Origin of the sequence: Rhizohabitans arisaemae (assembly GCF_025996515.1) — a bacterium.
GTDB lineage: Bacteria > Actinomycetota > Actinomycetes > Streptosporangiales > Streptosporangiaceae > Rhizohabitans > Rhizohabitans arisaemae.
This window is the reverse complement of sequence record NZ_BLRH01000060.1, coordinates 1,037,005-1,093,933: the sequence shown is the minus strand read 5'-3', so window position 1 is coordinate 1,093,933 and position 56,929 is coordinate 1,037,005. Positions and strand designations below refer to the sequence as shown.

Below are 56,929 nucleotides of genomic sequence, written 5' to 3'. Positions count from 1 at the left end.
GGGTCGCCGTAGCCGCCGCCGGCCGTCCAGCGCAGCACCATGGCGCTGTCGGGGTGGACGGGCAGCTCGTCGTGGGACTGGACGACGCATCGGCTGTCCCCGAGCTCGTCGACGCTCCCGGGGATCCGTCCGGCTGCGAGGGCGGCGCGGGCTCCGGTGTCGTGGACCACCAGGTCGAGCTGGGTGCCGCCGGGGTAGCCGCCCGCGAGCCCCGGGCTCATCGAGGCGGCTTTGCCGGATCCGGTGAACATCGCGGTCATGGAGCGGACGCCGTACGGGATGACGCAGGCGGAGCCGCTGAGACCGCCGCGCTGCCGTCCGGCGCCGCCGGTGTCGGTCTCCTCCCTGCGCCACAGGTAGAGCAGCGGCTGGGTGAGCTCGGTCATCTCCACGTCGGGCGCGCGGCCCATCGGGATGACGAAGAGCCCGGCGGTGTCGACGCCGTCGGATTCGGCTTGAGCGCCGTACCCGGAGGCCATCGTGTCGGCGAGCCCGCCGAGGAACGGCCGGCCGTGGTCGTCGACCCCGGTGAAGATGCAGCCGTCGTAGGTGCCGGCGCAGACCGACTGGACCCGGGGCCGGGACTCCACGGTGGTGTCGAGCATCTTGCCGAGGCATTCGGCGACGAGGTTGGCGGTGGCCCAGGCGGGGCCGACCGGGGCTTTGGCGACGGCGGCGGGGAAGGAGGCGTTGTTGATGGTGCCTTCCTCGCTGATCAGGTCGAAGCAGCGCATCAGTCCGCCCGCGGCCCAGGGGATGTCCCCGGCGAGCACCGGGAGCAGGGCGAACATCACCCCGGCCCGCATGCCCGAGTACGGGCAGTTGATCATGCCTTGCTGCGGGTCGGTCCCGGTGAAGTCGAAGGTGAGATGGTCACCGATCTTGGTCATCCGCAGCTCGATCTTGTGCAGGCCGCGGTCGCCCAGCCGGGACTGCTCCTGGTAGCCGATCGCGTGCCAGGTGCCGTCGGGCAGCGCGGCCAGCTTGGCCCGCAGCCGCCGTTCGGCGTCGTCCATCATGCGCTTCATCACGGCCTTGACCAGGTCGGGGCCGTACTTGCCGATCAGGGTGGCGATGCGGTCCACGGCGAGCCGGTTGGCGCCGATCTTGGCCCGCAGGTCGAGCCCCACCATCTCCGGGACCCGCGAGCGGCGCAGGTAGGCGTCGACCACGTCGTCCTGGAGCTCGCCGCCCCGCACGATCTTGATGGGCGGGGTCGGCACGGCCTCGGAGAAGACGTCCGTCGCGGTCGGCGAGAACGAGCCGGGTGCGCTGCCGCCCAGGTCGGCGACGTGGCAGATCGCGGTGGCCCAGCCGAAGAGCAGCCCGTCGTGGAATATCGGGGCGAGCACCGCCACGTCGTTCTGGTGTAGGCCGCCGCCTACCCAGGGGTCGTTGCAGAGGAACATGTCGCCCTCGTCGATCCCCGGGCTGGCGCTGCGGTTGATCAGAGTCCAGTAGACGGCGAGGTCCATCGAGGCGACCAGTCCGGTGTTGAACAGTCCGACCTGGACCTCCTGCCCGAACTCGTCGCCGATGGTGAAGTCGAAGTCGTTCACCTCGGTGACCGAGGTGGAGCCGGACATGCGCTTGAGCGTGTCGCCCATCTCGTCGGTGATCGACCAGATGCGGTGCCGGATCACCTCGTAGGTGAGCGGGTCGATCCCGTCGATCGCCTCCTGCGTCACGGTGTGCAGCCGGAGCTTGGGCGAGATGGCGCGGCGCAGCTCGTCGAGCGGCATCGGGCGGCCGGCGAACCGGTCGGAGAATGCGGCGGGCACGTGATCCCTCCTAGTGTTCAGGCGAGCCGGATGGCGAGGTTGCCGAAGCGGTCGATCGTGCCCTCGGCGCCGGACGGGACGACCACCGTGGTGGTCGGCACCTCGACGATCGCCGGACCGGTGATGACGTGGCCCGGGCCGAGCGCCCGGTAGTCGTAGACGGCGGTGTCGGCCCAGCCGTACCGCAGGTCCAGGAAGACCGGGCGGCTTCCTTTGCGCGCGTCCTCCACCCGGCCGGCCGGTTTGGGCAGCACCGGCAGGTCCGGGTCGACCGGGAGCGTGCCGACCCCGTGCACCCGGTAGGTGATCACCTGGATCCCCGCCTCCCGGTAGCCGGTCCCCGGGCCGAATTGCCGGGCGTACTGGGCCTCGAACGCGTCGCCGATGCCTGCGACCGCAGCCTCGTCGAAGTCGCCGTCGGCCACCGGGGTGGTGACCTCGGAGATCTGCGGGCCGTACCGGGCGTCCACCTCGCGGCGGAGGCTCACCGAGGCGAAGTCGATCTCCTGGTCGGCGAGTGCGGTACGGACCCGGTCGGCGAGGGCGTCGAAGTTGGCCTGGACCCGTGCGGGGTCGAGCGGCAGCGGGGCCGGGTCGCTCAGTTCGGCTGAGACGGTGACGGCGCTCGCCGCCAGGCCGTACGCGGAGAACACCCCGGCGGTCGGCCCGAGCGGGACGACCAGCTCCCGCGCGCCGAGTTCGGCGGCGTAGGCGAAGCTGTGCATGGGCCCGGCACCGCCGAAGGCATACACGACGAAGTCCCGCGGGTCGTGCCCGGCCTCCACCACGACCTTGCGGGCCAGATCGCCGGTCTGCCCGTTCTGTACGGCGAAGACCGCGGCGGCGGCGTCCCGCACGGCCAGGCCGAGCGGGCGGCCGACGTGCTCAAGCAGCGCCTTCTCCGCCAGGTCCCGGGAGAGGGGCTGTCTGCCGCCGAGGAAGAAGTCCGGGTTGAGGATGCCTGTCACCAGGTCGGCGTCGGTGACCGTGGGCATCGTGCCGCCCAGGCCGTAGCAGGCGGGTCCCGGGCTGGCCCCGGCGCTCTCCGGCCCGACCCGCAGGTTCCCGCCCCGGTCCACCGAGGCGATGGCGCCGCCTCCGGAGCCGATCGCGTGCACCCGCAGCGCGGGCGTGTTCAGCGGATGCTGACCCAGCACCGTCCCGGAGGTGGAGATCGGCCGGCCGTCCACGATCAGGCCCACCAGGAAGGTGGTGCCGCCCACGTCGGTGGAGACCACGTTGGGGTGACCGAGCTGCTCGGCGAGCCTGGCCGCGCCGACCACCCCGCCGGTGAGCACCGAGCCGACCGTGGTGATCGCCACCTCGGGTGCCCGGCGGGCCGAGACCGTGCCGCCCGAGCCCTGCATGACCAGCAGCGGCCCGGCGAGTTTTCTGGCGCGGAGCCTGGCCTCCAGCGGGTCGAGGTAGGCCCGGAGCGTCGGGCCGACCTGCGCGTTCATGATCGTGGTGGCCGCTCGGGCGAACTCGCGGATACGCGGGGTGAGCTCGCTGGAGAGGGTGACGTAGAGCCCGGGCGCCTCCTCGGCGGCGAGCTCGCGGATCCGCAGTTCGTGGGCCTGGTTCCGGAACGACCACAGTAGGCTGACCGCGAGGGCGTCCACCCCCAGGGCGACGAGCTCGCGCAGGTGGGTGCGGACCTCCTGCTCGTCCAGCGTCACCACGACCTTGCCGTCGCGGTCGATCCGCTCGGTGACCTCCCGGCGCAGCGATCGGGGCACGAGCGGCTCCGGCTTGCGGGTGCGCAGGGTGTCCTGTGCCTCGTGCGGGGAGAGCCCGAGGTAGCGGCCTTCGACGTTCATGATGGTGATCGCGTCGCCGTGCCCCCTCGTGGTGAGGAAGCCGACGGTCGCCACGTTCCCGGTGACCAGCGCGTTGAGCGCGGCGGTGGTGCCGTGCGCCACATGGCTGGTCCGGGCGAGCAGCTCCTCGGTGCTCAGGCCGGCCTGTTCGGCCAGCAGATCCAGGGCGTTCTCAAAGCCGCGTGCGAAGTCGGGCGGTGTCGACGGGGTCTTCGCGGTGTACAGCGCGCCGGAGGGGTCCGCCGCGACCGCGTCGGTGAAGGTCCCCCCGACGTCCAGGCCGATCACGTATGTCACGCCCGCCTGCCTTCCTGGCCGGGTGGCCGCCATCACATTCTGACGTCAACGAAAACTATTCGAAGCATGCGTCAAAGTCAATGGTAGACAGGTCTCTCATATGCGCATAAAAGCTGACAAATGGGTAGTGCCACCACCGGATGGTGATGGCACTGCTGAAAAGGGCCGGAACGGGTCAGTCGCCGGCGGCGATGAGGCGTTCCAGATGGGTGAGATCCTCACGGAGCAGGGCGACCGCGCCCGCGATGCCCTTGGCGGGGGTACGGTCCTCGGCGCGGAGCAGACCGCGGGAGACCAGGGAATACATCTCCTCGGCGATCTCCTCGGGGGTGTTTGGGCCCTCCGGGTTGTACCACCAGGCGATCCAGTTGATCATGCCGATGATGGAGAACGCCACGACCCGCTCGTTGACCGGGCGGAACTCCCCGGAGCGAACGCCGTCGGCGATGATGCCGCGGAGCTCGTCCAGGATGCGGCCCTTGCTGGCGTTGTGCTCCTCCAGGATCGCCGGGGGCAGGTCGGCCTCGCTCCGCTCCAGGAGGCGGAAGCGCACCGGGCTCTCGGCGACCCGGGCGGCGGTGGCGGTCACCACCGTGTGCAGCTTCTCGGCCGAGGTGAGGTCGGTGCGCTCCCGGAGCTTGCGCAGTTCCTGCGAGCCGACCCCGGTGATCCCACGCACCAGCTCTCTGAGCAGGGTCTCCTTGCTGTCGAAGTAGTAGTAGAGGGCCGGCCTGGTCATGCCCATGGCCTCGGCGACGTCCCGCAGGCTGGTGCCGGCGAATCCCCGCTCGGCGAAGAGCACGGCCGCCTTCTCCAGCACGGTGTTGCTCATGAGCTCCTTGCGCGAGCTGGGTTTGGTCAACAGGGGTGCCTTCCGACGCGCCTTTACGGATAGGTCCAATAGTTTACGGCAGCAGCAACATCCGGTCGGCTAGAACCGTTCGACCACCATCGCCATGCCCTGGCCGCCGCCCACGCACATGGTGACCAGCCCGACGGTGCCGTCGGTCTCGCGGAGCGCGTGCAGGACCGTCCCCACCATACGCGCGCCCGTCATCCCCGGCGGGTGACCCATCGCGATCGCACCGCCGTACACGTTCAACCGCCCCTCCTCCACCCTCAGGTCCTCGGCACACGGGATCACCTGCGCCGCGAACGCCTCGTTCAGCTCCACGAGATCCACATCCCCGATGGACATCCCGGCCCGGGCCAGCGCCCGCCGGGACGCCTCCACCGGTCCGAGGCCCATGATCTCCGGGCTGAGCGCGGACAGACCGGTGGAGACGACCCGGCCGAGCGGCGGGATGCCCAGCTCGGCCGCGCGGCGATCGGACATCACCACCAGGGCCGCCGCGCCGTCGTTCACCGGGCAGGCGTTGCCCGCGGTGACCCGGCCGCCCGGATGAAGCACCGGCTTCAGCGCGGCCAGCGCCTCCGGGGTGACCCCCCGGCGCGGGCCGTCGTCACGGGTGGCCAAGGTGCCGTCGGGCAGCCGGATCGGGGTGATCTCCGAGCTCCAGAACCCCTCGGCCTCCGCCGCCCGGGTCTGCGACCGCAGCGCGAAGGCGTCCATCGCCTCCCTGGACACCCCCCGGAGCCCGGCCACGTACTCGGCCGTCTGCATCATCGCCAGATAGGCGTCCGGCAGCTCCCCGAGCAGGCGCGGATCGCCCCAGCCGAACCCGCCTTCCGCCCGATGCCGCGCGGTACGGTCCGCCGCCGCCCGATAGCGCGGGTTCGGCTCCCCCGAAGCCTCCGCACTGCCGTGCACGTAGCGGCTCGCCGTCTCCACACCCGCCGCCACGAAGGCGTCCCCCTCGCCCGCCCGGATCGCGTGCGCCGCCATCCGCAGGGCCTGCAGGCTGGACGCGCAGTGCCGGGTCACCGTGGTGCCCGGCAGGCCGTCCAGGCCCATCAGCACCGCGACCATCCTGGCCAGGTTCCACCCCTGCTCACCGCCGGGGCTGCCGCAGCCGAGCACCAGATCGTCCAGCTCGGCCGGATCCAGCTGCGGCACCTTCGCCAGGGCCGCCGACACCACCGCGGCGGTGAGCTCGTCGGCCCGCATCTCCCGCAGGCACCCTTTGACCGCACGCCCGATCGGCGAACGCGCCGCCGAGACGATGACCGCCTCCGTCATGCTTCCTCCTGAATAGTCAGTTCTGTACGGCCTGGTACGGCGCCAGGCGCCGGCCCGCGGGCCGGGCGGTGCGGGCCGCCATGATCACCCCGGCTCCCGGGACTCGTTCCGTACGGCACGGGGCGCGGGGTCCACCGCGTCGAGCAGCGCCCGGGTGTGGGGGTGGCCGGGGGAGGCGAACACCGACTCGCAGGGACCTTGCTCGACGCACTCGCCCTGATACATCACCACCACCGAGTCGCACAGGTAGCGGACGATCGGCAGGTCGTGCGCGATGACCAGGAAGGCCGTGTTCAGCTCCGACCGCAGTGCGCGGAGCAGGTTGAGGATGAGCGCCTGGACCGAGACGTCCAGGGCCGAGGTGACCTCGTCGAGCACGAGCGTCCTCGGCTTGGCCGCCAGCGCCCGGGCGATCGCCACCCGCTGCCGCTGGCCGCCCGAGAGCTGATGCGGGTAGGCGCCGAGCAGGCCGGGCGGGAGCCCGACGAGGTCCAGGGAGTCGGCGCCCGCGCTCCGGCCGGTCTCGCCCGCCCGCCCGGCCGCTTCGGCGAGTGTGGCGGCGATGGTCATCCGCGGGTTGAGCGAGCCGTAGGGGTCCTGGAACACCATCTGGATGTCGGGGATCGGCTTCGACCGCCGCCCGGCGGCCCGGAGCGGCACCCCGTCCCTGCGGATCTCGCCCGCCGACAGCGGGACCATCCCGGTGATGGCGCGGGCCAGGGTGGACTTGCCGGAGCCCGACTCGCCCACCACCCCGACCGACCCGCCTTCCGGCACCTCCAGGTCCACCCCGCGCACCGCGACCGAGGCGTTCCGGCCCCGCCCGTACCGCACCGACACCCCACGCAGCTCAAGCCCGCTCACGCGGACCCCTCGAAATCCCGTGTCCCCCTGATCGTTGTGCGGTGTGCCCCTTCCGGGGTGCGCACAGTGCAACGATCATGAATGGCTGTGGGCTTGCGCTGACCCTGATAGATGGACATGTCGCATACTTCCGGTCTGCTCATGCGGAACTCCTCTCGGCCACCCAGCAGGCGACGACGCGGCCGTCGCCGAGGTCGCGCCGTGTCGGCCGTACCGAACGGCACTGTTCTTGCGCCTGGGAACAGCGCAGGGCGAACGCGCACCCCGCGGTGATCTCGCCGGGCCTGGGGGGACGGCCGTCGAGGGCGGGGACCGGGGCGTCCAGCGGGGTGGTCATGGTGAGGGAGCTGCCGATCAGGGCCTGGGTGTACGGGTGCCGCGGGTCCGTCATCACCGCGGCGGTCGGCCCCTCCTCCACGATCCGGCCCGCGTACATGACGGCGATCCGGTCGCAGAGCCCGCCCACCACCGCCAGGTCGTGCGAGACCAGCACGATCGCGGTGCCGTGGCGGGCGTTCACCTCGTGCAGGAGCCGGAGCACGCCGCTGCGCAGGGTGTTGTCCAGCGCGGTCGTCGGTTCGTCGGCGAGCAGCAGATCCGGCCCGGCCGCCAGGCCCATGGCGATCGTCACCCGCTGCCGCTGGCCGCCGGAGAGCTGGTGCGGGTACTGGCGCAGCCGCCGCTCCGGTTCGGGGATGCGCACATCGCGCAGACCGGCGAGGGCGAGCCGGGTGGCCTGCGCCCGGCTGAGGCCGCGGTGCCTGCGGGGGCCTTCGGTGAGCTGCACACCGAGCCGCAGTGCCGGGTTGAGGGAGGCCGCGGGGTTCTGGAACACCAGGGCGAGCCGGGTGCCGAGGACGCCGTCGAGCCGCTTGGACGGCGGCTCGCGCAGGTCGCAGCCGTCGAGGACGAGCATGTTCGCGTCGGCGGTCACCGGGTGGGGGAGCAGGCGGGCGAGGGCGAGCATCGTCAGCGACTTGCCGGAGCCCGACTCCCCGACCAGGCCGACGATCTCGCCTCGCCCGACCCGCAGGTCCACCTCCGACACGATCTCCGGTGAGTCCGGCGTGCCGTCGGCCGTGACGGTCAGGCCGCGGACGTCGAGGAGGGCGGACGGGTCGGCCTGGGCGGCGGGGCGCGTGCGGCCTGGACGGCGGGTCCGGCCCGCGGTCCACACCGACGGATTGGCGGCCCGGGCGAGCGCCTCGCCGAACAGGCCGAACGCCAGCCCGGCCAAGGCGATCATGACGGCCGGGGCGATCGCGGCCCACGGGGTGACGTAGAGGTCGCGCAGCCCCTGGGAGAGCATGCCGCCCCAGTCGAAGCCGGGTGGCTGGACGCCCACCCCGAGGAAGCTCAGCGACGACACCACCACCAGGCTCACCCCGGCCACGACCGACAGGCTCACCGCGAGGCTGTCGGCGATGCCCGGCAGGACGTGGCGGAGGAGCACCCGGGTCCTGCCGACGCCGAGCCCCCTCGCCGCGGCCACATAGTCCCGGGCGAGCACGGAGGCCGCCAGGGTCACCGTGATCCGCATGACGCCGGGCGCCCCGGCGATGCCCACGGCCAGCGCCGCGCTCACGGTGGCCGACGGAAGCACCAGTGTCGCCAGGATCGCCGTGAGGATCGCCGGGAAGGCGAGCACGGCGTCCAGGACGCGCAGCCCGGCCGCCCGCGCCCTCGGCCCCGCCACGGCGACCAGCCCCCCGGCCGTCAGGCCGAGAACGGTAGCCGTCAGGGCCGCGACCAGCCCGAGCAGCAGGGAGGTCCGGGTGGCGACGAGGGTTCTGGCGAGCACGTCCCGCCCCAGGCGGTCGGTGCCGAGCGGATGCGCCGAGCCGGGTCCCCGTACGGCGTTCGCGGGGTCCACCGCCACCGCCGCCGGGCCCCACAGCATCGGGGCGACCACGGCCAGCACGACGAGCACGCCCAGCGTCCCGAGCGCGGTCAAAGCCACCGGGGAGGACCGGAAGGCCCGCCGGGCGCTCACGCGGCCACCGTCCTCGCGGCCGGGTCGAGCAGCTTGAGCACGCCCTCCACGCAGGTGTTGACCGTCACGATCGAGACGCCGAGCAGCAGGATCGCCGCCTGCACCACCGGATAGTCGCGGGCGCTCACCGACTGGACGAGCTGGGAGCCCAGCCCGGGCAGCGCGAAGACGTTCTCCACCACCACCGCCCCGCCGAGCAGCCCGGCGAACACCAGGCCGCCCACGGTCAGCGCCGCCGTCAGGGCGTTCGGCAGGACGTGCACGCCGTACACCCGCAGGGTGCTCAGCCGTTTGGCCCTGGCGGCCCGCACGTATTCCGTGGCGAGCACGGTCAGCGTCTCCACCCGGACGATCCGGGAGAGGACCGCGATCGGCGCGAGGCTCACCGCGAGCGTGGGCAGCACCAGCCCGGCCGGGTCGGCGAGTCCCGCGACGGGCAGCCAGCCGAGGCCCACGGCGAACACCAGCGCCAGCAGGGCGCCGACGACGTACTCCGGGATCGCGCCGACCAGGGAGGTACCCATGGCGAACGCGGCCTCGGTGCCGCGTCTCCTGCCGTCGCGGGTGAGCACGCCCATCAGCACACCGAGTGCCACACCGGTGAACATGGTCACCGCGATCCCGGCCAGCGCGAGCTGCAGCGTGACCCCGAGCCGGGAGCCGATCACCTCGGTGACGGGCTCCCCGGTCTGGAAGGAATCGCCGAAGTCCAGCCGGGCCACCTGGCCCGCGTACGCCAGAAACTGCCGGTGGACGGGCTGGTCGAGGCCGAGCTCGTGCCGTACGGCGGCCACCTGTTCGGGGGTGGCGTTCAGCCCGGCGACCCGGACCGCGGGGTCGCCGGGGACCAGGTGCAGCAGGAGGAAGGACGCGACGAGCAGTCCGGCGAGTACACCCGCCGTCACGGCGAGCCTGCGCGCGATCCAGGACAGGGCGGTCATGGGCGCGGCACGTTCGCCGGGGCCGTTTCGCCGAGGGCGTTCATCGGGGCCATCGGTTAGGAACGGACGAGCCGGTGGACGTCGGCCATGGTGCCGCCGCCGGCCAGGCCCGCGGTGACGCCGGACCGGGCGAACCAGTGCGGCTTGAGGTGGACCAGCGGGGTGACGTCGGCGGTTTCGACAACGGCCCGCTGCGCGGTGGCCCAGTGCGCGCATCGCTCCTCGCCCAGGGAGGCCTGCGCCTTGGCCACCGCGGCCTCGAAGGCGGGGTTGGCGATCCCGGCGAAGTTGGCGCCCTTCGGCGGGGCGTCACCGGTCACGAACAGCCCGAGCGCGCCCAGGCTCGGCGCGAGCGGGGTGAACGGGTAGACCGTGACGTCCCAGTCGCCGCCCTTGAAAAGGGTTTCGGCGAACGCGTTCAGCTCGACCAGCCGGAGGTCCACCGTGGCGCCGGTCTTGCGCAGCGCCTCCAGCACGTACTCGAAGCCCGCCGCGTAATCGGTGGAACCGAGGACCTTGAGGGTGAGGGGCTTGCCGTCCTTGGCCGGTTTGCCGTTCTCCGTGTTCCAGCCCGCCTCCCCGAGCGCGCGGGTGACCCCGGCGGGGTCGGCGGTCGTCACCGGCTCCCGCACCTTCGTGTAGCAGGGCACCTCCGGGCTGACCGGGCTCGCCGCCACATCGCCCGCGCCGAAGAACGCGGCCTGGTTGAAGTCGGCCGCCCCGACCGCTCCGGCGAGGGCCTTGCGCAGGCCGGGGTCGGCGCCCGGCCGCCCCTTGGCCTGGTTGAACGCCAGGAAGAAGGACCCGTAGATGGCCTGGGTGACCGGGGTCAGAGACTTGTCGGCCTGGACCCGCGGCAGGTCCGGACCGGCGACCCAGGCCAGATCCAGGTCCCCGGCGGCGAGGAGGTTGGCGGCGGTGCCGTCGTTCTGCACCACCCGGAAGGTGAGCTCGGCGGGGTACTTGCCGGAGGCTCCGGCCGGTCCCCAGGCGTACCCCTGGCGGGCTTTGAGGGTGTAGCTCGCGCCCCTGGTCGTCGCGCCGAGCGTGTACGGGCCGCTGCCGGCCGGGGTGGCGGCGAGTTTTTCGGGGTCGGCGAGGCCCTCGGGGCAGACGATCGAGGCCATCGGCTGGGCGAGACCGATCAGCAGGTCGCTGTAGGGCTTGTTCGTCTTCACGGTCACCGTGCGCGCCGCGTCGTCGGCGTCCACGGTGTATCCGGCGTTGCCGAAGACCAGGTTGGCGTACGGCGCCGCGGTCTCCTTCGCACCGAGCCGCCGCAGCGACTCCGCCACGTTCGAGGGGGTCAGCGCCGTCCCGTTCGCGCAGGTCACCCCGGTACGCAGGGTGAGCGTGACGGTGTCGGGGGTCTGCTTCCAGGATTCGGCGAGGTAGGGGACGACCTTGTCGCCGTCCACGGCCACCAGCCGGTCGTAGAGCGCGGTGACGAGCTGGTAGCCGTTGGTCGTCCGGGTTTTGGCCGGGTCGAGCGAGTCCCAGTCGGAGTTGAGCCGCGCGACGACCCCGGCGTCGCCGGGCCCGCTCGTCTTCCCGGCGGAACCGCCCGTGCCGCAGGCGGTCGCGGTGAGCGCCAGCGTGACGGCCACGCCGAGGATGCCGCGGAGTCGGGGACGGTGGGAGGGACGGGGGTGCGGGGCATGGAGGCCGAGGTCAACGGGCATAGGAGCCACCACCTGAAATCTCAACAGAAGCGTCAAATAATGCACGCTAACGTCAGATCAAGAGGTGCGTCAATATATCGACATATGTGTAAATATCCCAGGTGGCGACGGTCGCCAATGCCGATGTGTGTACCAGTAGTGATTCTTTGACTACTCTAGGTCGCCGATTTGCGCTAGCGTTCCTCTCTGTCGGCGGCTGCGGCTGGTCCTTTCCCGGGTGGATCGTCCGATTCCGGCCGCCGTGTTGGAGCACGATCTCGTCTGACCGTGAGTACAGAAAAGGAGCACGTTCCGTGCTGAAGACAATCGGAGCCGCGTTCGCCGTCGCCGGGTTGCTGCTGATCGCCGGACCGGCGCACGCGCATCACACCGACGGGGGACACGGAGTGCTCTCCGGGAACCAGGTCATCGCCCCGCTCGAGATCCCGATCAACGTCTGCGGGAACGCCGTCCCCGTGCTCGGCATCGGCATCGCCGGCTGCGCGGGCGGGGCCACCACGCGCTGAGGCTTTCCTCCCTTGAGCATCCCGGTGATGAGGGCGCCGTGGACGCTCACGAGCAGGCGCCGGGTCCGTCGATCGGCTCGGCGCCTGCGCTGGTTCCACTCCCTCTGCGGGTCTCGGCTGATCCGAGCCCGCCGCATTCCTTGCTGTTTGGGTGAGAAGGTTTTGTGTTTGTGGGCAAATCACCCCCAACCACTTCCATCTATGAAATATCCATACCCTTCGGACATATCGCTATGCTGCTGAGCAGGCAAAACGTGGGTATCGGGTAGTCGCGGGGACGCGTGCGATCACGCTGGATACCCTGGGACGCGATGGACGACCCAGCTGTGAGAGCCGCCGTGAACACCGCCGCAAACGTTGATCGTGGATCCAGCCGTCTCACCGTCGGCATCGTGGGTGCGGGGCGGGTCGGCTGCGCGCTCGGCGCCGCACTCGCCCTCGCCGGTCACCGGCTCGTCGCGGCGAGCGGCGTCTCCGACGACTCGCGGGACAGGGCCGCCCGGCGCCTGGGCCTGCCGCTGGTCACCCCGTCCGAGGTGGTCGACGCCGCCGAGCTGGTCCTGCTCACCGTCCCCGACGACGCGCTCCCCGGCCTGATCGCGGGGCTGGTCTCCACCGGTGCCCCGCTTCGCGGCAAACTCCTGGTGCACACCAGCGGCGCGTACGGCCTGGGCCCGTTCGAGCCCGCGCTCGGCGCCGGGGCGCTCCCGCTGGCGATGCACCCGGTGATGACCTTCACCGGCCGGGACGACGACGTGAACCGGCTGAGCGGCTGCTCGTTCGGGGTGACCGCCCCGGAGCGGCTCAGACCGGTCGTCGAGGCGCTCGTCATCGAGATGGGGGGCGAGCCGGTCTGGATCCCCGAGGAATCCCGGGTGCTCTATCACGCCGCGCTGGCCAACGCGGCCAACCACCTCGTCACCCTGGTGGCGGAGTCGGCCGAGCTGCTCGCCGGGATCGGGGTGGAGCACACCGGCCGGATGCTCGGCCCGCTGCTCGGCGCGGCGCTCGACAACGGGCTCCGGCTCGGAATCGCCGGGCTGACCGGTCCGGTGGTGCGCGGGGACGCGGGAACGGTACGACGGCACGTGGAGGCGCTCACCGAGGTCTCCCCCGAGGTGGCGAACGCCTACGTGGCGATGGCGCGGCTCACCGCCGACCGGGCGCTGGCCGCGGGGTTGTTGAGGGCGGAGAACGCCGAGCGGCTGCTGGACGCGCTGGGAGGAAAGCCATGGGTGTGATCGTCGCCGACGGCCGGGCCGAGCTTGCGGAGGCGCGGGCCAAGTTCTCCGGGGGGACGCTCGCCTTGGTGCCGACGATGGGCGCCCTCCACGAGGGGCACCGATCGTTGATCTCCCTCGCCCGTGGGCACGCGGACCACGTCGCGGTGAGCATTTTCGTCAACCCCCTGCAGTTCTCACCAAACGAGGATTTTTCCCGCTATCCGCGGACTTTGGAGCGGGACCTGGCGGTCTGCGAGGAGGCGGGCGCCGCACTGGTCTTCACCCCGTCGGCCGCGGAGATGTATCCGGAGGGGCGTCAGGTCTCGGTCTCCTCGGGGACGATGGGCACCCTGCTTGAGGGGGCGTTCCGGCCGGGCCACTTCGACGGCGTGCTCACGGTCGTCCTCAAGCTGTTCAACCTGGTCCAGCCGAACGTCGCGGTGTTCGGGCGGAAGGACGCGCAGCAGCTGGCCGTGATCAAGCGCATGGTGGCCGACCTCGACGTACCCGTCACGATCGTCGGCGCCCCGACCGTGCGGGACCCCGACGGGCTCGCCATGTCCAGCCGGAACCGCTACCTGTCCGCCGAGGACAGGGTGACGGCTCTCGCGCTCTCCCGGGCCCTGACCGCCGGGCATGGGCACGCCGAGCTGGGGCCGCAGGCCGTACTCGCCCAGGCGGGCGCGGTCCTCGACCAGGCGGCCAAGGCGGAGCCACCGCTTGAGGTCGACTACCTCGCCCTGGTGGATCCGGCGACCTTCGCCCCGGTGCCGCCCGGTTTCGCCGGGGAGGCGATTCTCGCCGTGGCCGCGCGGGTGGGGAGCACCCGTCTCATCGACAACTCCGCCGTCGTCCTCCCCGGCGGTCCCCCGGCCTGAGCTCTCCCCGATTCGGTACGGCGGCCGCAGGCCGTACCGGCACCGTGAACCGGGGTCGACGAGGCGCCGACCTGCTCAAAGATCGGGTTCGGGCGGCGGCTTCGGCGGCTCGTCGGCGGCGTGGGTAATGTGGTGGCCTCAGGCGTGCACGTCACGGGACGGCGCGACCTAGTCGAGAGGTGTATTCGCGTGTTTCGCACCATGCTCAAGTCCAAGATTCACCGGGCCGTGATCACCCAGGCGGACCTGCACTACGTGGGATCCCTGACCATAGACGAGGATCTGATGGACGCCGCGGACCTGCTCCCGGGCGAGCAGATCCACCTGGTCGACATCGACAACGGGGCGCGTCTGGAGACCTATGTCATCCCCGGCCCCCGGGGTACGGGTGTGATGGGCGTCAACGGCGCCGCGGCGCGGCTGGTCCACACCGGCGACCTGGTGATCGTCATCAGCTACGGGGTGATGACCGACGCGGAGGCGCGCTCCTTCCAGCCGAAGATCGTCCATGTGGACCGGACCAACACGGTCGTTCACCTCGGCGAGGATCCGGCGCAGCCCGTACCCGGCACGGCCGCGGTTCGCGGGGACCTGGTGGCCGGGCGCTGAGCCGCCCCCCGGGCGGGCCGAGGGTTTCCCGGGGGCTATCCTTATCGTCAAGTTGACGAAAGAACGCGATGGGAGGGCGCCCCCATGAGCCCGCAGCCGATACCCCGACGTCTGATCGCACCGCCGCCCGGCTGGACCGTGGAGGTCGACGTCGTCGTGGTGGGCTCCGGGATCGCCGGCCTCACCGCGGCCCTGCGGTACGTCGAGCGGCAACCGGTCGCCAGGGTGCTGGTCGTCACCAAGGACGTCCTGGCCGCGGGGTCGACCCGCTGGGCGCAGGGCGGCATCGCCGCCGTACTCGACCCCGAGGACTCCCCCGAGGAGCACAAGCTCGACACGATGCTCGCCGGGGTCGGGCTCTGCGACGCGCGCGCCGTGGAGGTCCTGGTGACCGAGGGGCCCGCGGCGCTGCGCTGGCTCATCGCGGGCGGCGCCGGCTTCGACCGGTCGGCGGACGGCTCGCTGGCGCTCACCCGGGAGGGGGGTCACCGGCGCAACCGGATCGTGCACGCGGGCGGTGACGCGACGGGGATGGAGATCCAGCGGGCGCTGACCGCCGCGGTGGTCGCGCACCCCAGGATCGAGGTGATCGAACACGCGCTCGCCCTGGATCTGCTCAAGGACGGGCAGGGCCAGGCGTGCGGGGTCACCCTGCACGTCATGGGGGAGGGCGCGCGGGACGGCGTCGGCGCGGTACGGGCCAAGGCCGTGGTCCTCGCCAGCGGTGGCATGGGACAGATCTACGCGAGCACCACCAATCCCCTGGTGTCCACCGGGGACGGGGTCGCCCTCGCGCTCCGGGCCGGCGCGGTCGTCCGCGATCTGGAGTTCGTCCAGTTCCACCCGACCGTGCTCTGGCTCGGCGGTGACGCGGAAGGCCAGCAGCCGCTCGTCTCCGAGGCGGTCCGCGGCGAGGGCGCCTTCCTGGTGGACCACACCGGGGACCGCTTCATGCGGGGGGAACACGAACTGGCCGACCTGGCCCCGCGCGATGTGGTGGCCAAGGCGATCACCCGCCGGATGGCGGCGACCGGCGTCGACCACGTCTACCTGGACGCCAGGCACTTCGGCGCGGAGAAGTGGGCGGCGCGGTTCCCGACGATCCTGGCGGTGTGCCGATCGCACGGGATCGACCCGGTGACGGAGCCGATCCCGGTCGCCCCGGCCGCGCACTACGCCAGCGGCGGGGTCCGGGTGGACCTCGCCGGGCGGACCAGCGTTCCCGGTCTTTACGCCTGCGGTGAAGTCGCCTGCACCGGCGTGCACGGCGCCAACCGGCTCGCCTCCAACTCGCTGCTGGAGGGGCTCGTCTTCGCCGAGCGGATCGCCGAAGACCTGGCGACGGTACGGCTGAAGCCGGGTGATCCGGTCCCCGGGCCGGAGCAGGCCGGGCTGGCCGATCCGCGGATCCGGGCGAGGATTCAGGCGTTCATGAGCCGCGGCGCGGGTGTGCTGCGCAGCCGTACCGGCCTTCAGGAAGTCCGGCGTGCGCTGATCGAGGCGCGGTGGACCCCGGTGGAGGTGGAGCCGTGCACCGAGGCGTGGGAGACGACCAATCTGCTGACCGTCGCCTCGGTTCTGGTGGCGGCGGCCGGGGCGCGCGAAGAAACACGCGGCTCACACTGGCGGGAGGACTTCCCCGAGCGCAATGATGCGGAGTGGCTTGGTCATTTGGATGTGACCCTGAGCGGTGGAGTCGAGATGGAGTACACACGTCATGACGGCGGGCTGCCCACTCCGGTGGCGGCCGAGCTCATGGCGGCCGGGCTGGATCCGCACCGGGTGCGGGCGGTGATCGAGGCCGCGCTGCGCGAGGACGGGCTCGACGTGACCTCCGAGGCGACGATCCGGGCGGATGAGATCGCCGAGGCGGACGTGGTGGCCCGGGCGGACGGGGTCGTCGCCGGGCTGCCGATCGCCGAGGCCGTGTTCGCCCTCGTCGCCGACGCCAGGGTGAGCCGTCAGGTCAAGGACGGGGAACGGGTCCGCCGGGGGGACGTCCTGATGACCGTGTCAGGGCCCACACGTGGCCTTCTCACGGCCGAACGTACGGCTCTGAACCTTCTGACCCATCTGTCGGGAATCGCGACGTTGACGCGCCGCTGGGTTGATTCGGTGGCCGGTACGGGCGCGCGGATCCGCGACACCAGGAAGACCCTGCCCGGACTGCGGGCCATGGAGAAGTACGCGGTCCGCTGCGGCGGCGGCGTCAACCACCGGATGGGGCTCGCCGACGCGGCGTTGATCAAGGACAACCACGTGGTCGCCGCGGGGGGCGTGGCCGCCGCGTTCCGGCGGGTCCGCGAGGCGTACCCGGATCTGCCGATCGAGGTGGAGGTGGACCACCTGGACCAGATCCCGCCGCTCCTCGAACTCGGCGCGCAGGAGATCCTCCTCGACAACTTCGACGTCGACCGGATGCGTGCCGCCGTCGAGGTCGTCGCCGGTCGGGCCCGTCTGGAGGCGAGCGGCGGACTCACCCTCGATGAAGCACGTGATGTGGCTGAAACAGGCGTGGATTATCTTGCGGTTGGGGCGCTGACCCATTCGGCGCCCGCATTGGACATTGCGTTGGATCTTCGAACGGGGGCTTGATGCTGCTGACGATCGATGTTGGGAACACCCACACGGTCCTCGGGCTGTTCGATGATGACGAAGTCGTCGAACACTGGAGGGTCGCCACCGACCCCCGTCGCACGGCCGACGAGATCGCCGTGGTTCTCCAAGGGCTGCTGGCGCAGAGCCCGTTGCTCAAAGACGTGGACGTCAGCGGCATCGCGCTCTGCTCCACCGTGCCCTCGGTGCTCAACGAGATGCGGGAGATGTGCCGCCGCTACTACGGCGACGTGACCGCCGTCATCGTCGAGCCCGGGGTGCGGACCGGGGTGCCGGTCCGCATGGACAACCCCAAGGAGGTCGGAAGCGACCGGATCGTCAACGCCCTCGCCGCGATCCAGCTCTACGGCGGCCCCTGCGTGATCGTCGACTTCGGCACCGCCACCACCTTCGACGCGGTGTCCGCGCGGGGTGAGTACGTCGGGGGCGCGATCGCCCCCGGCATCGACATCTCGGTGGACGCCCTCGCCTCGGCCGGCGCCCAGCTGCACAAGGTGGAGCTGGTACGGCCACGGGCGGTCATCGCCAAGAACACCGTCGAGGCGCTTCAGTCCGGCATCATCTACGGCTTCGCCGGCCAGGTGGACGGGATCGTGGAGCGGATGGCGGCCGAGCTGGCGGAGAACCCCGACGACGTCACGGTGGTCGCCACCGGCGGGGCCGCCGCGCTCGTGGTCAAGGAGGCCCGCTCGATCGACATCCACGAGCCGTGGCTCACCCTGATCGGCCTGCGGCTTATCTACCAGCGGAACACGTAAAGCCCCCGCCACCTCAGCGGTGGCGGGGACTCTGGCCGTCTATCAGTGGATGTCCCAGATGTACTTCCAGCCGGAGCAGTTCTTGAGGTGGTTGGTGTACGGCTTGACCTGGCAGACCTGAACGCGGACGGCGTCCACGTTGCTCACCCCGAACGCGAAGTGACGCGCCTTGGGGTAGCCGCACTGACGGTAGGTGCGGGACGGAACCCACGCGGAGTCGTGCTCGTCGTAGACCTTGTGCACCTGGAAGCGGACGAGGGCGCACTTGCCGCCCTGGCGCTTGGTGCGGGGGTCGCGGTCGACCACCTTGCCGGTGATGTGCACGTTGGCGCGGAAGTCCTCTTCCTCGTCGAAGACCGCGTCGACGGTGCCCTTCGCGTAGGCCTTGTAGTTGGTGGAGTAGTACGGACCCCAGTGGTCGGTGGTGGCGGTGAAGGCCGGCCCGGTGGTGGTCGCCGCGTTGGCGGTGGCGGGGACGCCGACCAGGAGGGCGGCGGCGGTGGCGGTCGTGGCGGCGATTCCGAGCAGTGCGCGGGTGGTGCGGGTCATTGTGATCTCCTGCGGTTTCGCAAGTCCCCCCCGGTTCGCCTGTCGGACGGCCCCGGGCTTGTGGGCACAGTCAACGCACCGGGCCTTGCAGGCACCCTGAAGGCTCCCTGACTCGCAGGTCACCGGGGTTGGCTTACAACAGCCTTACTGGATTTGTGGTATAAGCAGCCAGAGACCGCCTCGTGCATCAACCGGGTTGAAGGTCTCGGTAACCTTTGCTGCTATGACCGAAGACGTGACCGGAGATGTCGATCTTCCCGAGCAGATGCGCGTGCGCCGGGAGAAGCTGGAGCGCCTCCGCTCGGAGGGTGTGGACCCCTATCCCGTGGGGTTCCCGCGTACGGCGACCGTCTCGGAGGTCCGGGAGAAATACCAGGATCTGGAGCCCGGCACGTCCACCGGCGACCGGGTCGGCGTCGTCGGCAGGGTCATGCTCTCCCGCGTCGGCGGCAAGCTGTGCTTCGCCACCGTCCGGGACGGCTCCGGCGACCTGCAAATCATGATCTCCCTGGACAAGGTCGGGGAGGAGTCGCTCGCCTCCTGGAAGCGCGACGTCGACCTGGGGGACCACATCGGCGTCGAGGGTGAGGTGATCACCTCCCGCAGAGGCGAGCTGTCGATCATGGCGGACAGCTGGGCGATCACCTCCAAGTGCCTGCGTCCCCTCCCGGAGAAGCACGCCGGTCTCACCGACCCCGAAGCGCGGGTACGGCTGCGCTACGTCGACCTGATCGTCAACGACGAGGCCCGGAAAATGGCCAGGCTGCGCAGCGACACCGTCCGGGCGGTGCGCGACTTCTGGCATGACGAGGGCTACCTCGAGGTCGAGACCCCCATGCTCCAGCCCATCCACGGCGGTGCCGCCGCGAGGCCGTTCAAGACGCACATCAACGCCTACAACATGGAGCTGTACCTCCGGATCGCCATCGAGCTCTACCTCAAGCGACTCGTCGTCGGGGGTATCGAGAAGGTGTTCGAGGTCAACCGGAACTTCCGTAACGAGGGGGCCGACTCGACCCACAACCCCGAGTTCACCATGCTTGAGGCGTACCAGACCTACGCGGACTACCACACGATGGCCGACCTGACCCAGCGGATGTTCCAGAAGGCCGTGGTCGCGGCGCTCGGCACGACCGTCGTGGTCCACCGCGGGCAGGAGATCGACCTGGGCGTCGAGCAGTGGCCGAGGATCACCCTGTACGACGCGGTCTCCGGGGCCCTCGGCGAGGAGGTCGACCCCGGGACGCCGCTCGACCAGGTCCGCAAGTACGCCGACCAGCGGGAGATCCACTGGGATCCCAAGTGGGGCCAGGGCAAGCTCGTCCAGGAGATCTTCGAGGCCCTGGTCGAGCACACGCTGGTCCAGCCGACGTTCGTCATGGACTACCCGCTGGAGACCTCCCCGCTCACCCGCCAGCACCGCGACGACCCGCGGGTGACGGAGAAGTGGGACCTGATCGGTTTCGGGGCGGAGCTCGGCACCGCCTACTCCGAGCTGGTCGACCCGATCGAGCAGCGCAGGCGCCTGACCGAGCAGTCCGTCCTCGCCGCGGGGGGCGACCTCGAGGCGATGCAGCTGGACGAGGACTTCCTGCAGGCGCTGGAGTACGCGATGCCGCCGACCGGAGGCGTGGGCGTGGGGATCGATCGGATGATCATGGCGTTCACCGGGCGGAACATCCGGGAGACGATCCTCTTCCCGCTGGTGAAGCCGACCGGCTGACCCGTCGTCCGCGAGGGGCCGTTTAAACCCGGCCTCCGGGGAGAGCAGGACATCCACCACGAGCCGGTCGGCGGGCGCCTCCCTGACCGGCTCGGGGCCGTCCAGTCGGCTCGACCCGGAGGAAATCCATGCTCGCCTTTGTCGCCGCGGCGGTGTTCGGTCTCGCCCTTCTGCTCGACCTGCTCGACGCCGAACTCGGGTCGGCCTTCAGCACCTTGACCCTGGTCACCCTGGGCCTTCTCCTGCTCGCCCTCCACCTCGGCGGCGTGGGTACGGGCCTTCGCGGCGCAGGTGGCCGGTTCCGCCGGCGCTAACGCGGTGAGCCCGATGGAACGATCCCGTCTTGACGACATTTGATAACCCGCTTTACCGTTCCTCACGGGTAGCCCGAACGTTTCACGATCTCCTCTCTCCCGAGTCCCGGCCGTGGGATCCGCGAGGGGAAGGACACTTCGATGGCACGTGCTGAGGTGGTTCCGCCGCCACCGGGATCCGGTGCGCTGAATACCGTCGCCGTGCATTCGGGCGTCTCCCTCATACCTCCGGCGGCCGACGCCCCCGCCCCCGCCTCCGCGGACGACCGGCTCTCCGCGGAGGATCTGCTTCTTCTGGGGGAACTCGCCCGAGGGGTGACCGTGGAGACCGTGGGGCGCCGGCTGGAGGTGAGCTCGCGTACGGTACGCCGGCGGCTGCGCGGAATCTGCAACCGGCTGGGCGTGGCGACCGCCATCGAGGCCGTGGTCTGGGCGGCCCGCCGAAGCCTTATCTAGAGATCCGCCGGATCTTCAGTCGGCGATGCGAACGGCGCCGGCGAAGGGGCGTCTGTCGATCGGGGTGACGTGGACGACGTCGCCCGACTGCGGGGCGTGCACCATGAGGCCGCCGCCGACGTAGATCCCGACGTGGTGCAGGTCCTTGTAGAAGAAGACCAGATCGCCCGGCTTAAGCTCTTCTTTGGAGATGTGGGTGCCGGAGGTCCACTGGTTGCCGGTGTAGTGCGGCAGGTTGATGCCGACGGTCTGGAACGCGGCCATCACCAGGCCGGAGCAGTCGTAGGAGTTCGGCCCCTCGGCGCCCCAGACGTAGGGCTTGAGCTGCTGGGTGAGCGCCCACTTCGCGGCTTGCGCGGCCCGGCCCGAGCCGATGATCGGCACGTCGACCCTGGTCCGGCGGCCACGCGAGCTGTCCGCCTCCTCCGCGGCCTCCCGGAAGAGACGGGTCTCCGCCTTCGCCACCAGTGCGGTGATCTTGGCCCGGCGGGCCTCGACCTCGTCGACCAGGGATCCGACCTCCGCCTCCCGGGCCTCCGCGAGGGTGCTCGCCCGCTTGGCGGCCTCCATCGCGTTCACGAGCTCGGTGAGCTCCTCACCATGGCTCAGCTGAAGCTCGTGGAGCATGGTCGCCCGGTCGAGGTACCCGTCCGGGTTCGTGGAGAACGCCAGCAGCAGCGCGGAGTCCAAGGAGCCCGTCATGTAGGAGCCGCCGGCGAGGAGTGCGGCCTTCTGCCGGCGTTCTTCGAGTCGCTCCTCGCTTCTGGCGAGGTTTCCCCGGGCGGCGCCGGCGGTCTTCCTGGCCTGCTGAAGCCGGACCCGCAGCCCGTTGTACTCCTCGGTGAGTTGCCCGATCTCCAGGTGCAGCTGCTCCACCCGCTCCTTGAGCCGCTCGCCGGTCGGCTCCGGGTCGGCGGTCACGGATCCGGCGGGGGCCAGCACGGTCAGGACGGCGATCGCCGCGGCCAGCATCGTGGTCAGTACCGAAACACCTTTGGGGTGGCGTTCCCGAGCGTGGGCGCCCGCGTACCTGTCCAAACGGCTCCTCTCGTCGGCCGCTTACCGGATTCACCGACGGGCTCGGGCCGGGAGGGGCCCTGCCGTTCGGGTTCATCCCGCCTGAGTACGGCGCGCGGGGAGGTCCCCGGGCGCCCGCGGTGGGTCCCGGCTCCCCACACACTCCGAACGCGGAACGCGAGAGGATACAGCGGTTCAGCCCACCGCCGGAGGTGCCGCGGGGGCCGACATTTGGGCTGGACACTAGTGCACGTTCTTGTTGACGCTCAACCGAAAACCAAAAATTGGTAGAGGATTCACAACTTCTCAATCACGGTCAGATTACATTGGATCTTGGTTAAACCGGCCCTGTTCAGCGACAACGTGACAACGACGGACCTTTTCCCCAGGCAAAAACCCCAGAAGAGCCCTGTTCGCCGACACCATTACCCAGCGCGCCGAGAACAGTGCGGATCGTTATCAATCAGGAGTGAGTCCCCGGATAGCGGCTGACCGATATTGCGCTTTCAGAGGTGAACGAGCGCCTGCGGTGCCACTACCCTGGCGCTTCATGGAGCAGGTGGGTGTGGCCGTGGAGGTAGGGCAGGAGGTCAGGGTCCGGCGTGCCCGGACACCCGACATCCGCGCGATCGGCAAGCTCGTCGAAATGCACTCGGGTCCCGGGCCGCGCATGCTTGAGAAGACCATGGTCGCCCTTTATGAGGACGTGCAGGAGTTCTGGGTCGCCGAACGCGTCTTCGACGGGGTTGTGGTCGGCTGCGGCGCGCTGCACGTGATGTGGGAAGATCTCGCGGAGATACGCACGGTCGCCGTGGACCCGTCCTGTCGTGGGATGGGGATAGGCCACAGGATCGTCACGGCGCTGCTCGATACGGCACAAACCCTTGAACTGGACCGAGTGTTCGTGCTCACCTTCGAGGTGGAGTTCTTCGCCCGTCATGGGTTCGTTCCGATTCAGGGCGCCCCGGTGTCGTCCGAGGTGTACGCGGAGTTACTCAGGTCGTACGACGAGGGCGTGGCCGAGTTCCTGGATCTGGAGCGGGTGAAACCCAACACCTTGGGAAACACGCGCATGCTGTTGCACTTGAACGCGCGCTCCTGAGCCTGGGCGGTTGGGATACGTGACGTAGGCGGCGTGGGATCGCTACGTTGACAGCATCAAGTGGATCCGAATCGAGGTAAAACGGTGAGCACCGGACAGCCACCGTATCCGTCGCACGAGTCCGAGGGTGATCGGAATTCACCCTATGGGGCGTCGGGATACGGTCAGCAACGCGCTGAGACGCCTGCGGGCGGGACCGACTCCGGCGGGATGGACTTCGGCGAGACTCGCGCGATCCGGCCCGGCGAATTCGCTCAGGGGCACGGCCAGCAGGGTGGGTACGGCCAGGGGGGCCAGGGCTACGGCTCCCAGCCTCAGCAGTCCTACGACCAGACCCAGGCGTACGGTCAGCAGGGCGGGTACGGTTCGCCGCCTCAGCAGTCCTACGGCCAGCAGGCCGGGTACGGCCAGTCCGGCCAGCCCGCCTACGGCCAGTCGGGCGGTACCGACTCCTACGGTCAGCAGGGCTACGGCCAGCAGGCCGGGTACGGGCAGGCGGGACAGGGCGGCCAGGGGTACGGCGGGCAGTCCTACGGTCAGCAGTCCTACGGCCAGCAGGGCGGGTACGGTTCGCCGCCTCAGCAGTCCTACGGCCAGCAGGCCGGGTACGGCCAGTCCGGCCAGCCCGCCTACGGCCAGTCAGGTCAGCAGTCCTACGGCCAGGCCGGGCAGCAGGGTTACGGCCAGTCGGCGGGTACCGACTCCTACGGCCAGCCCGGTTACGGGCAGCCGCAGCAGGCGGCGTACGGCTCCGGGACCGACTCCTACGGTCAGGCCGGATACGGCCAGCAGCAGCAGTCCTACGGCCAGCCGGCGCAGAGCGGCTACTCGTCGGGCGAGTACGGGCAGCAGGGGTACGGCGCGCAGCCGGCGGCCCAGTACGGACAGGGCTACGCGCAGCCGGGTTACGGATATGCGGCCGCGACGATACCCCCGGGGGCCCCGGCACCGCTCGCCGAGTGGTGGCAGCGCCTGGTCGCCCGGATCATCGACGGACTCATCCTCGGGGTGGTCACCTCATTGATCACAGCGGTGATCTCGGTCTTCCTGGTGACCGCGGCTTCCTTCGACACTCGCACGGGGGCTCTCATCCCGGCCAGCGGCGCCCTGCTCGCGGGCATTGTGATCACGCTTCTGGTCATCGCGCTCTACTTCGGCTACGAGTTCTTGATGCTCAAACTCCGCGGGCAGACCCTCGGCAAGATTGTCATGGGCATCAAGGTGGTGAACATCGGCGGGCACCTGCACCCGGGTGGCCTGGACCAGACCACGGCGATGAAGCGGGCAGGTGCCTTCATATCGCCTTATGCCGGCTATTGGATTCCCATCGTCGGTTCGTTGCTCACCGCCGTCGGCATGGCCGTCAACGGGGTCTGGCTCTTCGTGGACAAGCCGCTTCAGCGCTGTCTGCACGACAAGTACGCGGGCACAGTGGTGGTGAAGGTCCAGTAAGGAAAAATATAACCGGAGGCGGGGATCCCGATGGGGGATCCCCGCCTCAGCATTTGTACACATACACAGGGCAGGCTAAGAGTCTTTTCCACCCTGGGAGCTCCTGTGCGGAACGCGCGGTCGTAGAGTGGGTGGTCGGACCGTGCCATCGGGTGTCGTGTACCGAGAGGGATCCCGGAACTACCTTGAGAACGGGTGTCCTGAATGCTGGACGGGTCCCTTCTGAGGTGGATCATTGTTTGTCCCGTGGTGTTCGCACGGCCGGTTTTCCCACACCTTCTTCTGACAAGGCGAAGCTGGGATCGGTCCAGGGAGAGTCAGCCGGGATTCGTAAGGCTCCGCGCTAGTCGCGACCGCATCGCTGGAAACCTCGACGGCATCTATGGTTCTGAGAGTTCCGGTGTGGATCGGCCGATCCTGGGAAGAGGATCGGGTGGGCCCGGTCATCTGTCAAGATGACCGGATCACTCATCCGGAAGTCGCCTCCCTCGTCAGAAGGCGAAGTGATGTTCGCCTGATCCGGCAAACCCTAAGCATGGACGGAAAAACCATGCCAGTGTTGGCGTCGGAATTCGTCGCGAGGGGATCGGGTAAGGCCGCTTGGCAGAAGATCCTTCCCGGTTTGTACCATCTCACGTGCACGCTTGCGCTGATCAGGCGCTAGGGTCGGGGAGTCGGCCCTGGATTTCGGGCCCGGGAACCGGGGAGGGCCCCATGGGAGACGGCATGGGCCCTATGTGACAATTGTCGCAGGTGACGTGAATGGCATCCGCCGCCGACAGGAGGGCGTTTGATGGAAGTATTGGCAGCACTCGCGCCTCCTCTGCTTGTTGGCGGGGCGTTCATCTACGGTGTCGTCAAGCTCGTGCGTTCGGAGGCGGTCGCCCGAGACAATGACAAGGACGAGGACGTCCCGGTGGGCGGCAAGTCCGCCGACTGATTCCCTTCAAAACACGTTGCTGGGAAACGGTTTCGCCCGTCGAATTGTCATTGCGGGTCCGCGGGTATATCTTTTGGACGTCAAATCAATCATTGCTGGTTCGAAGGGTCTGTTCACATGGCGAAGAAGACGGTCGTTGTCGATGACCTCGACCAAACCTCGGGGGCCGAGACGGTTTACTTCGCTCTCGACGGAGTCACCTATGAGATCGACCTCAACGAGGGCAATGCGTCGAAGTTGCGCAACGCCCTCACGCCCTTCATCGAAAAGGGTCGCAAAGTCGGGGGTGGCACCCGCCGGGCGCTGAAGCCGTCGCGTGGCATGTCTCGTGATGAGACTGCGAAGATCCGGGAATGGGCGAAGGAGCAGGGGCAGCAGGTCAGCGAGCGCGGCCGTATTGCCCAGCGGATCGTTGACCTTTACAACGCCGCGCACTGACAATTCCGGCGCCTCGCCCGGGCGCCGTACAACTAAACGCGTGTTGAGGGGAGTTCCGCTTCCCGCTTGTCAAATGATCTTACAGGAGTTCCCCGCAGGCGTGCGTGGGAGTCTTCTGCAAGATCATTTGGCGTCTGGGACGGCCCGTTTCGGCGGAGATCCGCGTTCGCTTGCGGCGTAGCGGGAACACCTATCCCCCCAACAGTAGTTGGATGGTGGGTGAACGCCCTGCACTCTGGGAACGTCTCATGCATGGAGCGAGTCGGCGTCGGCTAGACAAGATGTCGTAAAGCATGAGGCCCTTGAATGCCGGGCTACCATGCGGAACGACAGGACCGGACCTTCCGGACCTGCCTGACCGCTCTGTGAGGAGCGACGAGATGTTCGAGAGGTTCACCGACCGTGCGCGGCGGGTTGTCGTCCTGGCTCAAGAAGAGGCCCGGATGCTCAACCACAACTACATTGGCACCGAGCACATCCTCCTGGGTCTGATCCATGAGGGTGAAGGCGTTGCTGCCAAGGCTCTCGAGAGTCTCGGCATCAGCCTCGAAGGCGTGCGCCAGCAGGTCGAGGAGATCATTGGTCAAGGGCAGTCCGCGCCGTCGGGGCACATCCCGTTCACCCCGCGGGCCAAGAAGGTCCTTGAGCTCTCCTTGCGTGAGGCACTCCAGCTCGGCCACAACTACATCGGCACCGAGCACATCCTGCTCGGGCTGATCAGAGAGGGCGAGGGCGTCGCGGCCCAGGTTTTGGTAAAGCTTGGCGCCGATTTGAACCGGGTGCGGCAGCAGGTCATCCAGCTGCTCCACGGCTACCAGGGCAAGGAACCCGCCGCGGCGGGGGGCCCTCAGGAGTCTGCGCCCTCCACGTCTCTCGTGCTCGACCAGTTCGGCCGAAATCTCACTCAGGCCGCCCGTGAGGGCAAGCTCGACCCGGTCATCGGCCGTGAGAAAGAGATCGAGCGGGTCATGCAGGTCCTGTCGCGAAGGACCAAGAACAACCCCGTACTCGTGGGCGAGCCCGGCGTCGGCAAGACGGCCGTCGTCGAGGGCCTCTCCCAGAAGATCGTCAAGGGCGAGGTGCCCGAGACCCTCAAGGACAAGCATCTCTACACGCTCGACCTCGGGGCCCTGGTGGCGGGCTCCCGCTACCGAGGCGACTTCGAAGAGCGGTTGAAGAAGGTCCTCAAGGAGATCCGCACCCGAGGCGACATCATCCTGTTCATCGACGAGCTGCACACGCTCGTCGGCGCCGGCGCCGCCGAGGGCGCGATCGACGCCGCCTCGATCCTCAAGCCGATGCTGGCCAGAGGCGAGTTGCAGACGATCGGCGCGACCACCCTGGACGAGTACCGCAAGCACCTGGAGAAGGATGCGGCCCTGGAGCGGCGCTTCCAGCCGATCCAGGTGGCGGAGCCGTCGCTGTCGCACACGATCGAGATCCTCAAGGGTCTGCGCGACCGCTACGAGGCGCACCACCGGGTGTCCATCACCGACGGGGCGCTGGTCGCCGCCGCCCAGCTGGCGGATCGGTACATCAGCGACCGCTTCCTGCCGGACAAGGCGATCGACCTCATCGACGAGGCCGGTTCGCGGATGCGCATCCGCCGGATGACCGCGCCGCCGGACCTGCGGGAGTACGACGAGAAGATCGCGAATGTCCGCAGGGAGAAGGAATCCGCGATCGACGCCCAGAACTTCGAGCTCGCCGCGGGCCTCCGCGACCAGGAGAAGCAGCTTCTGGCCAAGAAGGCGCAGCGGGAGAAGGAGTGGAAGGCCGGCGACATGGACGTCGTGGCGGAGGTGACCGAGGACCTCATCGCCGAGGTTCTGGCCACCGCCACCGGCATCCCGGTCTTCAAGCTCACCGAGGAGGAGTCGCAGCGACTGCTGCGGATGGAAGATGAGCTGCACAAGCGGGTCATCGGCCAGAACGACGCCATCAAGGGGCTCTCCCGCTCGATCCGGCGTACCCGCGCCGGTCTGAAGGACCCCAGGCGGCCCGGTGGTTCGTTCATCTTCGCCGGCCCGTCCGGTGTCGGTAAGACCGAGCTCTCCAAGGCCCTGGCCGAGTTCCTCTTCGGCGACGAGGACACGCTGATTCAGCTGGACATGTCCGAGTTCATGGAGAAGCACACCGTCTCACGGCTGTTCGGTTCCCCGCCCGGCTACGTCGGGTATGAGGAGGGCGGCCAGCTCACCGAGAAGGTGCGGCGCAAGCCGTTCTCCGTGGTCCTCTTCGACGAGATCGAGAAGGCCCACCCGGACATCTTCAACTCGCTGCTGCAGATCCTGGAGGACGGTCGGCTCACCGACGCCCAGGGTCGGGTGGTGGACTTCAAGAACACCGTCATCATCATGACGACCAACCTCGGCACCCGGGACATCTCCAAGGGTCAGGGGGTCGGGTTCGCGAAGTCCCACGATGTGGAGAGCAACTACGACCGGATGAAGAACAAGGTCCACGAAGAGCTGAAGCAGCACTTCCGGCCGGAGTTCCTCAACCGTGTCGACGACATCGTGGTCTTCCACCAGCTCACCGAGGAGCAGATCGTCGAGATCGTCGATCTGATGATCGCCAAGGTGGACGATCGGCTCAAGGATCGGGACATGGGCCTGGAGCTCAAGCCCGAGGCCAAGGCGCTGCTCGCCTCCCGCGGCTACGACCCGGTGCTCGGGGCCCGGCCGCTGCGCCGGACCATCCAGCGCGAGGTCGAGGACCTGCTGTCGGAGAAGATCCTTTACGGGGAGCTCCGTCCCGGTCAGATCGTCATCGTCGGTGTCGAAGGCGAAGGCGAGGAGGCGAAGTTCACGTTCAACGGCGTTCCCAAGCCGCAGGCCATACCCGACAGCCCGCCCAGGGTCGAGGGTGAGCCGGTGAACCACAAGGACTGAGCCTTCGCAGCGGTTTGGCGGAACGCGCGGGATGATCGCATCCCGCGCGTTCCGTTTTGTCAGCGGTCTGTGCCCGGGGCGATATCGTCGATCACCCCGTCCGGCGCCGTCTCCCGTGCGAGGATCCTGGGGCGCGATTGTATTGCTGCCCGATATCAATCCCCATGTGACTTGACGAAGAGTAGTACTACGGGATGTAGAGTAATATCCGTCGTAGAGCGTAGAACGAAGTCAGCTCTACGGAGGACGTCTGACGGAGTGGCACTCCGGCATTCTGGAGCCTCATCGACGCCGTCGCCCTCGGAAGCCGCCGCTGAGAGTGACCGGCGGTGAGGGCAGACCGGGCGTCCGACAGCTGCATGGGGACCCCGCCACATGTGTGAGGATTCCCGGTCCGGGACCGGGGGTCGTGGACGCGGGTCAACGGGTTTTGTACAAAGCCGTAGGAGGCCCCGAATGCGCTTGCGTCATCACGACGGCACGCTGGTTCATCTCGTCTACAACGCGGGGGTCCATCCGGCCGACGACCTGGAGAATCTGATCGCGCACCTGACCCGCTACGCGGTTCCGGTACGGAGGAAGCTCGGGGTGCGGAGGCTCGGGCTCGGACTGTGGATACCGCCCGCCGTCGCCGAGCACCTCATCATGGATCGCATCGAACTCGTCCGGCTCAGCCGGATTCTCGCCGAACGGGGACTCGAGGTCGTCACCCTGGACGGCCTTCGCTGCGGGAGCCGTCAGCCCGGGGCGCGGGACCTGGACTGGGCCAAGCCGGAGCGGTACCGCTACACCCTCAACCTCGCCCGGATCCTCTCCTTCCTGCTGCCCGAGGACGTCGCGCAAGGGACGATCACCACGCTTCCGCTCGCCAGGCGAGGCGACTGGCCACCCGCGCTGGCCGACATCGCCGCCCGCCGGCTGGAGCGGCTCGCCAAGGAGCTCCGCAGCCTCGCCACCATTAGCGGCCGGACGATCAGCGTCGGGTTCGAACCGCAGCCGGGCTGCGTGATCGAGACGACCGACCAGGCCGCCAAGCAGCTCGCCGGATTCGACCCCGCGCATCTCGGCATCTGCCTGGACACCCGCCACATGGCCGGTGCCGGCCGGGAGAGCCTCCGCCCGCTCGCCTCCGCCGGCCTCCCTGTCATCAAGGTGGCGCTCCAGGACGAGCAGTGCGAACGCGACACCACCCTCGCCACCCTCTTCGGCGGGGAGGTCCCGGTCACCCACCACCTGGAGCTCGACCTGCCCGCGGCGCGCCGCCCGCGTACCGTCACCGGCCTGGTCACCGGCCTGGTCACCGAGCTGGACGGCACCCGCCGCCGCCTTACCCAGCTAGGCCTCACCAACGTGGCCGCCGCCTAGATCACCCCGATATTCCCTGAGCCCCTTACCTGCTGCTCTACTTCCCGGCCTCCGCGACGCCCGGAAGGCGGTAGACGTCCTCGTCCAGGGGTTCGACCAGGCCGTCGGCGACCAGGCCGTCCAGGGCCCGTTCTCGCTGCAGCGGGTCGTCCCAGACGGCGTCGAGGGCGGCCTTGGGGACCGGGCCCGAGGCCGTACGGAGTACGTCCAGCAGGCGGCCCCGGCACTGGCGGTCGGTTCCTGCATACGTCTGGCCGCGCCGGGCCGGACCTTGGTGCGGCGGGTGCCCGGCGAGGCGCCAGGTGCAGGAGGAGGCGATGGGGCAGCCGTCGCATCGCGGCGCGCGAGCCGTACAGATCAACGCGCCCAGCTCCATGACGGCGACACTCCAGCGCGGTGCGTCCGCCACAGGAAGCAGCGACTCGGCGAGCCTCCGCTCGGCGGCGGAGGTGGCGACGGCCGGGTACTCGACCCCGGTGACGGCTCGGGCGAGAACCCGCCGGACGTTGGTGTCGAGGATGGGGTGGCGTCGGCCGTACGCGAAACCGGCGACGGCCGCGGCGGTGTAGTCCCCGATCCCCGGGAGGGTGCGAAGCTCCTGGTAGGTGTCCGGGACCCGTCCCCCGTAGCGCTCGACGATCTGCCCGGCGCCGGCGTGCAGGTTGAGCGCCCGCCGGGGGTAGCCGAGCCGGCCCCAGTGGCGTACGGCCTCGCCGGGCGGCTCGGCGGCGAGCGCGGCGGGCGTGGGCCACCTGGTCAGCCAGTCCTGGTAGACGGGGAGAACCCGGGCGACGGGGGTCTGCTGGAGCATGATCTCGCTGACGAGGATCGCCCAAGGGGAGGCGTCGGGACGGCGCCACGGCAGATCCCGGGCGTTCGCGGAGTACCAGTCGAGAAGGGTTTGGGGGTCCACCCGTGTGAGCTTAGGCCGCGGCGGACCCGGTCGCAGTTCGACGGCGCCTACGGCGGGTCGGCCGCCGATAACGGCTTCGGATCCCCATACTGTGCGTATGGATCCCGACACGTTCCGTAGTGGGGTGGAGGTCGAAGGGCCGGAGACCTACTGGCGTCGGCGCGCGGTCGCCCTCATCGTCGTGCTCGTCGTGGTGGCCGTGATCGCCTGGGCCTGCTCGGGGTCGTCCGAGGAGCGGAGCCCGTCGTCGGCCGGCTCGTCGGCCCTGCCCACGCCGGTGGCGCTGGACCCTGCGGCGGTGGCGGCCGCGCCGACCCCAGTGCCCACGGTGACCGTGACGACGGTGGCGAAGCCGACGGCTGCCCCCTCGCCCGCGGCAAAGGCGCCGGGTGACGTCTGCGACCCGAAGAACGTCGTGGTGAGCCTGATCGGATCGGGCACCACCTATCCCGACGGGATGCTGCCCCGCTTCATCCTCACCGTGGTGAACACCGGCGAGCAGGCGTGCTCGATGGATGTGGGCCCGCGGGCCGTGGAGCTGCTCATCACCTCCGGGCGGGACCGGATCTGGTCGTCGGCCGACTGCGTGAGCGGCGAGGGTGCGAGCCTGCGGAAGTTCGCCAGGGGCGTCCCCTACGTCCGGGTCGTCGACTGGGACAGACGCCGTTCGGCGCAGGACTGCCGTAGGGAACGGGCCGAGGCCCTCCCCGGGACCTATGTCGCGGTCGTCCGGGCCGGGCAGCACCGGACGGGCAAGTCGGTGTTCCTGCTGCGGTGAAGCCGGCAGGCTAGACGTAGCGTTCCAAGATCGAGGACTCCGCGAGCCGGGAGAGCCCCTCCCGGACGCTGTGCGCGCGGGACTCCCCGACGCCGCCGACCCCCTGCAGGTCGGTCACGTTCGCGGCGAGCAGCTTCTGCAGACCGCCGAAGTGGTCGACGAGCCGATCGACCACGCTGCTGGGCAGCCGGGGCACCTTCGCGAGCAGGCGATACCCGCGCGGGCTGACCGGCCGGTCCAGTGCGTCGGTCCCGGTCCGGCCGAGGACCTCGGCGACCATGGTCAGGTCGAGCAGCTCGGTGGGGGAGAGCCGGTCCAGCCCGACCAGGGCGTCCTGCACCTGCCGCAGCCGGCCGGGGAGACGGGGCTCCGGGGCGTAGTCCCGGATGATCAGCTCCCGGTCCGTCTCGACCCCGGAGACGAGCTCCTCCAGCTGGAGGGAGAGCAGCCGGCCGTCGGTGCCGAGCTCGACCACGTACCCTTCGATCTCCCGTGCGATGCGCCGTACCATCTCCAGCCGCTGGGCTACCGCGCAGACGTCCCGCACGGTGACCAGGTCCTCGATCTCCAGCGCGGACAGCGTGCCCGACACCTCGTCCAGGCGGAGTTTGTAGCGTTCTAGGGTGGCGAGGGCTTGGTTGGCGCGGGAGAGGATCGCCGCCGAGTCCTCCAGGACATAACGGACACCGTCCAGGTAGAGGGCGATGATCCGCATCGACTGGCTGATCGAGATGACCGGGCGGCTCGTCTGCTTCGAGACCCGCTGCGCCGTACGGTGGCGGGTGCCCGACTCGTCGGTGGGGATGGCCGGGTCGGGGACGAGGTGGACGGCGGCCCGGACGATCCGGGTGTAACCGCCGTCGAGGACGATCGCACCGTCCATCTTGGCCAGCTCACGGAGTCTCGTGGCGGAGAACTCGACATCGAGTTCGAAGCCGCCGGTGCACAACTCCTCCACCGCGGCCTCATGGCCGAGCACGATCAGCCCACCGGTGTGCCCACGCAGAATCCGCTCCAGCCCGTCACGGAGCGCGGTCCCGGGCGCGACGGCCGCGAGGGTGGTTCTCAGACGTTCGCCAAGACCTCTGTCCACTGCTGACACATGACCCCCGCTGGTCGCTGACGGTCGCCCAGTTTAGCGAGGCCCTCCCCAGCGAGCCTCCTGAGCCTGTTTGTCTATGTGACGCCTGAGTGGGGAGAGGAGTTGCCTTACCCGAACGCGGCGCGGATCGCCGAGGCCAGGTCGCTCGTCTCGGTGACCGTCATCCCCTCGGGGACTCCTGAGTTCGGGGCGAGCGAGTCCGCGGTGATCGAGTCGGTCGGCACCACCGCGTGCCGGAAACCAAGCCGAGCCGCCTCACCCAGCCTGCGCCGTACCCCCTGCACCCTGCGGATCTCGCCGGCCAGCCCCACCTCGCCGAGCGCGATGAAACCCGAAGGCAGCGGCATGCCGCTCGACGAACCGGCCACCGCGAGGGCGACCGCGAGATCCACCGAGGGTTCGGTCAGCCGGACCCCGCCGACCGTGCCCGCGTAGACGTCGTGCTGGTTCAGCCGCACCTTGCCGTGCCGCTGCAAGGCCGCGAGCACCAGGGTCATCCGGGCGTTCTCCAGCCCCGCGGTGGTACGGCGGGGATTGGCCTCGGGGTGGGTGGGGACGACCAGCGCCTGCACCTCGGCGACGAGCGGACGCCGGCCCTCCAGCGTCACCGTGACGCAGGTCCCCGCGGCCGGTTCGACCCGGTGGGTGAGAAACAGGCCGCTGGGGTCCGGCAGCCCGGCGAGCCCCGAGTCGGACAGGTCGAAACAGCCGATCTCGTCGGTGGGCCCGTACCGGTTCTTCACCGCACGGATCATGCGGAGCCGGGAGTGGCGTTCACCTTCGAAGTAGAGAACCACGTCGACCAGGTGTTCCAGCGCGCGGGGCCCGGCGATGGAGCCGTCCTTGGTGACGTGGCCGACGAGGACGGTCGCGAGGTTCCGATCCTTGGCCACCTTGATCAGGTTGCTCGCCACGTCGCGGACCTGGGTCATGCCGCCGGGCGTCCCCGTCACCCCGGTCGACGCGATGGTCTGCACCGAGTCCACGATGAGCAGCTCGGGCCGGACCGCCTCCACATGCGCGACGAGCGCGCCCAACTCGGTCTCGGCGGCGAGGTAGAGGTGCGGGGCGAGCGCCCCGACCCGGTCGGCCCGGAGCCGGACCTGGGCGGCGGACTCCTCACCGGTCACATAGAGCACCTTGGCGCGGTCGGCGCGGAGCGCCGCCATCTCCAGCAGCAGCGTCGACTTGCCGACCCCCGGCTCGCCCGCGAGCAGCAGCACCGCACCCGGGACCAGGCCCCCGCCCAGCACCCGGTCCAGCTCGTCCATGCCGGTCGGCAACGCGGTCGCCTCGTCCACCGGCACCTCGCCGATGGGCAGTGCCGGAGCGGTGACCCGGCCGGCGCTCACGGCGCGCGTGACCGCGCTGGGGGCACCCACCTCCTCCATCGTGCTCCAGGACTGGCATTCCCCGCAGCGACCCACCCATTTGGTGGTCTGCCACCCACACTCCGCGCACCGAAACGACGTGCTCGCCTTCGCCATGCCCCGCAGCGTACGGCCTGAGGCCGACAGATTTTTCAACACCGACCGCGGCGGTTCGCGTCGGACGAAGGGCGTCCGGCGCGAACCGCCGCGCGCTCATGTCGACGGCACTGTTCTTGTAAACCCGCCCGCACTTAACGCGGTCCGCACCTTCGGGTTTTCCTTCGACCGTGCTTACCGGGCCAGGCAGGTAGGTTGTGGCCCCGGTTGCGACCACGGACGTGCCCACCGTCTTAAGGGAAACCTCTCTCACAAGCCAGTGTTTTCAACATTGACCGCGACGGTCCGTGCCGCGCAAAGACCGCGCGGCACGGACCTTCGCGCGCATTCTCGCGCCGCAAAGTACGCGGCGCGAGAAGTGCGGATGTAGCGCCTTGGGCGCCTAGCGTCCAGCCATACTTACAACCAGCATGCGGAACCCCTGTAGGAAATCTCGGGTCTTACCGGCTATGGCCTAGCGTGACTCTCTCTTACGGGTCGGGCACGTGCGCGCTCGAAACGCCCCCGCGTCTGGACTGACGACGGCGTCGTCGCGCCGGCGGCGACGACTAGGAGGGAAGACGCGGGTTACCGGCGTTTCGAGCCGGCCGAGCGGAGCTCGGCCCAAAAATACTGGTTCTTGACGGCGACCTCGCTTAACACGGTCCCCATGTCCGTTGTTGTCACCCACACCATGCCTATGGAGACCATAGGACCCAGGGGTCTACCTAAAACCTGCGCCACCAGAGGTTCGCGGCGTAGTCAAACTCGGTGCCGTTCACCTCGGCGAGGAAGCCTTCGGCGATTTTGGCGGGGAATTCGATGCGGAGGACGGCTTCCAGGTCTTTGCGGGTGGGGAAGGCCCAGCGGATGGTCAGTTCGGTCCGGCTCCAGCCTTTCCGTGTCCAGAACCGTGCCACCCGTTCCGGGTCGTAGCTGGTGAGCCAGCGGCGGAACCAGCGCCCGTACGGGCCGCGGGTGGCGTCGACGTCGAGGACGAAGGCGGCTCCGCCGCGGCGGACCACCCGGTCGAGCTCGGCGAGGCCGGGTTCGCAGCCGGGGCCGAAGAAGTAGGCCCATCGGGCGCAGGCCACGTCGACGGAGCCGTCGGGTACGGGGACGGACTGGGCGGTGCCCACGCGTATCGCGACGTTGGGGAGTCCGGCGCAGCGCCGTTCGGCGAGGGAGGCGAGTCCGGCGTGCGGCTCCACGCCGATCACGCGTGTCGCCGTACGGGAATAGAACGGCAGGTGGTAGCCGGTGCCGCAGCCGATGTCGAGGACGGTCGCGCCCTCCGTGGGCCGGATCGCGGCCATGGCGTCGTAGATTCGGGCGTCGGGGTCGACGGCGCGGTTCTCGATCTCGTAGATGTGGGGCGTGTTCCAGATGTTTGGGCTGGGAATCGCCCCGGCGGCTACTTCGGGCACCGTCTCACATTAGAGGCCCGCCGACGGCGAAACGCACTTACACGGGCGGTCGCTCGTCGTCAAGGCGATGCGACGCATAGGCTGGCAAGCGTGAGCGATGTCATCCGTGTTCCCAATGCGAAGATCGCGCTCTCCACCGCGTCCGTATACCCGGAACGCACACCGGACGCATTCGAACTGGCGTCCAGGCTGGGATACGACGGTGTAGAGATCATGGTCGGGGCAGATCCCGTCAGCCAGGACATCGACGTCCTGGAGCGGCTGTCCGACCACTACAAGCTCCCGATTCTCGCGATTCACGCGCCCTGTCTGCTGGTGACCCAGCGGGTGTGGGGCAGGGATCCGTGGGGCAAACTCCAGAAGGCGCAGCGGGCCGCCACCCGGCTCGGCGCGCGCACGGTCGTGGTCCACCCGCCGTTTCGCTGGCAGCGGGAGTACGCACGAGACTTCGAGAAAGGCCTCGCGCGGATGCGCGAGGAGACCGACATCACGTTCGCGGTGGAGAACATGTTCCCCATCCGGGCGCGGGGCACGGAGATGGTGCCGTACGCGCCGCACTGGGATCCGGTGGGGCAGGACTACCCGGATGTCACCCTCGACCTCTCGCACACGGCGCTGTCCGGCTCCGACGCGATGGAGATGGCGACCAGGCTGGGGGACAGGCTCGCCCATGTGCACCTCGCCGACGGACTGGGCGTCACCAACAAGGACGAGCACCTGGTGCCGGGGAGGGGCAATCAGCCGTGCGCGCCGCTGCTGGAGCGGCTGGCGCGGACGGGCTACCGGGGGCTGATCGTGCTGGAGATCAACACGCGGAAGGCGAGCAGCCGTACGGAGCGCATCGACGACCTGGCGGAGGCGCTGGCCTTCGCCCGGCTGCACCTCGCCTCCTCCTCCGTAGCCGGCTCATGAGCTATACGCTCTTCGACCAGGTGGCGGACGCCTACGACACAGGCCGCCCCACCTATCCGGAAGAGGTCTACGACGCGCTGGAGGGGGCGCTCGGACGCTCGCTGCAGGGCACCACGGTGGTGGATGTGGGCGCGGGCACCGGCTTGGCCACCCGCGGGCTGCTCAACCGGGGGGCACGCGTGATCGCCGTGGACCGCGGCTGGCGCATGCTGGAGCGCCTGAGGGCCCGTACGGCGGGTGCGCGGGCGCGGGCCGTACTCGGCGACGGGAACGTGCTGCCGGTGCGGAGCGGGGTCGCCGACGTGGTCTGCTACGCCCAGTCCTGGCACTGGCTCGATCCCCGCGGCTCGCTCGTCGAGGCAGCCCGGGCCCTGCGGGTCTCCGGGCTGGTCGCGGCGTGGTGGAACGCTGCGGACGCCGCGGCGGCGGACTGGCTCGCCGCGCTGCACGTCCGGCTCGCCGAGGTCTGCCCCGGCTACCGGGGGCCCGCGCTCCCCGGCTGGTCCCCGCCGCCGGTCGCCGGCCGGATGCGGGAGCTGGGCTACACGGTGACCGAGGGGTGGGTGCCCTGGCTGCGCCGGGTCTACCTGGAGCAGTACATCCAGGACTTGAAGTCGCACTCCTACGTGGCCTCGCTGGCGCCGCCGGTGGCGAACGCGCTGCTCACGCAGGAACGGCAGGAACTCGCCAAGGTGTTCGCCGACGGTGTCGTCGTCGAGCCGCTGCGGGTCTACCTGGCCTTCGGGCGGCGCCCGTGACGGCTGCACGGCGCCCCGGGCGCAGGCCGGGGGTTTCCGAGACCCGGACGGAGATCCTGGCCGCGGCGCGGCGGATGTTCGCCGAGAAGGGGTTCGACGGCGCGTCGATCCGAGGCATCGCCCGGGAGGCCCAGGTCGATCCGGCGCTGGTCCACCACTACTTCGACAGCAAGGAGAGCATTTTCGTCGAGGCGATGAAGCTGCCGCTGGATCCCGCGGTGGTCATCCCCTTCGTCGCGGGCGGGCCCCGCGAGCAGGCGGCGGAGCGGCTGGTCAGAACCATTCTGAGCATCACCGCGACCGAGGAGGCCCGGGAGCCGATGCTGGCGTTGATCCGGTCCGCGATCACCAATGAGCAGGCTCTGGCGATGGTGCGGCCGTTCCTCGTCCAGGCGGTTCTGGCCAGGCTGGCGGAGGCGCTGCAGATCCCGCTCCTCCGGATGGAACTGGCGTTCGCCCAGCTGTTCGGCGCCCTCGCGGCGAGGTACGTCCTGCGGCTCGAACCGCTCGCCTCGGCCGACCTGGACGAGCTGGCCGAGCAGCTGATCCCGGCGGTCGCGCACCATCTCCGTCCCGAGCCCCCGGCGGCACCCTGAGCTTACGGCTCTGACCAGGGCGTTTACCCTGGGAGCTATCCCCCCGGCGTCGTCGGCGACGGAGGGGGCCACAGATGTTGCGCCGGATGCTGCAGGAATTGTCCAGGTGCACCTGGATGGCGCGGACGCTGCGCACCGCGCCGGGGGTGCGCGGCGTCATCGGGCGGTATGTCGCCGGTGAGCACGTCGAGGACGCCGTTGGCGCGGCGCGGCGGCTGCGGGCCGCCGGTCTGCTCATCACCCTCGACTATCTGGGCGAGGACGTCAGGCAGCCGTCCGAGGCCCTGCGGACGGTCGCCTGCTACCAGGATCTGCTGGTCCGGCTGGACGAGGCGGGCCTGGCCCGCGGCGCGGACGTCTCGGTCAAGCTGAGCGCGCTGGGGCAGCGGATCGGGTGGGACGGGGTGCGTCCGGAACGGGACGCGGAGCTGATGGCGCTGGAGCACGCGACCAGGATCTGCGAGGCCGCGAACTCCGTCGGCGCCACGGTCACCGTCGACATGGAGGAGCACGGGACGGTCGACTCGACCCTGTCCGTCGTCGCCGAGCTGCGCGCCGGGTTCCCCGCCACGGGGGTGGCCGTCCAGGCCCGGCTGCGCCGGGCCGAGGAGCAGTGCCGTGACCTGGCGGTCGGCAAGGTGCGGGTACGCCTGGTCAAGGGTGCCTACGGGGCGCCCACCTCGGTCGCCTACGCCCGCGGCCGGGAGGCCGACACCTCCTATGTACGCTGCATGCGGGTCCTGATGGCGGGGGACGGGTACCCGATGCTCGCCACGCACGACCCACGGATGATCGAGATCGCCTCCGCGCTCGCCGTGCTCAACGAGCGGGACGAGAACAGCTTCGAGTACCAGATGCTGTACGGCGTGCGCCCGGGGGAGCAGAGCCGCCTGGTCGACCTGGGCGCGCGGGTCCGCGTCTACGTCCCGTACGGCGAGGACTGGTACGGGTACCTGTTGCGCAGGCTGGCGGAGCGTCCGGCGAACCTCCGTCCCCACCTGCGCTCCCTCGTCACGGCGGGCTAGCCGGCCGTCACCAGTAGTCTGAGGGCAGGTTTGGGCGTATCGGAGGATCCAGTGATCGCAATTCTCGGCACGGGAAAGATGGGCGAGGCCCTGCTGTCCGGCTTGATCAGGTCCGGTCGCCGACCGGACGAGATCATCGCCACCGCGCGCCGCCCGGAGCGGGCGGCGGCGCTCAGGGACCGATACGGGGTCGAGGTCGTCTCCAACGCCGAGGCAGCCAAGATCGCCGACACGCTCATCCTCGCCGTCAAGCCGCAGGACATGGCCGCCCTGCTGGAGGAGATCGCGCCGGGCATCCCCGCGGGCCGGCTGGTGATCTCGGCGGCGGCCGGTATCACTACCGCGTTCGTGGAGGCCCGGCTCGGGGACGCGGTTCCCGTGGTCCGGGTCATGTCCAACACGCCGGTGCTGGTGGACGAGGCGATGAGCGTGATCTCGGCCGGGGCGCACGCGGGGGAGGAGCACCTGCGGCTCACCGAGGAGCTGCTCACGCCGGTGGGCAAGGTGCTGCGGATCCCCGAGTCCCAGCAGGACGCGGCGACGGCGCTGTCGGGAAGCGGTCCCGCCTACTTCTTCTACCTGGTCGAGGCGATGGTCGACGCGGGCATCCTCCTCGGGATGCCCCGGTCGGCGGCGCTGGACATGGTGACCCAGTCCATCGTGGGCGCCGCGATCATGCTGAGGGACTCGGGCGAGCACCCGGTCATCCTCCGTGAGGCGGTCACCTCACCGGGCGGCACCACGATCGCGGCCATCGCGGAGCTGGAGCGCCATCGGGTGCGCGCGGCCTTCCTCGCCGCCATCGAGGCCGCGCGGGACCGGGGCCGCCAGCTGGCCTCGGGGTGACCTGACGAGTACCGCCGGAGGCCGGCGGGAGATCCGGTAGCGTGCTCGGTATGAGCCGGTTGCCACGGGTGATTTGGGATGACGCGCTGACGTCGTACGACTTCGGGCCTGGTCATCCCCTGGCTCCGATCCGGGTGGACCTGACGATGGCCCTCGCCCGGGAACTGGGCGTTCTGGACCGGGTGGAGATGTCGGGATGTGTGCCCGCCACCGACGACGAGCTGGCGCTCGTCCACGAGCGGGACTACATCCAGGCGGTCCGCCGGGTCTCCGAACGCGGTGAGCCGGACGTCTCCCGTGGGCTGGGCGTCCCCGACAATCCCGCGTTCACGGGCGTCCACGAGGCTTCCGCGCTGGTGACGGGGGCGACTTTGGCCGCCACCCGGGCCGTGTGGAGCGGCGAGACGGATCACGCCGTCAACATCGCGGGCGGGCTGCACCACGCGATGCCCGGGCACGCGAGCGGGTTCTGCGTCTACAACGACCCTGCGGTCGCCATCGCCTGGCTCCTGGCGAACGGGGCCGACCGGGTCGCCTACGTCGACGTGGACGTCCATCACGGCGACGGTGTCCAGACGGTCTTCTACCACGATCCCCGGGTCCTCACCGTCAGCCTGCACGAGAGTCCCCGGACCCTTTTTCCCGGTACGGGTGACCCGAGCGAGACCGGAGCCGACTGCACCTCGGTGAACGTCGCACTGCCCGCGGGTACGGGCGACGCCGGCTGGCTCCGCGCATTCGACGCGGTCGTCCCGCCGCTGCTCCGGGAGTTTCAGCCGACGATCCTGGTCTCCCAGCACGGTTGCGACAGCCACGCCTTGGACCCGCTCGCCCATCTCATGCTCAGCCTGGACGGCCAGCGGACGGCGTACGCCAAGATCCACAGACTTGCGCACGAGCTCACCGGGGGCCGCTGGATCGCGACCGGTGGTGGCGGGTACGAGCTGGTCCAGGTGGTGCCGCGCGCCTGGACGCACTTGATCGCCGAGGTTTCCGGGCATCCGCTGGACCCGGCCACCCCGACCCCGGAGAGCTGGCGGGAGTACGCGCGGGCGCGGGTCCGGGACCTGCCGCCGCTGACGATGACCGACGGCCGGGAGCCGGAGTACCCCGACTTCGCGGACGGTTACGACCCGGCCGACCCCGTCGACCGGGCGATCGTGGCGACCCGCAAGGCCGTCTTCCCTTCGCACGGACTCGATCCCCTCCCCTGACCCCGCTCTGATTACTACAATTTGATAACGAAACAATCGTCAGGCCGGGGTCACCTGCAGTCACATCGCCGGGTGTCGGCCGCACCGAGCACGACTCGATGCCGGTGTGGCCAGTGTTTTTGGCGATTCCGCTGGCGACGATCGCCGAAGAATGCTGCAATAAGGGGTTTGCGTAGCCCGAGTTGAGATTTACGCTGACAGCAGTACACGTGCGTGAGCGATGTCACCTGTGGGGATAACACGGTTACACGTGCGGAAGAGGCGTCCGATGGGTGCAAGTGAAAGACCTCTCAGCGAGGTGAAGTTTCTGACCGTTGCCGAAGTCGCCACCGTCATGCGGGTATCCAAGATGACGGTCTACCGGCTCGTTCACTCGGGCGAGCTGCCGGCGATCCGAGTGGGACGCTCGTTCCGCGTCCCTGAGCAGGCAGTCCACGACTACCTACGCGATGCGTACATAGAGGCGGGCTGAGCCGGGTTCGGCCCGCCTCGGGTTCATCGCGCACCGGTCGGCACCCGGTAAAGGCGGGTGTGGCCTCGTCGCGGTGAGGTTATGGGTACACACGCTGCGCTTCTTGTGGCAGAGACGTGATACCCCTACCGGCCGATCGACCATGGATCGCCGGTAGGCTGTTGCGTCGGTGTGCGCTCGCACATCGAGTCAGCAATCCCGTCTCGTTGGGGGTCCCGTGGGCTCTGTGATCAAGAAGCGCCGCAAGCGCATGGCCAAGAAGAAGCACCGCAAGCTGTTGAAGAAGACCCGGATCCAGCGCCGTAACAAGAAGTAGGCGCGAGGCTTCCTGCGAGGCGCCATGACCCATACCGTTCTTGTCACAGGGGTTTCCCGCTATATAGGGGCGAGGGTGGCGGGTGCTCTCGCGGCCGACCCGAAGATCAGCAGGGTCATCGGTGTGGACACCACGCCTCCCCTCTCCCTTCTCACGGGGGAGGGTGTTCCGCTCGGCCGTACCGAGTTCGTCCGGGTTGATCTCCGCAGCCCGGACATCGCAGAGGTGATCGAGGCCGCCGACATCGACGTCGTGGTGCACATGAGCCTGGTCAGCGCTCCCGTCCGGGGTGGTGGCCGGGTCCCCATGAAAGAGCACAACGTCATCGGGACCATGCAGCTGCTCGCCGCGTGTCAGCGGTCGGCCGCGGTGCGCAGGGTGGTGGTCCGCTCAACCTCGGCGGTCTACGGCTCCTCGCCCACGGACCCCGCGGTGTTCACCGAGGACGTGGAACCGGTGGAGGCGCCGCACTCGGGGTACGGCAAGGACGCCACCGAGGTCGAGGGGTATGTTCGCGGTTTCGCGCGTCGCCGTCCCGATGTGACGGTGTCGCTGCTGCGCTTTGTGAACCTGATGGGTCCCGGAGTGGACTCCCCCATCACGCGGTACCTGCGGCAGCCGGTCGTGCCCACGGTGTTCGGGTTCGACCCGCGCCTGCAGTTCATCCACGAGGACGACGCGGTGGAGGTCCTGCGGCGGATGGCGTCGGAAGACCATCCGGGTACCTTCAACGTGACCGGTGACGGCGTCATGCTGCTTTCCCAGTGCGTACGCCGGGCCGGGGGCGTGAGCGTGCCCGTACCCTCGCCCGGCTTCCGGATCCTGAGCGCGGTGGCCCGGCGCGCCGGGCTCGTCGAGTTCTCCCCGGAGCAGCTGCGCCTGCTGAGTCACGGCCGGGCCGTGGACGGCGGCCGGCTCGCGGCGGAGCTGGGCAGGCGGCCCGGCTACGACACCGCCGCCGCGTTCGAGGACTTCCTCCGCAGCCGTCAGGCCGCCGGCAACCTGCCGCTGCGGCTCGTCGACGGCTTCGCCGACCTGATCACGGCGAGATAGTGTGAAACCCCGACATGACCGCGATACCAGCCAGAGTGCTTCCGCTCCCCATGGAACCTGACGAGGACCCGCCCGGGCGAGGCGACCCGGACAGCCGGATCGCCGGGATCCTGGACTTCATCCACCGCAGGCTCGCGGGCGAGTACGAGGTCGACGAGTTCGGCTTCGACGCCGAGCTCAACGACAAGGTGCTCCTGGAGCTCCTCAGGCCGCTCTACCGGCACTGGTTCCGGGTCGAGACCGTGGACATCTCCAACGTCCCCGACACCGGTGGGGCCCTCGTGGTCGCCAACCACTCCGGGACCCTCCCGCTCGACGGGCTCATGCTCCAGGTCGCCCTGCACGACGATCACCCGGCCCGGCGCCCGATGCGGGCGCTCGGCGCGGACCTCGTCTACAAGCTGCCCGTCATCGGCCATCTTGCCCGCAAATCAGGGCATACGCTGGCCTGTCCCGAGGACGCCGATCGGCTGCTGCGCGGCGGTGAGCTGGTCGGGGTCTTCCCCGAGGGATTCAAGGGCATCGGCAAGCCGTTCTCCGAGCGCTACCACCTTCAGCGTTTCGGCCGCGGCGGGTTCGTCGCATCGGCGATCCGGGCCGGGGTTCCGATCGTCCCCTGCGCCATCGTGGGTGCCGAGGAGATCTACCCCAAAATCGGGGACTTCCCGGCGCTGGCCCGGCTGCTGGGCGTGCCGTATATACCGATAACTCCGCTTTTTCCATGGTTCGGGGTGTTAGGCCTGATCCCGCTGCCCTCCAAGTGGCTGATCGGATTCGGGACGCCGATCCGCACCGACGAGCTCTCCCCGGCGGTGGCCGACGATCCGATGGCGGTCTTCAACCTCACCGATCAGGTGCGGGAGAGCGTCCAGCAGCTCCTTGAGGAACTCCTGCCCCGCCGGGGCCCCGCCTTCCCGCCCCTCGCCTGAGCCGTGCGGGGTCAGACGGGGCCGGAGCGGCGGTAGTGGCGGCGCAGGGCGATCGCGGCGGCGACCCCGCCGGCCACCGCCCCGGCCGTCGCGGCGATGGGCAGCCCGATCTTGGTGGCCTTCCTGCCGGTACGGAAGTCTCGGATCTCCCAGCCGTGCTCCCTGGCGTGCTCCCTGAGCTCGGTGTCGGGGTTGATCGCGTGCGGGTGCCCCACCACCGACAGCATGGGCAGGTCGTTGGCCGAGTCGCCGTACGCCGAGCAGCGGGCCAGGTCCAGCCCCTCGTGTCGGGCGAGGGCGCGGATCGCCTCGGCCTTGGCCGGTCCGTGGAGCAGGTCCCCGATGAGCCGGCCGGTGTAGTAGCCGTCGACGGTCTCGGCCACGGTGCCGAGGGCACCGGTCAGGCCGAGGCGCTGCGCGATGACCCGGGCGAGCTCCACCGGGGTGGCGGTGACCAGCCATACCCGCTGGCCGGCGTCGAGATGGGCCTGGGCCAGCGCCCGGGTGCCCGCCCAGATCCGGTCGGCCATCGCCTCGTCGTAGATCTCCTCGCCGAGCGAGACGATGTCGGAGGCCTTCTGCCCGGCGACGAACGCCAGGGCGGTCTCCCTCGCCTGCTTGATGTGGTCGGGGTTCTCGTTGCCCCGGACTCGGAACACCGCCTGGCCGACCGCGAACCACAGCAGGTCCCGGGGGGTGAACAGGCCGCGTGCGGCGAGCCCCCGGGCGAAGTGGTAGATGGAGGCTCCGCGCATCATCGTGTTGTCGACGTCGAAGAAGGCCGCCGCCGTCGAGTCCGGCTTGGCGGTCGGCGCCGCGATCGCAGCCGCGGCGGCCACCTCACCGGCGATCTTGGCCGCATCCTGCCGCCGTCGTAAAAGGCGCCTCATCCACAGCAGCTTAGCGGCCCGTTTGGGTGCTTTCAGAGCTCGTCGCGATGTGTCACGGACTACCGAGCCGGTCCGCGCCGCGCGGAGCGCTCCAGCCCGGGATGAAGTCGTGGCGGGAGAACTCGGAACCATCCCGCTGCCAGCGGTTCCTCCCGGCTTTGGGGCTGGTCTGGGGTGCGGCGGGGACCGAGGCCGATCCGGTGCCGGAGCGCGCCGACGCCTTCGCCGGCGGCGGGGGCTCGACCGGGTTCGGCGGCGTCATCCCGCCGATGAGCCGCAGGTACTGGTTGGCCGGCTCCCGGGCGTCCTCGGGGAGGTCGGGAAGCAGGGGGAGGAGCAGGGCCTCCTGTTCGACGGCGAACGTGCTCAGCGCCTCGATGGCGACCGGGTCGTGCTGCTCCAGATGGGCCTGGCGCAGGATCGCCGCAGCGGTACGGGTCTCCAGGTCCATCTCCCGGAAGGCGACGACGATGAGCTGGTCGCGTCCCTCCATCCGGGTCATGACCAGGTCGCGCACCTCGACCGCCCGCGCTTTGGCGGATCTCAGTTCGCGGTAGGCGCGTTCGCCGTCGGTGGTGCTGAGGTCCACCATGGTCCGCTCCGCGGCCCGCTTGAGGCCGTACAGCGGTTCACCGGGGATGGACTGCGCGGTCACGAGCGACATCGTGAGGAGTAGCACCAGCGTGCTGGCGAAGATCCCGACGGGACGGAGGACGGAGAGCCGCCGGTACGGCTTGCGCGGCGGCTCCACCGGGGAGGGTTCGGGCCCGCTCCGATCGGCGGCCAGCAGATCGCTCCTGAGTCTTTCCCGGAACTCGGGGCGAGGCCCCCCGCCCGAGTAGCGCGTCGCGGTGCCGAGCGCGTGAAACACCATGTCGGAGCGTCGTGCTCGACGTCGCCACGACACCATCGACAACTCCCTCTTGGCCGCTCCTCACTGCCCAAACGACTGGGCGGCGGGGCAGGATACGGGTGTGCTTCTTACCGGAGCGTTCCTATCGAAGATCTACGGGGAGGGCGCGGGAGAGGGCACGGACGGCGCGGTACTGGAGGGCTTTGATGGCCCCGCTGTTCTTCCCCATGATCAACGCTGTCTCCGCAAGTGATAGACCGTGTATGAAGCGCAGCATGACGCACTCCTGCTGCTCGCTTCCGAGGGCTTGGACCGCTTGGAGCACCTTGGTGTAGACGATCCTATCGACCACGGCGTTCTCGGGGATGTGCTGGTCGTCGAGAGGCACATCGAACACCTCGGCGGTGCAGATCTCCAGCCGGTATCGGCCGGACTTGTAGTGGTCGGTGACGAGGTTGCGGGCGATCGTGACGAGCCAGGCGGCGAAATCCTTGCCCTGCCACGTGAAGTCCGTGATGCGGCGCAGCGCACGGAGAAACGTCTCGCTGGTAAGATCCTCCGCGAGCGCATGGGTTCCCACGCGAAAGTAAATGTAGCGATAGACCAAGTCAAGGTATCGGTCATAAAGAACGCCAAACGCCTCACTGTCGCCGGTCTTCGCACGCAGAACAAGCGTTCTAAGCTCGGCTAAGTCAGGATCGGCGTATGCATCGTCTATGCGACGATCGCCTATTCGTGCAGGCAGCGTAATATCTGCCGCGTGCACGGATGGGGAGAATCCGGCAAACGGCCCCGTATTTGGCATCCGGTATCCCTGGGGGAAGGGTCGGCGTGCTCGATCACTCTAGGAAGCATCCTGTATTTCCACAATCCGCTTGAGAAAGAACGATAGCCAAAAATTTTGCGAGATTTGCGGGGAACGGCGTTTTTGCAGGTCCGGACGGTCCGTGCTCGTCCCTTAAGTGCTTTCACCGTGAAGATCCGCCGAAGGGGGCTCCGCGCTTCGGCTCCGGTGTCGACTCCCACGGCGGCTACCGGTCAACAGGTAATGTCCGGCAGCATTGGCTCATCATGGTTGTCGTCGTCGCTGTCCTCGCCATCGCCGGGGCCCTTCTCGCCGCTGTGGCGGCAGGGCCGATCATTGGTCGTCTCCGAGACGAACGTCAGGGCTGGCTCGTCGCCTGGGTCGTCTGCCTGGCGGCGCTCCTCCTGGCGTCGGCCGCGATCGCCCTCGGGCACTTCACCGGGTTCGGACCGGTCACCTTCCGCGTGTTCCAGATCTTCGGCGCGATCGTCGCCCCCATCTGGCTCGCCGTCGGCCTGCTGGAGGTGCTCGCCGAGCGCCCGCCGGCCCGCTTCGCCGCGCGACTGATCGCCGTCTCCTACTCGTTCGTCGCCGTCGTGATCCTCACGCTGGACCGGGTGGTGGACGAGGGCGGCTTCACCACGAGCACCCCGCCCCCCGGCAGGCACTGGGACTGGATCCCCGGGGCGCTGCTCAACGTCGCGCACATCGCGAGCGCGCTGACCCTGCTCGGCTGCGTGGTGGTCGCGGTGCTGCGCTGGCGGCAGGGGGACGACTACGACTACGACAACCTGCACGCCGCCCTGGTGGTCGCCCCCGCCGGGCTCGCCCTCATCGGCGTGGTGCGTTTCGCCGTACCCGAGATCTTTCTCGTCCTCCTGTTCGCGATCACGGCCGCCGCGCTCTGGTACGCGGTGAACCGCCCGCTCGCCCCGTACGACGACGAGGACGAGGAGGACGACGAGGAGGAGCTCCGGTGGGAGGAACCGCCGGCTCCCCGGGGGAGGCGGGCCAAGCCCGAGCAGGCGGAGCCCGTACCGGCACCGCCCATGGAACCCCTGCCGGCCCGGGGTTCGGGCCTCGGCGACCTCGTCGCGGAGTACCGGGCCGCCGCTCCGGATCAGCTGGTCTACGCGCCGGAGCCGCAGGCGCCGTCCCGTCCCTCACCCCATCTGTACGGGTTGCTCACCGTGGTCACCCTGATGGACGGGGCCGGTGACGCGTTCGACCGGCTGGCGGAGGAGACCGTGGAGGCGGTCCGGGACCAGGAGCCGGACACCCTCATCTACACCTGCCACGGGGTGCGCACCGCGCCGCTGCAGCGGATCGTCTACGAGCTGTACCGCGACGAGACGGCCTTCAACGAGCATCGGCAGCGGCCGCACATCCAGCGGTTCCTGGCCGAACGCTCCTCCTACGTCCTGGCCACGAACGTCATCGAGCTGACGTTGAACGCGGCCAAGGTGGTCCCGCCGCCGACCGTTTACAAGATCCCCTAGCGGCTGAGCGCGGCCCGGAGCCGGGCTTCGTCGACCCGCCAGAAGTCGTGCTGGACCCCGTCCACGAAGGTGACCGGGATCGACTCGGCGTAGAGCCGCATGTCCTCCTCCGAGGCGGTGACGTCCCGCTCGTCCCAGGGGACGCCCAGCTCGGCGGCGACTCTGGCGATCACCGCGCGGGCCTCGTCGCAGAGGTGGCAGCCGGGCTTGCCGAGGAGGGTTATGTGGTGGTCTCGCGGTGCCATAGCCGCAGCCTAGCCACCTACTCGGCGGGGTCTTGACGGACCGGGGGTCTGTCTGATGCGTCACATCCCCCGCGGGTGACTTTGTGCATTGGTTCACAAAGGTACTAACCTAAAGGCCGCGTCCTCTCAGCATCGCGGCTGGGCCGTCCGGCCGCCTGTCCCCCTGGAGCCTCGGTCCCGTGACCCGCCGTAACAATCAAGCTCGCGAGCGTGGCATACCCGAGGCGACGGTGGCCCGGTTGCCGCTCTACCTGCGGGCGCTCAACGGCTTGGCAGAACGCGGCATCGCCACGGTGAGTTCGGAGGATCTCGCGGTGGGGGCCGGGGTCAACTCGGCCAAACTCCGCAAGGACCTCTCCCATCTGGGCTCCTACGGCACCCGCGGCGTCGGCTACGACGTCGACTACCTGATCTATCAGATCTCCCGGGAGCTCGGGCTCACCCAGGACTGGGCCGTGGCCATCGTGGGGGTCGGCAACCTCGGCCGCGCGCTCGCCAACTACGGCGGCTTCGTCTCCCGCGGCTTCCGGGTCGCCTCGCTGCTGGACGCGGACGCCGAGGTGGTCGGCACCGGCATCGCCGGGCTGGTGGTGGAGCACATCGACAGCCTGGAGAGCGTGATCAGGGAGCGGGCGGTGTCGATCGTGGTGATCGCCACCCCGGCCGCGGCCGCCCAGGAGGTCTGCAACCGCGTCACGGCGGCCGGCATCACCAGTATTTTGAACTTCGCCCCCGTGGTGCTCACCGTGCCCGACGGCGTCGACGTCCGTAAGGTCGACCTATCGATTGAGCTGCAAATCCTTGCGTTCCACGAACAACGTAAGGTAACAGGAGGCGTCGATGAGACCGCCGCGGCCGCGGCTGACCAATGGCCTGGGACGGTAGGCATGAGCGAGCGCAACCAGGGCGCCTCCGCGCCGCCACGCGGAGGACGCACATGAGCGTTCTTGTCGTGGGTATCAGCCACCGCAGCGCCCCGGTGGCGCTGCTGGAACGCGTGGCGGTCACCGGCGACGACTTGATCAAGCTTCTGCACGAGGTGCACGAGGAGACGCACGTCGCCGAGGCGATGGTGGTCTCCACCTGCAACCGGGTGGAGATCTACGCCGAGGTGGACCGGTTCCACGGGGCGCTCTCCGGGATCTCGCGGCTGCTCGCGGCCTATTCGGGCCTGCCGCTCGACCAGCTCACCCGGCACCTGTACGTGCACTACGAGGATCAGGCCGTCCAGCATCTGTTCTCGGTCGCCGCCGGTCTGGACTCGATGGTCCTGGGCGAGGGCCAGATCCTGGGGCAGGTACGGCAGTCGCTGCGGCTCGCCCAGGAGCAGGGCACCCTCGGCCGCTCCCTGAACGACCTGGTCCAGCACGCCCTGCGGGTGGGCAAGCGGGCGCACGCGGAGACCGACATCGACCGGGTCGGCGCGTCCCTGGTCGGCGTGGGGCTCTCCCTCGCCGAGCGGGTGCTCGGCCCGATCACGGGGGTGCGCGCCCTGGTGGTGGGCGCCGGCTCGATGAGCGCCCTGGCGGCGACGACGCTGGTCCGCGCCGGGGTGACCGACATCGCGGTGGCCAACCGCACCTACGAGCGCGCGGTTCGGCTGGCCGAGGCCGTCGGCGGGCGCGCGATCGAACTGGCCCGGCTGGAGGACGAGCTCGCCCACGTCGACCTGGTGGTGTCGTGTACGGGTGCGGCTGGCCTGGTCGTCACGGCGGAGACCGTGGCGGCCCTGACCCGCGCCAAACCGCTCTTCCTGCTCGATCTGGCGCTCCCCCACGACGTGGACCCCGGGGTCCGGACGCTCCCGGGCGTCACCCTGGTCGACCTGGAGACGATTCAGAACGGCGGCGCGGCGCTCACCGCGGCGGGCGACGACGGCAGCCGGAATACCGCTATCGCCGCCGTCCGGCGTATCGTCGCGGAAGAGGTCGCGGGTTCGCTGAGCGCGGCTCGCGTCGCCCGGGTCACCCCGACGGTGGTCGCGCTCCGCAGCAAGGCCGCCGACGTGGTCGCGGCGGAGCTGGAGCGGCTGGCCGGTCGGCTGCCGACGCTCGGCGATCAGACCAGGAGCGAGGTCGAGCAGACCGTCCGCCGTGTGGTGGACAAGCTTCTGCACGAGCCGACTGTGCGTGTCAAGCAGCTCGCGGAGTCCTCGGCGGGTGATCATTATGCCGAGGCGCTCCGTGAACTCTTCAATCTCGACCCGAAGGCGCCCGAAGCTGTGAGCAAGGTGGACATGGAGGTGGAGCCGTGAAACTGAGACTCGGTACCCGGCGCAGCCTGATGGCGACCACCCAGTCGCAGCTGGTGGCCGACCGGTTGACCCGGCTGACCGGCCGCGAGGTGGAACTGGTCGGCGTCACCACGTTCGGGGACGTGACCCAGGCCCAGCTCAGCCAGCTGGGCGGCACCGGGGTGTTCGTCAGCGCGCTCCGCGACAAGCTGCTCGACGGCGAGATCGACTTCGCGGTCCACTCGCTCAAGGATCTGCCGACGGCCCCCGCCGAGGGGCTGACGCTCGCCGCGGTCACCCAGCGGGACGATCCCCGGGACGCGCTGGTGGGGACGGCGAAACTGGCCGACCTGCCGCCGGGCGCGCGGGTGGGCACCGGGTCCCTCCGCAGGATCGCCCAGCTCCGCATGCTCCGTCCCGATCTGGAGTACGTCCCGATCCGCGGCAACGCCGACAGCCGGATCGGGAAGGTCTCCTCGGGTGATCTCGACGCCGTGGTGCTCGCCGCCGCCGGCCTCGCCCGGATCCGCAGGGAAGACGAGATCTCCGAGATCCTGGACGTCGGCTCCGTGCTTCCCGCCCCCGGCCAGGGGGCGCTCGCCGTGGAGTGCCGCGACGACCGCGGGGACCTCCGGGAGCTGCTCGCCGTACTGGACGATCCGGACACCCGCGCGTCCGCCGGAGCGGAGCGCGCGGTGCTCGCCACGCTGGAAGCCGGGTGCTCGGCGCCCGTCGGCGCGTACGCCTTCGTGGCGGAGCGCACCCTCAACCTCACCGCCGTCGTCGTCTCGCTTGACGGCGCCCGGTGGGTACGCAAGTCCACCGCCGGACCCGCTTCGGACAGCATGGAGCTTGGCCGCGGCCTCGCCGCCGCCATGCTCGCCGAAGGGGCCGACACGTTGATGGGGGAGCAGGCCCATTGAGCCCCATGATTCAGACCACCTTTGGACACGCCGGCGGCGTCTCGTTCGTCGGGACCGGGCCGGGCGATGAGAACCTGCTCACCCTGCGTGGCGCCGACCTGCTGGCGAGGGCCGACCTCGTCGTGCTCGACCGCGAGGCCTCCGGGCGGCTGCTCCGGCACTGCGGCCCCGACGTCGAGATCGTCGACACGGCCGAGCACCGGGACGCCGTGACCCGGGCGGTCGCGGCGGCCCAGGCGGGCTCGGCGGTCGTCCGGCTCTGCCCGGGGGACCCGCTGCTCTTCACCGACATCACCCATGAGATCGACGTGTGCGCCAAGGCCGACGTCCTCTTCGAGATCGTGCCCGGCATCCCGCCCGCGACCGCCGTGCCGGTCTACGCCGGCATCCCGCCCGCCGTGGCCGTACCCGAGCTCCGGGTCGTGGACGCGGCACAGGTGGAGGACTGGCGGGTGCACGCCACGTGTCAGGGCACGCTGGTGATCTACCACGGGGTCGAGGAGGCCGTCTCCATCGCCAAGGCGCTGGTGGCCGGAGGCAAGCCGGACTCCACGCCGGTCGCCGTGACCTGTTCAGGGACGACGACCGAGCAGCTCACCGTGGTCTCCTCCCTGGGCAGGCTGGCCGCGGACCTGAAGCACTCCGGGGTCGAGGAGCCGGGCCTGATCATCGTCGGGGACGCGGTCTCGGCACGGGAGCGGATGTCCTGGTTCGAGACGCGCCCGCTCTTCGGCTGGCGGGTGCTGGTGCCCCGCACCAAGGACCAGTCGGGCAGGCTCTCCGACCAGCTCAGGTCGTACGGGGCGGTGCCCGAGGAGGTGCCCACGATCTCGGTGGAGCCGCCGCGCACGCCCCAGCAGATGGATCGGGCGATCAAGGGCCTGGTCACCGGACGCTACGAGTGGGTCGCGTTCACCTCGGCCAACGCGGTCCGCGCGGTCAAGGAGAAGTTCGACGAGTACGGGCTGGACGCCCGGGCGTTCGCCGGGCTGAAGGTCGCCACGGTGGGCGAGCAGACCACCAAGGCGCTGGTGGAGTTCGGCGTCAAGCCGGACCTGGTGCCGAGCGGGCAGCAGTCCTCGGAGGGGCTGCTCGCGGACTGGCCGCCGTACGACTCCATGCTGGACCCGATCAACCGGGTGCTGCTGCCGCGGGCGGACATCGCCACCGAGACGCTGGTGGCCGGGCTGACCGAGCTGGGCTGGGAATGCGATGACGTGACCGCCTATCGGACGGTACGGGCGGCGCCGCCACCCGCGCCGATCCGGGAGGCGATCAAGGGCGGCGGGTTCGACGCCGTCCTGTTCACCTCCTCCTCGACGGTACGGAACCTGGTCGGGATCGCCGGCAAGCCGCACGCCGTCACGGTCATCGCCGCGATCGGCCCGCAGACGGCCAAGACCGCCGAGGAATTCGGCCTCCGGGTGGACGTCATGGCGGACAAACCTTCGGCTTCGGCCCTCGCGGTGGCGCTGGCGGAGTACGGTGCCAAGCAGCGGCGCGCGGCGGCGGAGGCCGGAGAGACGGTTCGCAGGCCCAGCCAGACCCGGAGGGGCGCCCGCCGCAAGGCCAAGTAGGCGCCGATGGGGGTTTGAGACAATGAACGCAGGGTTTCCGGTTTCGCGTCCGCGCAGGCTTCGCCGTACCCCGGCGATGCGGCGGCTGATGGCCGGCGTCCGGCTGCACCCGGCGCAGCTCGTCCTGCCGATGTTCGTCAAGGAGGGGATCTCCGAGCCGCAGCCGGTCGTCTCCATGCCGGGTGTGGTGCAGCACAGCCGGGACTCGCTCCGCAAAGCCGCCCACGAGGCGGTGGAGGCGGGCGTCGGCGGGCTCATCCTCTTCGGCATCCCCGCGGAGAAGGACGCCCGCGGCTCCGCCGGCGACGACCCGGGCGGGATCGTGCAGCGGGCGATCGCCGACCTCGTGGCGGACGTGGGCGACGCCACGGTGCTCATGACCGACCTGTGCCTGGACGAGACCGCCGACCACGGCCACTGCGGGCTGATCACCGAGGGCGGCGAGGTCGACAACGACGCCACGCTGGAGCGCTACGCCTCGATCGCGGTGGCGCAGGCCGCGGCGGGGGCCCACCTGGTGGCGCCCAGCGGCATGATGGACGGGCAGGTCGCCGCGATCCGGGCCGCCCTGGACGGGGCGGGTTTCCCCGAGGTCGGCATCCTCGCCTACTCCGCCAAGTACGCGTCGAGCTTCTACGGCCCGTTCCGGGACGCGGCCGAGTGCGCGCCGCAGTTCGGCGACCGGAAGGCCTACCAGCAGGATCCGGCCGGGCCGCTGGGCGAGTCGCTCCGGGAGGTCCGGCTGGACCTGGCGGAGGGCGCCGACGCGGTCATGGTCAAACCGGCCATGTCCTCCCTGGACGTGATCCGGCAGGTGCGGGACCTGGTGGAGGTGCCCGTCGCCGCCTACCAGGTGAGCGGCGAGTACTCGATGATCGAGGCCGCGGCGGCGAACGGGTGGCTGGACCGGGACCGGGCCGTCATGGAGTCCCTGCTGTCGATCCGCCGGGCCGGCGCCGATCTGATCTTGACTTACTGGGCCGTCGAGGTCGCCCGGCACCTCAGGTGAAGCGGTTTTCGGGGTGTTTTCCGGGGTCGTGTCACGTCTGAGATCTAGAAGGTGCATTATCAGGGCAAGGCATCGACGTGAATACCGGTGGGGGAGGCGACCATGGTGGGGGTGCCGTTGGCACGGCGATCGAAGCGGCGGGCCAAGTCGCCCGGAACACCCGAGAAGATCGCTTCGGTGCTCGCGTACGCCCGGCTCGGCTGGGCGAGCTGTCCCGGGGCCCATCCGCTGCGGGAAGGCACCCGGGCCTGTTCCTGTGACCGGATCGGCTGTCCCGACCCCGGCGCCCATCCGCTCTCGCCGGCCTGGCAGAGTCAGGCCACCGTCGACCCGGACCGCCTCACCCCACTCTGGGAGCGCACGCCGGAGGCGAACGTCATCCTGCCCACGGGGCGCGTCTTCGACGTCTTCGACGTACCGGCGCCCGCGGGAATGACCGCGCTCGCCCGGATGGAGGCCTCAGGCACAACCTCGGTCGGTCCCGTAGCCGCATACGGAACCGACCGAGTTCTTTTTTTCGTGAGCACCCGGGGCGCTCCGGAGGACGAGGACGAGTGGTGGTCCTGCCACCTGGACTGCGACCCCGGGACGATCGACGAGACCCCCGGGCTGCGCTGGCACTGCCGCGACAGCTACGTGCTCGCGCCGCCTTCCACCCTCGCCGCGGGCGGATACGTCACCTGGGTCCGCCCCCCCGACGGCACGGCCCTCCCGGATCCGCTCCGCGTCATCGACTGGCTCGCCGACGCCTGCCAGGGGTAAGCACGACGCCGAACGGGCGATACGGTGAAATCGACGGCGGAAATCCGCTGGAGAGGGGACGAGACCATGAGCACCTGTTCGCACCTCGGCGACGTCAAGGTCGTGTCACCCCGGACGCCGACCGGGTGCGAGGAGTGCCTTCTCTCGGATTCGGCCTGGGTTCACCTGCGGCTCTGTCTCACCTGCGGCCACGTGGGCTGCTGCGACTCCTCGCCGAACCGGCACGCCACCGCGCACTACCACGCCGAGGGTCACCCGATCATCAGATCCTTCGAGCCCGGCGAGGACTGGGGCTGGTGCTACGCCGACGAGGCCTTCCTCAAACCCGCCCCGACCGCGTGACGCCGTACCCGTCCGGGTCGGAGGTTCCCGGCCGGATCCGGTGAGCCGGGCCGGACGGCCGTACCGGTGCGGTCGAAGGGTCCCAAGCCGAGGGCGACGCCGAGTCGGTCGGGTCTTCGACGGGCCCGCGACCACCGCCTGACAGACTGGGCGGGTGGATACCGAACGCTCCCAGACGTTGTTTGACCGGGCCTGCCAGGTCGTGCCCGGCGGGGTGAACTCCCCGGTACGCGCTTTCGGAGCCGTGGGGGGAGTCCCGCGGTTCATGGTGTCGGGCCAGGGCCCGTATCTGACCGACGCGGACGGCAATCGCTACGTCGACCTCGTCTGCTCGTGGGGGCCGATGATCCTGGGCCACACCCACCCGCAGGTGCTGGACGCGCTGCAGGAGGCCGCCCGGCGCGGCACCTCGTTCGGCACCGCCACGCCGGGGGAGGTCGAGCTCGCCGAGGAGATCGTCGCGCGGGTCGCCCCCGTCGAACGGGTCCGGCTGGTCTCCTCGGGTACCGAGGCGACGATGTCGGCGGTACGGCTGGCGCGTGGTTTCACCGGGCGGTCCAAGGTGGTGAAGTTCGCGGGCTGCTACCACGGGCATGTGGACGCGCTGCTCGCCTCCGCCGGATCGGGCCTGGTGACCTTCGGGCTGCCGGACACCCCGGGGGTGACCGGGGCGTCGGCGGCGGACACGATCGTGCTCCCGTACAACGCGCCGGAGGCGGTGTCGGAGGCGTTCGCCCGGTACGGCGCGGAGATCGCCTGCGTGATCACCGAGGCGTGCCCGGCGAACATGGGGGTCGTCCCGCCCGCCCCGGGTTTCAACGCGGCCCTGCGCGGGTTCTGCACCGAGCACGGCGCACTGTTGATCATCGATGAGGTGCTCACCGGATTCCGCGTCTCGGCCTCGGGATGGTACGGCCTGGACCCGGTCGACGCCGACCTGATGACCTTCGGCAAGGTGATGGGCGGGGGCCTGCCCGCGGCCGCCTTCGGCGGGAAGGCCGAGGTGATGCGCCTGCTCGCCCCGGAGGGGCCCGTCTACCAGGCGGGCACCCTGTCGGGGAACCCGCTCGCGGTCGCCGCGGGGCTGGCGACTCTGCGCGCCTGCGGTCCGGAGGTCTACGCGCGGCTCGACCAGGTGGCCGAGACGGTCGGGCGACTGGCTTCGGAGGCCCTCGCCGCGGAGGGGGTGCCGCATCAGCTGCAGCGGGCCGGGAACCTGTTCTCGATCTTCTTCGGCCCGGACGCGGTGACCGACTTCGCGGGGGCGCGGCGGCAGAACACCGCGGTCTACTCGGCGTTCTTCCACACCATGCTCGACCAGGGCGTCTACCTGCCGCCTTCGGCGTACGAGGCGTGGTTCCTCTCGGCCGCGCACGACGACGAGGCGGTCGAACGGATCGCCCAGGCGCTGCCCGTCGCCGCGAAGGCGGCGGCCGCGGTCGCCGTTCAGTGACTTCGTGCTTTTTCGCGCGATTGAATTTAGAGTTACTACATGCTCGACTTGCAGAGGTTGAAGGCGCTCCACGCCGTGGCGACCTACGGCTCCGTCGGCGCCGCCGCCGACGCGATGATGGTCACCCCGTCCGCGATCTCCCAGCAGCTGGCGAAGCTGGAACGGGAGACCGG

The 56,929-nt window shown here is 69.9% G+C and carries 54 protein-coding genes (2 of these 54 running past the window's edge); 36 read left to right on the top strand and 18 right to left on the bottom strand.

Annotated features, from left to right (window positions below; translation table 11 throughout):
- The 8 genes from RUR_RS33470 to RUR_RS33435 all read right to left on the bottom strand — a co-directional run.
- On the bottom strand, nt 1-1,781 hold the 5' portion of the coding sequence (locus RUR_RS33470; protein ID WP_283139231.1) for a hydantoinase B/oxoprolinase family protein. It extends 511 nt beyond the left edge of the window; 1,781 of the gene's 2,292 nt are visible here — the first part of the coding sequence; the start codon lies at nt 1,779-1,781; its stop codon lies off the left edge, out of view.
- Between the two features lie 17 nt (nt 1,782-1,798).
- A complete protein-coding gene (locus RUR_RS33465; protein WP_283139230.1) occupies nt 1,799-3,898 on the bottom strand; it encodes a hydantoinase/oxoprolinase family protein in 2,100 nt (699 codons plus the stop codon).
- Nucleotides 3,899-4,073: 175 nt separating this feature from the next.
- Nucleotides 4,074-4,730 (bottom strand): TetR/AcrR family transcriptional regulator, encoded by a 657-nt coding sequence (locus tag RUR_RS33460; protein WP_283139229.1) that lies wholly within the window; start codon nt 4,728-4,730, stop codon nt 4,074-4,076.
- A 99-nt stretch (nt 4,731-4,829) separates the two neighbouring features.
- On the bottom strand, nt 4,830-6,038 hold the full coding sequence (locus tag RUR_RS33455) for an acetyl-CoA C-acetyltransferase (RefSeq protein ID WP_283139228.1): 1,209 nt from the start codon (nt 6,036-6,038) through the stop codon (nt 4,830-4,832).
- 84 nt (nt 6,039-6,122) lie between these two features.
- Complete coding sequence (locus RUR_RS33450) at nt 6,123-6,902, bottom strand: ABC transporter ATP-binding protein (protein WP_283139227.1); 780 nt, start codon at nt 6,900-6,902, stop codon at nt 6,123-6,125.
- Between the two features lie 139 nt (nt 6,903-7,041).
- Nucleotides 7,042-8,895: a dipeptide/oligopeptide/nickel ABC transporter permease/ATP-binding protein gene (locus RUR_RS33445; RefSeq protein WP_283139226.1), complete on the bottom strand. Its 1,854-nt coding sequence runs from the start codon at nt 8,893-8,895 to the stop codon at nt 7,042-7,044.
- Nucleotides 8,892-9,836 carry an ABC transporter permease gene (locus tag RUR_RS33440; RefSeq protein WP_283139225.1) on the bottom strand — a complete coding sequence of 315 codons (945 nt, stop codon included), beginning with the start codon at nt 9,834-9,836 and terminating at the stop codon, nt 8,892-8,894. Before RUR_RS33440 ends, RUR_RS33445 begins: the two co-directional genes overlap by 4 nt.
- Before the next feature lie 56 nt (nt 9,837-9,892).
- Nucleotides 9,893-11,518 (bottom strand): ABC transporter substrate-binding protein, encoded by a 1,626-nt coding sequence (locus tag RUR_RS33435; protein ID WP_283139224.1) that lies wholly within the window; start codon nt 11,516-11,518, stop codon nt 9,893-9,895.
- 293 nt (nt 11,519-11,811) lie between these two features.
- On the opposite strand from RUR_RS33435, the gene RUR_RS33430 reads away from it, so the two are divergent.
- The 6 genes from RUR_RS33430 to RUR_RS33405 all read left to right on the top strand — a co-directional run bounded on the left by RUR_RS33430 (nt 11,812) and on the right by RUR_RS33405 (nt 18,108).
- Nucleotides 11,812-12,024, top strand: a complete 213-nt coding sequence (locus tag RUR_RS33430) for a chaplin family protein (RefSeq protein WP_283139223.1) — start codon at nt 11,812-11,814, stop codon at nt 12,022-12,024.
- Nucleotides 12,025-12,335: 311 nt separating this feature from the next.
- Nucleotides 12,336-13,265 carry a Rossmann-like and DUF2520 domain-containing protein gene (locus RUR_RS33425; protein ID WP_283139222.1) on the top strand — a complete coding sequence of 310 codons (930 nt, stop codon included), beginning with the start codon at nt 12,336-12,338 and terminating at the stop codon, nt 13,263-13,265.
- Complete coding sequence (gene panC / locus RUR_RS33420) at nt 13,256-14,125, top strand: pantoate--beta-alanine ligase (RefSeq protein WP_283139221.1); 870 nt, start codon at nt 13,256-13,258, stop codon at nt 14,123-14,125. Before RUR_RS33425 ends, panC begins: the two co-directional genes overlap by 10 nt.
- A 189-nt stretch (nt 14,126-14,314) precedes the next feature.
- Nucleotides 14,315-14,734 carry an aspartate 1-decarboxylase gene (gene panD, locus RUR_RS33415; protein ID WP_283139220.1) on the top strand — a complete coding sequence of 140 codons (420 nt, stop codon included), beginning with the start codon at nt 14,315-14,317 and terminating at the stop codon, nt 14,732-14,734.
- 84 nt (nt 14,735-14,818) lie between these two features.
- Nucleotides 14,819-17,329 carry an L-aspartate oxidase gene (locus RUR_RS33410; protein WP_283139219.1) on the top strand — a complete coding sequence of 837 codons (2,511 nt, stop codon included), beginning with the start codon at nt 14,819-14,821 and terminating at the stop codon, nt 17,327-17,329.
- A complete protein-coding gene (locus RUR_RS33405; RefSeq protein ID WP_283139218.1) occupies nt 17,329-18,108 on the top strand; it encodes a type III pantothenate kinase in 780 nt (259 codons plus the stop codon). Before RUR_RS33410 ends, RUR_RS33405 begins: the two co-directional genes overlap by 1 nt.
- A 42-nt stretch (nt 18,109-18,150) precedes the next feature.
- On the opposite strand, the gene RUR_RS33400 is transcribed toward RUR_RS33405, so the two are convergent.
- A complete protein-coding gene (locus RUR_RS33400) occupies nt 18,151-18,657 on the bottom strand; it encodes a hypothetical protein (RefSeq protein WP_283139217.1) in 507 nt (168 codons plus the stop codon).
- Between the two features lie 223 nt (nt 18,658-18,880).
- On the opposite strand from RUR_RS33400, the gene lysX reads away from it, so the two are divergent.
- The 3 genes from lysX to RUR_RS33385 all read left to right on the top strand — a co-directional run bounded on the left by lysX (nt 18,881) and on the right by RUR_RS33385 (nt 21,150).
- Nucleotides 18,881-20,380, top strand: coding sequence for a bifunctional lysylphosphatidylglycerol synthetase/lysine--tRNA ligase LysX (lysX, locus tag RUR_RS33395; protein ID WP_283139216.1), 1,500 nt, complete (start codon nt 18,881-18,883; stop codon nt 20,378-20,380).
- A 128-nt stretch (nt 20,381-20,508) separates the two neighbouring features.
- Nucleotides 20,509-20,694 (top strand): hypothetical protein, encoded by a 186-nt coding sequence (locus RUR_RS33390; RefSeq protein ID WP_283139215.1) that lies wholly within the window; start codon nt 20,509-20,511, stop codon nt 20,692-20,694.
- Nucleotides 20,695-20,835: 141 nt separating this feature from the next.
- Nucleotides 20,836-21,150, top strand: coding sequence for a LuxR C-terminal-related transcriptional regulator (locus RUR_RS33385; RefSeq protein ID WP_283139214.1), 315 nt, complete (start codon nt 20,836-20,838; stop codon nt 21,148-21,150).
- A 15-nt stretch (nt 21,151-21,165) separates the two neighbouring features.
- Here RUR_RS33385 and RUR_RS33380 read toward each other — a convergent pair whose 3' ends face one another.
- Nucleotides 21,166-22,188 (bottom strand): C40 family peptidase, encoded by a 1,023-nt coding sequence (locus RUR_RS33380; protein WP_283139213.1) that lies wholly within the window; start codon nt 22,186-22,188, stop codon nt 21,166-21,168.
- A 529-nt stretch (nt 22,189-22,717) separates the two neighbouring features.
- Between RUR_RS33380 and RUR_RS33375 the strand changes: the two genes are divergently transcribed.
- The 6 genes from RUR_RS33375 to RUR_RS33350 all read left to right on the top strand — a co-directional run bounded on the left by RUR_RS33375 (nt 22,718) and on the right by RUR_RS33350 (nt 30,358).
- Nucleotides 22,718-23,269, top strand: a complete 552-nt coding sequence (locus RUR_RS33375; RefSeq protein ID WP_283139212.1) for an amino-acid N-acetyltransferase — start codon at nt 22,718-22,720, stop codon at nt 23,267-23,269.
- A gap of 210 nt (nt 23,270-23,479) precedes the next feature.
- A complete protein-coding gene (locus tag RUR_RS33370) occupies nt 23,480-24,721 on the top strand; it encodes an RDD family protein (RefSeq protein ID WP_283139211.1) in 1,242 nt (413 codons plus the stop codon).
- Nucleotides 24,722-25,514: 793 nt separating this feature from the next.
- On the top strand, nt 25,515-25,661 hold the full coding sequence (locus RUR_RS33365) for a hypothetical protein (protein WP_283139210.1): 147 nt from the start codon (nt 25,515-25,517) through the stop codon (nt 25,659-25,661).
- Nucleotides 25,662-25,778: 117 nt separating this feature from the next.
- Nucleotides 25,779-26,099: a histone-like nucleoid-structuring protein Lsr2 gene (locus tag RUR_RS33360; RefSeq protein ID WP_283139209.1), complete on the top strand. Its 321-nt coding sequence runs from the start codon at nt 25,779-25,781 to the stop codon at nt 26,097-26,099.
- A gap of 380 nt (nt 26,100-26,479) precedes the next feature.
- Nucleotides 26,480-28,993 carry an ATP-dependent Clp protease ATP-binding subunit gene (locus tag RUR_RS33355; protein ID WP_283139208.1) on the top strand — a complete coding sequence of 838 codons (2,514 nt, stop codon included), beginning with the start codon at nt 26,480-26,482 and terminating at the stop codon, nt 28,991-28,993.
- 456 nt (nt 28,994-29,449) lie between these two features.
- Entirely contained in the window at nt 29,450-30,358 is a 909-nt protein-coding gene (locus RUR_RS33350) for a TIM barrel protein (protein ID WP_283139207.1), read from the top strand.
- 37 nt (nt 30,359-30,395) lie between these two features.
- Here RUR_RS33350 and RUR_RS33345 read toward each other — a convergent pair whose 3' ends face one another.
- Nucleotides 30,396-31,271, bottom strand: a complete 876-nt coding sequence (locus RUR_RS33345) for an HhH-GPD family protein (protein ID WP_283139206.1) — start codon at nt 31,269-31,271, stop codon at nt 30,396-30,398.
- 97 nt (nt 31,272-31,368) lie between these two features.
- On the opposite strand from RUR_RS33345, the gene RUR_RS33340 reads away from it, so the two are divergent.
- Nucleotides 31,369-32,049 carry a hypothetical protein gene (locus tag RUR_RS33340; protein WP_283139205.1) on the top strand — a complete coding sequence of 227 codons (681 nt, stop codon included), beginning with the start codon at nt 31,369-31,371 and terminating at the stop codon, nt 32,047-32,049.
- A gap of 10 nt (nt 32,050-32,059) precedes the next feature.
- Here RUR_RS33340 and disA read toward each other — a convergent pair whose 3' ends face one another.
- The 3 genes from disA to RUR_RS33325 form a co-directional block, all read right to left on the bottom strand.
- Complete coding sequence (disA, locus tag RUR_RS33335; RefSeq protein ID WP_283139204.1) at nt 32,060-33,142, bottom strand: DNA integrity scanning diadenylate cyclase DisA; 1,083 nt, start codon at nt 33,140-33,142, stop codon at nt 32,060-32,062.
- Between the two features lie 116 nt (nt 33,143-33,258).
- On the bottom strand, nt 33,259-34,638 hold the full coding sequence (gene radA / locus RUR_RS33330; RefSeq protein ID WP_283139203.1) for a DNA repair protein RadA: 1,380 nt from the start codon (nt 34,636-34,638) through the stop codon (nt 33,259-33,261).
- Nucleotides 34,639-35,345: 707 nt separating this feature from the next.
- On the bottom strand, nt 35,346-36,044 hold the full coding sequence (locus RUR_RS33325) for a class I SAM-dependent methyltransferase (protein ID WP_283139202.1): 699 nt from the start codon (nt 36,042-36,044) through the stop codon (nt 35,346-35,348).
- Between the two features lie 90 nt (nt 36,045-36,134).
- On the opposite strand from RUR_RS33325, the gene RUR_RS33320 reads away from it, so the two are divergent.
- The 10 genes from RUR_RS33320 (at nt 36,135) to RUR_RS33275 (ending at nt 44,165) form a co-directional block, all read left to right on the top strand.
- On the top strand, nt 36,135-36,956 hold the full coding sequence (locus RUR_RS33320) for a sugar phosphate isomerase/epimerase family protein (RefSeq protein ID WP_283139201.1): 822 nt from the start codon (nt 36,135-36,137) through the stop codon (nt 36,954-36,956).
- On the top strand, nt 36,953-37,714 hold the full coding sequence (locus RUR_RS33315) for a class I SAM-dependent methyltransferase (RefSeq protein ID WP_283139200.1): 762 nt from the start codon (nt 36,953-36,955) through the stop codon (nt 37,712-37,714). The genes RUR_RS33320 and RUR_RS33315 overlap by 4 nt, the downstream gene beginning before the upstream one ends.
- Nucleotides 37,711-38,310: a TetR/AcrR family transcriptional regulator gene (locus tag RUR_RS33310; protein ID WP_283139199.1), complete on the top strand. Its 600-nt coding sequence runs from the start codon at nt 37,711-37,713 to the stop codon at nt 38,308-38,310. Before RUR_RS33315 ends, RUR_RS33310 begins: the two co-directional genes overlap by 4 nt.
- Before the next feature lie 74 nt (nt 38,311-38,384).
- A complete protein-coding gene (locus tag RUR_RS33305) occupies nt 38,385-39,335 on the top strand; it encodes a proline dehydrogenase family protein (protein ID WP_428847041.1) in 951 nt (316 codons plus the stop codon).
- A 51-nt stretch (nt 39,336-39,386) separates the two neighbouring features.
- Nucleotides 39,387-40,181, top strand: a complete 795-nt coding sequence (proC, locus tag RUR_RS33300) for a pyrroline-5-carboxylate reductase (RefSeq protein ID WP_283139197.1) — start codon at nt 39,387-39,389, stop codon at nt 40,179-40,181.
- A gap of 50 nt (nt 40,182-40,231) precedes the next feature.
- Nucleotides 40,232-41,395 (top strand): acetoin utilization protein AcuC, encoded by a 1,164-nt coding sequence (locus RUR_RS33295; RefSeq protein WP_283139196.1) that lies wholly within the window; start codon nt 40,232-40,234, stop codon nt 41,393-41,395.
- Between the two features lie 268 nt (nt 41,396-41,663).
- The gene (locus tag RUR_RS33290) at nt 41,664-41,867 is read left to right on the top strand and encodes a helix-turn-helix domain-containing protein (RefSeq protein WP_283139195.1); all 204 of its coding nucleotides are present in this window, start codon (nt 41,664-41,666) and stop codon (nt 41,865-41,867) included.
- 217 nt (nt 41,868-42,084) lie between these two features.
- Nucleotides 42,085-42,183: a 30S ribosomal protein bS22 gene (locus tag RUR_RS33285; protein ID WP_018654693.1), complete on the top strand. Its 99-nt coding sequence runs from the start codon at nt 42,085-42,087 to the stop codon at nt 42,181-42,183.
- A 24-nt stretch (nt 42,184-42,207) separates the two neighbouring features.
- Entirely contained in the window at nt 42,208-43,236 is a 1,029-nt protein-coding gene (locus RUR_RS33280) for an NAD-dependent epimerase/dehydratase family protein (RefSeq protein ID WP_283139194.1), read from the top strand.
- A gap of 50 nt (nt 43,237-43,286) precedes the next feature.
- Entirely contained in the window at nt 43,287-44,165 is an 879-nt protein-coding gene (locus RUR_RS33275) for a lysophospholipid acyltransferase family protein (RefSeq protein ID WP_283139193.1), read from the top strand.
- Between the two features lie 11 nt (nt 44,166-44,176).
- Here RUR_RS33275 and RUR_RS33270 read toward each other — a convergent pair whose 3' ends face one another.
- The 3 genes from RUR_RS33270 to RUR_RS33260 form a co-directional block, all read right to left on the bottom strand.
- Entirely contained in the window at nt 44,177-45,055 is an 879-nt protein-coding gene (locus RUR_RS33270; RefSeq protein ID WP_283139192.1) for an HAD family hydrolase, read from the bottom strand.
- Nucleotides 45,056-45,107: 52 nt separating this feature from the next.
- Nucleotides 45,108-45,965, bottom strand: coding sequence for a DUF5667 domain-containing protein (locus tag RUR_RS33265; RefSeq protein ID WP_283139191.1), 858 nt, complete (start codon nt 45,963-45,965; stop codon nt 45,108-45,110).
- An 85-nt stretch (nt 45,966-46,050) separates the two neighbouring features.
- The gene (locus tag RUR_RS33260) at nt 46,051-46,641 is read right to left on the bottom strand and encodes a sigma-70 family RNA polymerase sigma factor (RefSeq protein ID WP_428847056.1); all 591 of its coding nucleotides are present in this window, start codon (nt 46,639-46,641) and stop codon (nt 46,051-46,053) included.
- A 338-nt stretch (nt 46,642-46,979) separates the two neighbouring features.
- On the opposite strand from RUR_RS33260, the gene RUR_RS33255 reads away from it, so the two are divergent.
- Nucleotides 46,980-48,212, top strand: coding sequence for a putative quinol monooxygenase (locus tag RUR_RS33255; RefSeq protein WP_283139189.1), 1,233 nt, complete (start codon nt 46,980-46,982; stop codon nt 48,210-48,212).
- Here the strand turns inward: RUR_RS33255 and RUR_RS33250 are convergent.
- The gene (locus RUR_RS33250) at nt 48,209-48,457 is read right to left on the bottom strand and encodes a glutaredoxin family protein (RefSeq protein ID WP_283139188.1); all 249 of its coding nucleotides are present in this window, start codon (nt 48,455-48,457) and stop codon (nt 48,209-48,211) included. The two genes, RUR_RS33255 and RUR_RS33250, sit on opposite strands and share 4 nt — an antisense overlap.
- Before the next feature lie 179 nt (nt 48,458-48,636).
- Here RUR_RS33250 and RUR_RS33245 point away from each other — a divergent pair, with 179 nt between their 5' ends.
- The 9 genes from RUR_RS33245 to RUR_RS33205 form a co-directional block, all read left to right on the top strand.
- On the top strand, nt 48,637-49,398 hold the full coding sequence (locus RUR_RS33245; RefSeq protein ID WP_283139187.1) for a redox-sensing transcriptional repressor Rex: 762 nt from the start codon (nt 48,637-48,639) through the stop codon (nt 49,396-49,398).
- Nucleotides 49,395-50,711 (top strand): glutamyl-tRNA reductase, encoded by a 1,317-nt coding sequence (locus RUR_RS33240; protein WP_283139186.1) that lies wholly within the window; start codon nt 49,395-49,397, stop codon nt 50,709-50,711. Before RUR_RS33245 ends, RUR_RS33240 begins: the two co-directional genes overlap by 4 nt.
- On the top strand, nt 50,708-51,613 hold the full coding sequence (gene hemC / locus RUR_RS33235; RefSeq protein ID WP_283139185.1) for a hydroxymethylbilane synthase: 906 nt from the start codon (nt 50,708-50,710) through the stop codon (nt 51,611-51,613). The genes RUR_RS33240 and hemC overlap by 4 nt, the downstream gene beginning before the upstream one ends.
- Nucleotides 51,614-51,618: 5 nt before the next feature.
- Nucleotides 51,619-53,190: a bifunctional uroporphyrinogen-III C-methyltransferase/uroporphyrinogen-III synthase gene (locus RUR_RS33230; RefSeq protein ID WP_283139873.1), complete on the top strand. Its 1,572-nt coding sequence runs from the start codon at nt 51,619-51,621 to the stop codon at nt 53,188-53,190.
- A 22-nt stretch (nt 53,191-53,212) separates the two neighbouring features.
- Nucleotides 53,213-54,199: a porphobilinogen synthase gene (gene hemB / locus RUR_RS33225; protein WP_283139184.1), complete on the top strand. Its 987-nt coding sequence runs from the start codon at nt 53,213-53,215 to the stop codon at nt 54,197-54,199.
- Nucleotides 54,200-54,301: 102 nt separating this feature from the next.
- Nucleotides 54,302-54,961, top strand: a complete 660-nt coding sequence (locus RUR_RS33220; RefSeq protein ID WP_283139183.1) for a bifunctional DNA primase/polymerase — start codon at nt 54,302-54,304, stop codon at nt 54,959-54,961.
- A 66-nt stretch (nt 54,962-55,027) separates the two neighbouring features.
- Nucleotides 55,028-55,303 carry a ubiquitin carboxyl-terminal hydrolase 14 gene (locus RUR_RS33215; RefSeq protein WP_283139182.1) on the top strand — a complete coding sequence of 92 codons (276 nt, stop codon included), beginning with the start codon at nt 55,028-55,030 and terminating at the stop codon, nt 55,301-55,303.
- A 154-nt stretch (nt 55,304-55,457) separates the two neighbouring features.
- Nucleotides 55,458-56,756 carry a glutamate-1-semialdehyde 2,1-aminomutase gene (gene hemL, locus RUR_RS33210; protein WP_283139181.1) on the top strand — a complete coding sequence of 433 codons (1,299 nt, stop codon included), beginning with the start codon at nt 55,458-55,460 and terminating at the stop codon, nt 56,754-56,756.
- A gap of 39 nt (nt 56,757-56,795) precedes the next feature.
- Nucleotides 56,796-56,929 carry the 5' portion of a LysR family transcriptional regulator gene (locus RUR_RS33205; protein WP_283139180.1) on the top strand. The gene runs 790 nt beyond the window's last position, so 134 of the gene's 924 nt are visible here — the first part of the coding sequence; it begins with the start codon at nt 56,796-56,798; its stop codon lies off the right edge, out of view.

Coding starts and splice junctions, on each gene's coding strand:
- RUR_RS33425 (WP_283139222.1), top strand. CDS start 12,336: ATGGACGACCCAGCTGTGAGAGCCGCCGTGAACACCGCCGCAAACGTT.
- lysX (WP_283139216.1), top strand. CDS start 18,881: ATGACCGAAGACGTGACCGGAGATGTCGATCTTCCCGAGCAGATGCGC.
- RUR_RS33375 (WP_283139212.1), top strand. CDS start 22,718: ATGGAGCAGGTGGGTGTGGCCGTGGAGGTAGGGCAGGAGGTCAGGGTC.
- RUR_RS33315 (WP_283139200.1), top strand. CDS start 36,953: ATGAGCTATACGCTCTTCGACCAGGTGGCGGACGCCTACGACACAGGC.
- RUR_RS33275 (WP_283139193.1), top strand. CDS start 43,287: ATGGAACCTGACGAGGACCCGCCCGGGCGAGGCGACCCGGACAGCCGG.
- panC (WP_283139221.1), top strand. CDS start 13,256: ATGGGTGTGATCGTCGCCGACGGCCGGGCCGAGCTTGCGGAGGCGCGG.
- hemB (WP_283139184.1), top strand. CDS start 53,213: ATGAACGCAGGGTTTCCGGTTTCGCGTCCGCGCAGGCTTCGCCGTACC.
- RUR_RS33455 (WP_283139228.1), bottom strand. CDS start 6,038: ATGACGGAGGCGGTCATCGTCTCGGCGGCGCGTTCGCCGATCGGGCGT.
- RUR_RS33355 (WP_283139208.1), top strand. CDS start 26,480: ATGTTCGAGAGGTTCACCGACCGTGCGCGGCGGGTTGTCGTCCTGGCT.
- RUR_RS33265 (WP_283139191.1), bottom strand. CDS start 45,965: ATGGTGTCGTGGCGACGTCGAGCACGACGCTCCGACATGGTGTTTCAC.
- RUR_RS33370 (WP_283139211.1), top strand. CDS start 23,480: ATGGACTTCGGCGAGACTCGCGCGATCCGGCCCGGCGAATTCGCTCAG.
- RUR_RS33340 (WP_283139205.1), top strand. CDS start 31,369: ATGGATCCCGACACGTTCCGTAGTGGGGTGGAGGTCGAAGGGCCGGAG.
- RUR_RS33270 (WP_283139192.1), bottom strand. CDS start 45,055: ATGAGGCGCCTTTTACGACGGCGGCAGGATGCGGCCAAGATCGCCGGT.
- RUR_RS33255 (WP_283139189.1), top strand. CDS start 46,980: ATGGTTGTCGTCGTCGCTGTCCTCGCCATCGCCGGGGCCCTTCTCGCC.
- RUR_RS33295 (WP_283139196.1), top strand. CDS start 40,232: ATGAGCCGGTTGCCACGGGTGATTTGGGATGACGCGCTGACGTCGTAC.
- RUR_RS33230 (WP_283139873.1), top strand. CDS start 51,619: ATGATTCAGACCACCTTTGGACACGCCGGCGGCGTCTCGTTCGTCGGG.
- RUR_RS33405 (WP_283139218.1), top strand. CDS start 17,329: ATGCTGCTGACGATCGATGTTGGGAACACCCACACGGTCCTCGGGCTG.
- RUR_RS33365 (WP_283139210.1), top strand. CDS start 25,515: ATGGAAGTATTGGCAGCACTCGCGCCTCCTCTGCTTGTTGGCGGGGCG.
- RUR_RS33400 (WP_283139217.1), bottom strand. CDS start 18,657: ATGACCCGCACCACCCGCGCACTGCTCGGAATCGCCGCCACGACCGCC.
- RUR_RS33440 (WP_283139225.1), bottom strand. CDS start 9,836: ATGACCGCCCTGTCCTGGATCGCGCGCAGGCTCGCCGTGACGGCGGGT.
- RUR_RS33290 (WP_283139195.1), top strand. CDS start 41,664: ATGGGTGCAAGTGAAAGACCTCTCAGCGAGGTGAAGTTTCTGACCGTT.
- RUR_RS33350 (WP_283139207.1), top strand. CDS start 29,450: ATGCGCTTGCGTCATCACGACGGCACGCTGGTTCATCTCGTCTACAAC.
- RUR_RS33360 (WP_283139209.1), top strand. CDS start 25,779: ATGGCGAAGAAGACGGTCGTTGTCGATGACCTCGACCAAACCTCGGGG.
- RUR_RS33250 (WP_283139188.1), bottom strand. CDS start 48,457: ATGGCACCGCGAGACCACCACATAACCCTCCTCGGCAAGCCCGGCTGC.
- RUR_RS33220 (WP_283139183.1), top strand. CDS start 54,302: ATGGTGGGGGTGCCGTTGGCACGGCGATCGAAGCGGCGGGCCAAGTCG.
- RUR_RS33240 (WP_283139186.1), top strand. CDS start 49,395: ATGAGCGTTCTTGTCGTGGGTATCAGCCACCGCAGCGCCCCGGTGGCG.
- RUR_RS33435 (WP_283139224.1), bottom strand. CDS start 11,518: ATGCCCGTTGACCTCGGCCTCCATGCCCCGCACCCCCGTCCCTCCCAC.
- radA (WP_283139203.1), bottom strand. CDS start 34,638: ATGGCGAAGGCGAGCACGTCGTTTCGGTGCGCGGAGTGTGGGTGGCAG.
- RUR_RS33280 (WP_283139194.1), top strand. CDS start 42,208: ATGACCCATACCGTTCTTGTCACAGGGGTTTCCCGCTATATAGGGGCG.
- RUR_RS33215 (WP_283139182.1), top strand. CDS start 55,028: ATGAGCACCTGTTCGCACCTCGGCGACGTCAAGGTCGTGTCACCCCGG.
- RUR_RS33410 (WP_283139219.1), top strand. CDS start 14,819: ATGAGCCCGCAGCCGATACCCCGACGTCTGATCGCACCGCCGCCCGGC.
- RUR_RS33305 (WP_428847041.1), top strand. CDS start 38,385: ATGTTGCGCCGGATGCTGCAGGAATTGTCCAGGTGCACCTGGATGGCG.
- RUR_RS33390 (WP_283139215.1), top strand. CDS start 20,509: ATGCTCGCCTTTGTCGCCGCGGCGGTGTTCGGTCTCGCCCTTCTGCTC.
- RUR_RS33385 (WP_283139214.1), top strand. CDS start 20,836: ATGGCACGTGCTGAGGTGGTTCCGCCGCCACCGGGATCCGGTGCGCTG.
- RUR_RS33460 (WP_283139229.1), bottom strand. CDS start 4,730: ATGAGCAACACCGTGCTGGAGAAGGCGGCCGTGCTCTTCGCCGAGCGG.